General features: G+C 65.1%; 63 protein-coding genes and 1 tRNA gene (1 of these 64 cut by a window edge). 45 read left to right on the top strand and 19 right to left on the bottom strand.

Annotation, left to right across the window (positions count from 1 at the left end):
- A protein-coding gene (locus tag QQS14_RS09870; RefSeq protein WP_285906821.1) for a bile acid:sodium symporter family protein crosses the window boundary here: on the top strand, window positions 1-274 show its 3' end. 653 nt of this gene lie to the left of the window's left edge; 274 of the gene's 927 nt are visible here — the last part of the coding sequence; its start codon lies off the left edge, out of view; it ends in the stop codon at window positions 272-274.
- A gap of 119 nt (window positions 275-393) precedes the next feature.
- On the top strand, window positions 394-1,140 hold the full coding sequence (locus tag QQS14_RS09865; protein ID WP_285906820.1) for a DUF4198 domain-containing protein: 747 nt from the start codon (window positions 394-396) through the stop codon (window positions 1,138-1,140).
- Between the two features lie 68 nt (window positions 1,141-1,208).
- On the opposite strand, the gene QQS14_RS09860 is transcribed toward QQS14_RS09865, so the two are convergent.
- Window positions 1,209-1,649 (bottom strand): hypothetical protein, encoded by a 441-nt coding sequence (locus QQS14_RS09860; RefSeq protein ID WP_285906819.1) that lies wholly within the window; start codon window positions 1,647-1,649, stop codon window positions 1,209-1,211.
- 315 nt (window positions 1,650-1,964) lie between these two features.
- Here QQS14_RS09860 and QQS14_RS09855 point away from each other — a divergent pair, with 315 nt between their 5' ends.
- From QQS14_RS09855 to QQS14_RS09840, 4 genes are all read left to right on the top strand, one after another.
- Window positions 1,965-3,137 (top strand): OmpP1/FadL family transporter, encoded by a 1,173-nt coding sequence (locus QQS14_RS09855; RefSeq protein ID WP_285906818.1) that lies wholly within the window; start codon window positions 1,965-1,967, stop codon window positions 3,135-3,137.
- A 195-nt stretch (window positions 3,138-3,332) separates the two neighbouring features.
- Window positions 3,333-4,073 carry an energy-coupling factor ABC transporter ATP-binding protein gene (locus QQS14_RS09850; RefSeq protein WP_285906817.1) on the top strand — a complete coding sequence of 247 codons (741 nt, stop codon included), beginning with the start codon at window positions 3,333-3,335 and terminating at the stop codon, window positions 4,071-4,073.
- Window positions 4,070-4,795 carry a CbiQ family ECF transporter T component gene (locus QQS14_RS09845; RefSeq protein WP_285906816.1) on the top strand — a complete coding sequence of 242 codons (726 nt, stop codon included), beginning with the start codon at window positions 4,070-4,072 and terminating at the stop codon, window positions 4,793-4,795. The genes QQS14_RS09850 and QQS14_RS09845 overlap by 4 nt, the downstream gene beginning before the upstream one ends.
- Before the next feature lie 104 nt (window positions 4,796-4,899).
- On the top strand, window positions 4,900-5,736 hold the full coding sequence (locus QQS14_RS09840) for a rhodanese-like domain-containing protein (RefSeq protein WP_285906815.1): 837 nt from the start codon (window positions 4,900-4,902) through the stop codon (window positions 5,734-5,736).
- Here the strand turns inward: QQS14_RS09840 and QQS14_RS09835 are convergent.
- The 3 genes from QQS14_RS09835 to thrC are packed head-to-tail and all read right to left on the bottom strand — an operon-like array spanning window position 5,733 to window position 8,903.
- Entirely contained in the window at window positions 5,733-6,638 is a 906-nt protein-coding gene (locus QQS14_RS09835) for a DMT family transporter (protein ID WP_285906814.1), read from the bottom strand. The two genes, QQS14_RS09840 and QQS14_RS09835, sit on opposite strands and share 4 nt — an antisense overlap.
- 58 nt (window positions 6,639-6,696) lie before the next feature.
- Complete coding sequence (locus QQS14_RS09830) at window positions 6,697-7,446, bottom strand: TlyA family RNA methyltransferase (RefSeq protein WP_285906813.1); 750 nt, start codon at window positions 7,444-7,446, stop codon at window positions 6,697-6,699.
- A gap of 8 nt (window positions 7,447-7,454) precedes the next feature.
- On the bottom strand, window positions 7,455-8,903 hold the full coding sequence (thrC, locus tag QQS14_RS09825) for a threonine synthase (protein ID WP_285906812.1): 1,449 nt from the start codon (window positions 8,901-8,903) through the stop codon (window positions 7,455-7,457).
- A 164-nt stretch (window positions 8,904-9,067) separates the two neighbouring features.
- Between thrC and QQS14_RS09820 the strand changes: the two genes are divergently transcribed.
- On the top strand, window positions 9,068-9,952 hold the full coding sequence (locus QQS14_RS09820; protein ID WP_285906811.1) for a patatin-like phospholipase family protein: 885 nt from the start codon (window positions 9,068-9,070) through the stop codon (window positions 9,950-9,952).
- Window positions 9,953-9,981: 29 nt separating this feature from the next.
- On the opposite strand, the gene QQS14_RS09815 is transcribed toward QQS14_RS09820, so the two are convergent.
- The 9 genes from QQS14_RS09815 to QQS14_RS09775 form a co-directional block, all read right to left on the bottom strand.
- On the bottom strand, window positions 9,982-10,479 hold the full coding sequence (locus QQS14_RS09815) for a DUF456 domain-containing protein (protein ID WP_285906810.1): 498 nt from the start codon (window positions 10,477-10,479) through the stop codon (window positions 9,982-9,984).
- Window positions 10,480-10,481: 2 nt separating this feature from the next.
- Window positions 10,482-11,771 (bottom strand): phenylacetate--CoA ligase family protein, encoded by a 1,290-nt coding sequence (locus QQS14_RS09810; protein ID WP_285906809.1) that lies wholly within the window; start codon window positions 11,769-11,771, stop codon window positions 10,482-10,484.
- Window positions 11,772-11,793: 22 nt separating this feature from the next.
- Window positions 11,794-13,239, bottom strand: a complete 1,446-nt coding sequence (gene dnaB, locus QQS14_RS09805; RefSeq protein WP_285906808.1) for a replicative DNA helicase — start codon at window positions 13,237-13,239, stop codon at window positions 11,794-11,796.
- Window positions 13,202-13,741, bottom strand: a complete 540-nt coding sequence (rplI, locus tag QQS14_RS09800) for a 50S ribosomal protein L9 (protein ID WP_285906807.1) — start codon at window positions 13,739-13,741, stop codon at window positions 13,202-13,204. The genes dnaB and rplI overlap by 38 nt, the downstream gene beginning before the upstream one ends.
- 11 nt (window positions 13,742-13,752) lie before the next feature.
- Complete coding sequence (gene rpsR / locus QQS14_RS09795; protein ID WP_285906806.1) at window positions 13,753-14,016, bottom strand: 30S ribosomal protein S18; 264 nt, start codon at window positions 14,014-14,016, stop codon at window positions 13,753-13,755.
- Window positions 14,017-14,028: 12 nt separating this feature from the next.
- Window positions 14,029-14,319: a 30S ribosomal protein S6 gene (gene rpsF, locus QQS14_RS09790; RefSeq protein ID WP_285906805.1), complete on the bottom strand. Its 291-nt coding sequence runs from the start codon at window positions 14,317-14,319 to the stop codon at window positions 14,029-14,031.
- Window positions 14,320-14,598: 279 nt separating this feature from the next.
- Window positions 14,599-15,495, bottom strand: a complete 897-nt coding sequence (locus QQS14_RS09785; protein WP_285906804.1) for a phosphoribosylaminoimidazolesuccinocarboxamide synthase — start codon at window positions 15,493-15,495, stop codon at window positions 14,599-14,601.
- 26 nt (window positions 15,496-15,521) lie between these two features.
- Window positions 15,522-16,826, bottom strand: coding sequence for a histidinol dehydrogenase (gene hisD, locus QQS14_RS09780; protein ID WP_285906803.1), 1,305 nt, complete (start codon window positions 16,824-16,826; stop codon window positions 15,522-15,524).
- A gap of 230 nt (window positions 16,827-17,056) precedes the next feature.
- Window positions 17,057-18,475 carry an outer membrane homotrimeric porin gene (locus tag QQS14_RS09775; protein ID WP_285906802.1) on the bottom strand — a complete coding sequence of 473 codons (1,419 nt, stop codon included), beginning with the start codon at window positions 18,473-18,475 and terminating at the stop codon, window positions 17,057-17,059.
- Window positions 18,476-18,750: 275 nt separating this feature from the next.
- Between QQS14_RS09775 and uvrC the strand changes: the two genes are divergently transcribed.
- On the top strand, window positions 18,751-20,568 hold the full coding sequence (uvrC, locus tag QQS14_RS09770; protein ID WP_285906801.1) for an excinuclease ABC subunit UvrC: 1,818 nt from the start codon (window positions 18,751-18,753) through the stop codon (window positions 20,566-20,568).
- A gap of 169 nt (window positions 20,569-20,737) precedes the next feature.
- Here the strand turns inward: uvrC and QQS14_RS09765 are convergent, their stop codons facing one another.
- Together QQS14_RS09765 and QQS14_RS09760 are read right to left on the bottom strand one after the other, a co-directional pair.
- Window positions 20,738-21,415 carry a metal-dependent hydrolase gene (locus QQS14_RS09765; RefSeq protein WP_285906800.1) on the bottom strand — a complete coding sequence of 226 codons (678 nt, stop codon included), beginning with the start codon at window positions 21,413-21,415 and terminating at the stop codon, window positions 20,738-20,740.
- A gap of 54 nt (window positions 21,416-21,469) precedes the next feature.
- Window positions 21,470-22,036, bottom strand: a complete 567-nt coding sequence (locus tag QQS14_RS09760; protein WP_285906799.1) for a UbiX family flavin prenyltransferase — start codon at window positions 22,034-22,036, stop codon at window positions 21,470-21,472.
- A gap of 264 nt (window positions 22,037-22,300) precedes the next feature.
- On the opposite strand from QQS14_RS09760, the gene QQS14_RS09755 reads away from it, so the two are divergent.
- Window positions 22,301-22,377 (top strand) — tRNA-Arg (locus QQS14_RS09755).
- Between the two features lie 271 nt (window positions 22,378-22,648).
- Here QQS14_RS09755 and QQS14_RS09750 read toward each other — a convergent pair.
- On the bottom strand, window positions 22,649-22,888 hold the full coding sequence (locus QQS14_RS09750; RefSeq protein WP_285906798.1) for a hypothetical protein: 240 nt from the start codon (window positions 22,886-22,888) through the stop codon (window positions 22,649-22,651).
- Between the two features lie 28 nt (window positions 22,889-22,916).
- Here QQS14_RS09750 and QQS14_RS09745 point away from each other — a divergent pair, with 28 nt between their 5' ends.
- The 28 genes from QQS14_RS09745 (at window position 22,917) to QQS14_RS09610 (ending at window position 49,100) form a co-directional block, all read left to right on the top strand.
- Window positions 22,917-24,746: a DNA primase family protein gene (locus QQS14_RS09745; RefSeq protein WP_285906797.1), complete on the top strand. Its 1,830-nt coding sequence runs from the start codon at window positions 22,917-22,919 to the stop codon at window positions 24,744-24,746.
- 277 nt (window positions 24,747-25,023) lie between these two features.
- Complete coding sequence (locus QQS14_RS09740; RefSeq protein WP_285906796.1) at window positions 25,024-26,463, top strand: primase-helicase zinc-binding domain-containing protein; 1,440 nt, start codon at window positions 25,024-25,026, stop codon at window positions 26,461-26,463.
- On the top strand, window positions 26,456-27,127 hold the full coding sequence (locus tag QQS14_RS09735) for a hypothetical protein (RefSeq protein ID WP_285906795.1): 672 nt from the start codon (window positions 26,456-26,458) through the stop codon (window positions 27,125-27,127). The genes QQS14_RS09740 and QQS14_RS09735 overlap by 8 nt, the downstream gene beginning before the upstream one ends.
- A complete protein-coding gene (locus tag QQS14_RS09730; protein WP_285906794.1) occupies window positions 27,114-29,003 on the top strand; it encodes a terminase gpA endonuclease subunit in 1,890 nt (629 codons plus the stop codon). Before QQS14_RS09735 ends, QQS14_RS09730 begins: the two co-directional genes overlap by 14 nt.
- The gene (locus QQS14_RS09725) at window positions 29,000-29,227 is read left to right on the top strand and encodes a transcriptional regulator (RefSeq protein WP_285906793.1); all 228 of its coding nucleotides are present in this window, start codon (window positions 29,000-29,002) and stop codon (window positions 29,225-29,227) included. Before QQS14_RS09730 ends, QQS14_RS09725 begins: the two co-directional genes overlap by 4 nt.
- 53 nt (window positions 29,228-29,280) lie before the next feature.
- The gene (locus tag QQS14_RS09720; protein WP_285906792.1) at window positions 29,281-29,739 is read left to right on the top strand and encodes a hypothetical protein; all 459 of its coding nucleotides are present in this window, start codon (window positions 29,281-29,283) and stop codon (window positions 29,737-29,739) included.
- Window positions 29,740-29,896: 157 nt separating this feature from the next.
- Window positions 29,897-30,118, top strand: a complete 222-nt coding sequence (locus tag QQS14_RS09715; RefSeq protein ID WP_285906791.1) for a hypothetical protein — start codon at window positions 29,897-29,899, stop codon at window positions 30,116-30,118.
- Window positions 30,118-31,689, top strand: a complete 1,572-nt coding sequence (locus tag QQS14_RS09710; protein ID WP_285906790.1) for a phage portal protein — start codon at window positions 30,118-30,120, stop codon at window positions 31,687-31,689. Before QQS14_RS09715 ends, QQS14_RS09710 begins: the two co-directional genes overlap by 1 nt.
- Window positions 31,686-33,872, top strand: a complete 2,187-nt coding sequence (locus tag QQS14_RS09705; protein WP_285906789.1) for a phage major capsid protein — start codon at window positions 31,686-31,688, stop codon at window positions 33,870-33,872. Before QQS14_RS09710 ends, QQS14_RS09705 begins: the two co-directional genes overlap by 4 nt.
- Window positions 33,873-33,938: 66 nt before the next feature.
- Window positions 33,939-34,304 carry a DUF2190 family protein gene (locus tag QQS14_RS09700; RefSeq protein ID WP_285906788.1) on the top strand — a complete coding sequence of 122 codons (366 nt, stop codon included), beginning with the start codon at window positions 33,939-33,941 and terminating at the stop codon, window positions 34,302-34,304.
- A 5-nt stretch (window positions 34,305-34,309) separates the two neighbouring features.
- Window positions 34,310-34,873, top strand: a complete 564-nt coding sequence (locus QQS14_RS09695; protein WP_285906787.1) for a hypothetical protein — start codon at window positions 34,310-34,312, stop codon at window positions 34,871-34,873.
- Window positions 34,874-34,954: 81 nt separating this feature from the next.
- Window positions 34,955-35,416 (top strand): phage holin family protein, encoded by a 462-nt coding sequence (locus tag QQS14_RS09690; RefSeq protein ID WP_285906786.1) that lies wholly within the window; start codon window positions 34,955-34,957, stop codon window positions 35,414-35,416.
- Window positions 35,413-35,856 carry a DUF5675 family protein gene (locus tag QQS14_RS09685; RefSeq protein ID WP_285906785.1) on the top strand — a complete coding sequence of 148 codons (444 nt, stop codon included), beginning with the start codon at window positions 35,413-35,415 and terminating at the stop codon, window positions 35,854-35,856. Before QQS14_RS09690 ends, QQS14_RS09685 begins: the two co-directional genes overlap by 4 nt.
- Window positions 35,853-36,326, top strand: coding sequence for a hypothetical protein (locus tag QQS14_RS09680; RefSeq protein WP_285906784.1), 474 nt, complete (start codon window positions 35,853-35,855; stop codon window positions 36,324-36,326). Before QQS14_RS09685 ends, QQS14_RS09680 begins: the two co-directional genes overlap by 4 nt.
- On the top strand, window positions 36,323-36,655 hold the full coding sequence (locus QQS14_RS09675) for a hypothetical protein (RefSeq protein ID WP_285906783.1): 333 nt from the start codon (window positions 36,323-36,325) through the stop codon (window positions 36,653-36,655). The genes QQS14_RS09680 and QQS14_RS09675 overlap by 4 nt, the downstream gene beginning before the upstream one ends.
- Window positions 36,656-36,657: 2 nt before the next feature.
- Entirely contained in the window at window positions 36,658-37,254 is a 597-nt protein-coding gene (locus tag QQS14_RS09670) for a phage tail protein (protein WP_285906782.1), read from the top strand.
- Window positions 37,251-37,724, top strand: coding sequence for a hypothetical protein (locus QQS14_RS09665; RefSeq protein ID WP_285906781.1), 474 nt, complete (start codon window positions 37,251-37,253; stop codon window positions 37,722-37,724). Before QQS14_RS09670 ends, QQS14_RS09665 begins: the two co-directional genes overlap by 4 nt.
- 10 nt (window positions 37,725-37,734) lie before the next feature.
- Entirely contained in the window at window positions 37,735-38,880 is a 1,146-nt protein-coding gene (locus QQS14_RS09660; RefSeq protein WP_285906780.1) for a phage tail tube protein, read from the top strand.
- A 10-nt stretch (window positions 38,881-38,890) separates the two neighbouring features.
- Complete coding sequence (locus tag QQS14_RS09655; protein WP_285906779.1) at window positions 38,891-39,400, top strand: hypothetical protein; 510 nt, start codon at window positions 38,891-38,893, stop codon at window positions 39,398-39,400.
- A 2-nt stretch (window positions 39,401-39,402) separates the two neighbouring features.
- A complete protein-coding gene (locus tag QQS14_RS09650) occupies window positions 39,403-39,582 on the top strand; it encodes a hypothetical protein (RefSeq protein WP_285906778.1) in 180 nt (59 codons plus the stop codon).
- A gap of 9 nt (window positions 39,583-39,591) precedes the next feature.
- Complete coding sequence (locus QQS14_RS09645) at window positions 39,592-41,730, top strand: phage tail length tape measure family protein (RefSeq protein WP_285906777.1); 2,139 nt, start codon at window positions 39,592-39,594, stop codon at window positions 41,728-41,730.
- A gap of 22 nt (window positions 41,731-41,752) precedes the next feature.
- The gene (locus QQS14_RS09640; protein ID WP_285906776.1) at window positions 41,753-42,109 is read left to right on the top strand and encodes a hypothetical protein; all 357 of its coding nucleotides are present in this window, start codon (window positions 41,753-41,755) and stop codon (window positions 42,107-42,109) included.
- On the top strand, window positions 42,106-42,582 hold the full coding sequence (locus QQS14_RS09635; protein WP_285906775.1) for a DUF1833 family protein: 477 nt from the start codon (window positions 42,106-42,108) through the stop codon (window positions 42,580-42,582). Before QQS14_RS09640 ends, QQS14_RS09635 begins: the two co-directional genes overlap by 4 nt.
- Entirely contained in the window at window positions 42,582-43,019 is a 438-nt protein-coding gene (locus QQS14_RS09630; protein WP_285906774.1) for an NlpC/P60 family protein, read from the top strand. The genes QQS14_RS09635 and QQS14_RS09630 overlap by 1 nt, the downstream gene beginning before the upstream one ends.
- Window positions 43,000-46,803 (top strand): TipJ family phage tail tip protein, encoded by a 3,804-nt coding sequence (gene gpJ / locus QQS14_RS09625; RefSeq protein WP_285906773.1) that lies wholly within the window; start codon window positions 43,000-43,002, stop codon window positions 46,801-46,803. Before QQS14_RS09630 ends, gpJ begins: the two co-directional genes overlap by 20 nt.
- A gap of 8 nt (window positions 46,804-46,811) precedes the next feature.
- Window positions 46,812-47,579, top strand: a complete 768-nt coding sequence (locus QQS14_RS09620; RefSeq protein WP_285906772.1) for a hypothetical protein — start codon at window positions 46,812-46,814, stop codon at window positions 47,577-47,579.
- Window positions 47,580-47,582: 3 nt separating this feature from the next.
- The gene (locus QQS14_RS09615; protein ID WP_285906771.1) at window positions 47,583-48,668 is read left to right on the top strand and encodes an SPRY domain-containing protein; all 1,086 of its coding nucleotides are present in this window, start codon (window positions 47,583-47,585) and stop codon (window positions 48,666-48,668) included.
- On the top strand, window positions 48,669-49,100 hold the full coding sequence (locus QQS14_RS09610; protein WP_285906770.1) for a tail fiber assembly protein: 432 nt from the start codon (window positions 48,669-48,671) through the stop codon (window positions 49,098-49,100).
- 2 nt (window positions 49,101-49,102) lie between these two features.
- Here QQS14_RS09610 and QQS14_RS09605 read toward each other — a convergent pair whose 3' ends face one another.
- The 3 genes from QQS14_RS09605 to QQS14_RS09595 form a co-directional block, all read right to left on the bottom strand.
- Window positions 49,103-49,504: a hypothetical protein gene (locus QQS14_RS09605; protein ID WP_285906769.1), complete on the bottom strand. Its 402-nt coding sequence runs from the start codon at window positions 49,502-49,504 to the stop codon at window positions 49,103-49,105.
- 14 nt (window positions 49,505-49,518) lie between these two features.
- Complete coding sequence (locus QQS14_RS09600; protein WP_285906768.1) at window positions 49,519-50,238, bottom strand: SWIM zinc finger family protein; 720 nt, start codon at window positions 50,236-50,238, stop codon at window positions 49,519-49,521.
- A 141-nt stretch (window positions 50,239-50,379) separates the two neighbouring features.
- Window positions 50,380-50,859, bottom strand: a complete 480-nt coding sequence (locus QQS14_RS09595) for a helix-turn-helix domain-containing protein (RefSeq protein WP_425607922.1) — start codon at window positions 50,857-50,859, stop codon at window positions 50,380-50,382.
- Window positions 50,860-51,086: 227 nt separating this feature from the next.
- Between QQS14_RS09595 and QQS14_RS09590 the strand changes: the two genes are divergently transcribed.
- The 8 genes from QQS14_RS09590 to QQS14_RS09555 all read left to right on the top strand — a co-directional run bounded on the left by QQS14_RS09590 (window position 51,087) and on the right by QQS14_RS09555 (window position 54,233).
- Entirely contained in the window at window positions 51,087-51,359 is a 273-nt protein-coding gene (locus QQS14_RS09590; RefSeq protein ID WP_285906767.1) for a hypothetical protein, read from the top strand.
- 96 nt (window positions 51,360-51,455) lie between these two features.
- Complete coding sequence (locus QQS14_RS09585; protein ID WP_285906766.1) at window positions 51,456-51,944, top strand: phage regulatory CII family protein; 489 nt, start codon at window positions 51,456-51,458, stop codon at window positions 51,942-51,944.
- A 9-nt stretch (window positions 51,945-51,953) separates the two neighbouring features.
- Window positions 51,954-52,184: a hypothetical protein gene (locus tag QQS14_RS09580; protein ID WP_285906765.1), complete on the top strand. Its 231-nt coding sequence runs from the start codon at window positions 51,954-51,956 to the stop codon at window positions 52,182-52,184.
- A 23-nt stretch (window positions 52,185-52,207) separates the two neighbouring features.
- Window positions 52,208-52,771 (top strand): hypothetical protein, encoded by a 564-nt coding sequence (locus QQS14_RS09575; protein WP_285906764.1) that lies wholly within the window; start codon window positions 52,208-52,210, stop codon window positions 52,769-52,771.
- Window positions 52,772-52,882: 111 nt separating this feature from the next.
- Window positions 52,883-53,050, top strand: coding sequence for a hypothetical protein (locus tag QQS14_RS09570; RefSeq protein ID WP_285906763.1), 168 nt, complete (start codon window positions 52,883-52,885; stop codon window positions 53,048-53,050).
- 9 nt (window positions 53,051-53,059) lie between these two features.
- Complete coding sequence (locus QQS14_RS09565) at window positions 53,060-53,836, top strand: hypothetical protein (protein ID WP_285906762.1); 777 nt, start codon at window positions 53,060-53,062, stop codon at window positions 53,834-53,836.
- Window positions 53,833-54,042: a hypothetical protein gene (locus QQS14_RS09560; RefSeq protein WP_285906761.1), complete on the top strand. Its 210-nt coding sequence runs from the start codon at window positions 53,833-53,835 to the stop codon at window positions 54,040-54,042. The genes QQS14_RS09565 and QQS14_RS09560 overlap by 4 nt, the downstream gene beginning before the upstream one ends.
- Before the next feature lie 2 nt (window positions 54,043-54,044).
- Complete coding sequence (locus QQS14_RS09555; RefSeq protein ID WP_285906760.1) at window positions 54,045-54,233, top strand: hypothetical protein; 189 nt, start codon at window positions 54,045-54,047, stop codon at window positions 54,231-54,233.
- The last annotated feature ends 14 nt before the right edge of the window (window positions 54,234-54,247 follow it).

The raw sequence follows: 54,247 nt of genomic DNA, 5'->3' as shown, positions 1-54,247 counted from the left end.
GGCCCTGCCACTCCTCGTCTTCCTCGCCGTCATCCTGCACAACGGCCTGGGGCTGGCCGCTGGATACTCCCTGGCCCGGCTGGCCCGCTGCTCCCGGCGCGACGCCCGCACCCTGGCCATCGAGGTGGGCATGCAGAACTCCGGCCTGGGCGTGGCCCTGGCCGTGGCCCATTTCGCCCCGGTCAGCGCGCTCCCGGGCGCGCTCTTTTCCCTGTGGCACAACGTCACCGGCGTGTTCATGGCCAAGCGGTGGCGCGCCTCGGACTCCTCCTGATTTTCCGGCCTGAAAACGCTCAGGTGGCCCTTGACTTGTGTTACTATTTTGATATTAGTATCCGATGCGCGTCATTAAGTCACAATATCATGCTTTGTAACACAACGGGGGTCCGACCAATGAAGACACGGCTGATTCTATCGATCACAATCCTTGCCCTGCTGACGGCCAGCGCGGCCTTTGCCCATTTCGGCATGCTCATCCCCGACACCGACGCGGTGAGCCAGGAGAAGAAGACGGTCAACCTGACCCTGTCCTTCTCCCATCCTTTCGAGATGGTGGGCATGGAGCTTGAGAAACCCGCCGCCTTCTTCGTGGTGGCCAATGGCGAGGAAAAGACCGACCTGCTCGGCACCCTCAAGCCCGCCAAGGTCATGGACCACACCGCCTGGACCGCGTCCTATACCCCGCGCGCGCCCGGCCTGTACGCATTCGTCTTTGATCCGGTCCCCTACAAGGAGGACGCGGAGAACAACTACATCCGCCATATCACCAAGGTGGTCATCGACGCCTACGGCGAGGGCGAAGAATGGAACGCGCCCCTTGGCCTGAAGACCGAGATCGTGCCGCTGACCCGGCCTTTCGGCAACTATGCGGGCAACGTCTTCCAGGGCGTGGTCATGCTTGATGGCGAGCCCGCGCCCTACACCCGCGTGGAGGTCGAGTACTACAACGCCGACGGCAAGCGCACCGCGCCCAGCGAGCGGATGGTCACCCAGGAAGTGATCGCCGATGGCAACGGCGTGTTCACCTTTGTCTGCCCCTGGAAGGGATGGTGGGGCTTTGCCGGGCTCAACGCCGACGCCGAGCCTTACCAGGGCCGCGAGCTGGAGCTTGGCGCGGTCATCTGGGTGTTGATGCAGTAATTGCTGTTTTTCGACATGGTGAGAGGATCACCTCCCTTTCACGAGCCCCGGCGAGTCATTGCCGGGGCTTATCCGCGTTCAGGGCGGGGGGTGGTTTCGCTCTTGCGCATCAGGTCGAGGATAGGGGTGATGAACTCGTCCGGGAAAGCGCCCAGCGCGGCCCCGAGATAGGCTCCGGCCATGGATCCGAGTACCAGATTCGCCCCGCTTGGGCTGTTGGCCACCTGGAACAGGGTCCCGAGGAACGCGCCCATGAAGGCGCCCATGATCCAGCCGTCGTTGTTGATGCCGCGATAGGGGGGCAGGCCGCGCAGGCTGCGGAAGAAATCTTTCAGGACAAAGCCGCAGACACCGCCGAGCAGGGCGGCCGCCAGGGTCAGCGCCATGCCCGGAAACCCGGTGTGCAGCGTGAATCCGTAGCGCAGTGACCCTTCGCCGATACCGGCCAGGGCACCCATGGCCAGCAGGCCGTGGAAGTTCTTCTCCTTGATGTCCAGCTTCGGGAGCATGAAGCCTCCTGGTCGCATCGGCAGTTATTTCCCCGTGGCAACCGATGCCAGAATCATGCCCGAAAGCGCTCATGGGTGGTGGGCGTCCGTCTAATTCGGATATATTGGGCCGAGTCGGCAGAGTTTGCTATCAATTCGTCGCATGGGCCAAATTTTGTTGTACTTTGGATGACTGTTTGGTTATAAAACGGCGGTTTGTGCAAAAAATAACAGTCCTTGGGAAGTCGGGGCGGGGCGACCCGCCGCATCTGGGAGGGTGCCGATTTTCCGGGAGCAGACGGCCGTCGCATGCGGCGGCTCCACCAAGGGGGAAGGATGAAACGTGCAGTCGTTGCAGTCTGCTGCAATCTCGTGTTGTGTCTTCTGGCCACGGCCACCAGCGTTCATGCCGGTGGTTTTGCCTTGTACGAGTGGAGCAATCGGGGCACGGCCATGGGTACCACCGGGTACGCCATTGCCGGTGACGCCTCGGTTATCGCCACCAACCCGGCGCTGATGACCAAGCTTGAGGGCTCCCATGCCCTGGCCGGCGCGGTGTTCATCTCGCCCCAGTCCACCGTGACGGTGGACGGCCACAAGAACAAGACCAAGGCCAACATCTACACCGTGCCCCATGCCTATTACACCCACCAGTCGGAATCCAATGAGAACGTCTGGCTCGGGGTCGGCATGTTCACCCGCTTCGGCCTGGGTACCCACTATAAGGACAACTGGAACGGCAAGGCCTCGCTCCAGTATGTGGACCTCGCGTCCGTCTCGCTCAATCCCACCATCGCTTTCAAGTTTAGCGATAAACTCTCTGTTGCCGGAGGCGTCGAGATCCTCAGGGGCAGCATCAAACAGAAGAGCGATCCTGGTGTTACCGTCAGCGCCGACACCTCCGGGTATGCGATAGGCGGCAACCTCGGCGTCCACTATCAGGTGGACGATCAGTGGTCCGTGGGCCTGACCTGGCGCTCGTCCATGGACATGCAGACCGAGGGCAAGGCGCAGCAGGGACCGGCGTCGACATCCACCGGTCAGAACATCTGGGCCAATCTTCCGGCCAGTTTTGTCCTGGGCGTGGGCTATCAGCCCACCGAGAACTGGTCCTGGGAGTTCGACATCGTCCACACCCGCTGGGAGGCCTTTGACACTATGCGCTACAGCGGTGTCATCAATGTGGTCAAGACCTTTAACTACAAGAACACCTGGCGGTTCCAGCTCGGCACCGAGTACTGGGCCACCGACTGGCTCGCCGTGCGGTTCGGCTATGCGTATGATCAGACACCCACTCGTTCGGAGTATTCCTCCTTCATGCTGCCGTGCAACGATCGCCAGCTCTTTTCCACCGGTCTTGGCTACAAATACGAAGATTGGACCTTGGACTGGGCCTTCATGTATGTGAAGGCCAAGGAGCGCAAGGGCCTGAACATCGATGGGCACAAGGTCGATTTCAAGGACGGCCAGACCTGGATCACGGGTCTTTCCGTGGGCTACGCCTTCTAGCTTCTCCCATTTCTGTTCGTCATGAGCCCCCGCCAGCCGGGGGCTTTTTTTTGGCATTCGGGCAGGAGGAGGCAGTCGCAGTGTTCCATGATGGGAATCACGGGTTGACAGGGGATTGCAGGGTGGTGAAGGGTGATGTCGGCCGTGGACAGGCCGCGTTTTCGGCGTGATCAATTCCAGATTTCAGGAGCCGCGATGATAACCGTGACTGATCTCGACTACGTCTATCCCGGGGGGCAGGGGGCGCTCGACCGCGTGTCCCTGTCCATCAGGCCGGGTACGCTGGTGGGCCTGGTGGGGGCCAACGGCAGTGGCAAGTCCACGCTGATGGCGCTCATGGCCGGGTTGTATACGCCCACCTCGGGCTCGATCACGGTGGACGGCTGCGTGAACCCGGGCGAGGGCAGGGCCGTGCGGGCCGTCTGCCGTCTGGTCATGCAGGACGCGGACCTGCAAATGCTTGGGGCCACGGCGGAGGAGGATCTGCTGCTCGGCCGGGCGCGCACGGACGCGACCGTGGCCAGGGCCCGGGAACTTGCCCGGCGTTTCTCCCTGCTGCCCGCCTGGGAGCGGCCGGTGCAGACCCTGTCCTGGGGCATGAAGCGCAAGGTGTGCCTGGCCGCCGCCCTGCTGGACGATCCGCGGGTGCTGCTCCTTGACGAGCCATTCAGCGGGCTCGACTACCCGGGGATGCGCGAGATGCGCGGCCTGCTGCGCGAGAGCCGTGCGGTCGGGCTGACCCAGGTGGTGTCATCCCACGATCTTGAATGCTTCATCGACCTTGTGGACCAACTGGTGGTGCTCGACACGGGCCGACTGGCCCTGGACGGGCCGCCGGACGCGGTGCTCAACCATGTGCGCAGCCACGGGGTGCGCCCGCCCTGTTCGTGGAGCGCGGGGCAGGGTGTGCGTTCCTGGGATGAGGAGTCTCTGTGAGCCGTCTCGCCGCTCTCGTGCGCGGGCTCGACCCGAGGCTCAAGCTGGGCACGGCCCTGTTTCTCGGCCCGGCCCTGTGGCTGATGGGGCTGGTTCAGGCCGGAGTGTGCGCCGTGGCGCTTTTGTGCATTGTCGCTGCCCTTGCTTCGGGGCAGCCCCTTGGCGGGCGCATGGTACGCGGTCTGCTGGTCTTCGTGGTCTTCTGGGTGGCGGTCAAGGCCGGGCTCGACGCCGTGTCCGGCATGGAGTGGGCGCAGGTGGCCGCTGGTGCGGGTGATCTCGCCGTGCGGCTTGCCGCGCTGCTGCTGCTTGGCCTGTCTCTGGCCCTGTCCGCCTCGGCCCGCGCCCTGGGGCTGGCCGTGGCCTGGGCGGTGCGGCCCGTGGCCGGTGGCGAACGCGCCTGGAAACTGGCCCTGTCCCTGGCATTGATGGTTCATTTTCTGCCCATGTGTCTGGCCACGGTGGCCGAAATCAGGCAGGCCCTGGCCCGGCGCTGCCCCCGGTGCGGGTTCTTCCTGCGGATGACCGTGATTCCGCAGGCCGTGATCCGCGCCTTGGGCCAGAAGACGTGGAACCAGACCCTGGCCGTGGCCGGTCGTGGCCTCGACGGCCCGCAGGCCTGGGAGCCTGATTTTTCCTGGTCCGGCCGCGACACCCGTTGCGCCCTGGTTGCAGGCGGCTTCCTGGTCTGGATCAGCCTTTCCCTTCCCTTCCTTTCCTGATTTGGCCGAGGGTCCGCATGATTGACGGCGGATGAGCTTGTGCCGTATTCTTTTTCGGTTGATAAGCGGTTTTGACCCGCTCGACACCTACAGCCGGGGGAGCCATGACCAGAGCCATGAAGCTGATGAGCGTTGACGAGGCCAGGGCCTATACCGAGAGCCGCCAGCCGGACGCCTACACCCTGCTCGATGTCCGGCAGGGGTGGGAATACGAGGAATTTCACCTGCCCGGGGCGCTGCTTATCCCGCTTTCGGAGCTTCTCGACAGGCTGGGCGAGGTGGACCCGGACAAGCCCGTCATCACCTATTGTCTCGCCGGTGGCCGGAGCGCGGCCGCTGCCTCGCTCCTTGACGGCGAGGGGTTTGGCGAGGTCTATTCCATGACCGGCGGGGTCATGGCCTGGCGCGGGCACACGGCGTTTGGTCCCGTTGAGTTCGGGGTCATCGAGTTCTCGGGCCGTGAGACGCCGCAGGAGGTGGTGATCAAGGCCTATGCCATGGAGCACCGGCTTCAGGAATTCTATCTGCTTCGCGCCGATCTGGCCGAGACCCTGGAGCGCATCGAGTTGTTCATGGAACTGGCCGGGTTCGAGGATCAGCACATGGATGTCCTCTTCGGCCACTACCAGAAGATCATGGGCGAGACCATGAGCCGCCGCCTCTTCGAGGAGGTGGCCCTGACCGATGCCGCCGGCGCGGCCGAGGGCGGAGTCAGCATCCAGCACTATCTCGACGCCATGGGCGACACCTTTGACGAGGACCAGGGGGTGCTCCAGTTCGCCTCCATGGTCGAGGCCCAGGCGCTGGACTATTACCTGCGCTGTTCCAGGCGGGCGGAGAAGCCCGAGGCCAGGGAGGTCTTCGAGACCCTGGCCCGTGAGGAGCGGGCGCACCTCAAGCTGTTGGCCCGGTTCATGGACCGGCGCGGCGAAGAGGATTAGACCCGGGCGGAAGGTCTTGCAGGGGCGTTCACCCGTCGCCGCAGGGCCAGCGCGCGCAGGTTGGGGATGACCACGCCCGCGATGATCAGGGCCGTGCCGCCCATCTGGAGCAGGACCACGTTCTCGCCAAGCAGGAGGGCGGCCCCGGCCAGAGTGACCACCGGCTCGATGGACGAGAAGATCGAGGCGTAGGCGCTGCCCACCTTTTCCACCGCCTTATAGAGAAAGGCCACAGCCACCACGCCCGGCAGCAGGCCCAGGGACAGGCCAAAGGCCATGCGCTCCCAGGTGGGTTCGAGCCACGGCGTCATGTCGCCCGTCAGGTTGAAGGATACCCCGGCAAAGAGCATGACATAGAAGGTCGCCGTGAGCGGCCTGACGTCGCGCAGCACCCGCTGCACCACCATGAGATAGCAGGTGAAGAAGCACATGGCCCCCACCGCGTAGAGCAGCCCGGTGGGGTCCGCCTCCTTGAGAAAGGCGTCGTAGAAGACGAGGCAGCATCCGGCCACCACCAGGACCAGGGAGCCGAGCACCACCCGGTCGAGCTTCAGCCGGAAGATCAGGGCCGAGAGCAGGGTCACGGTCACCGGGTAGAAGTAGAGGATCAGGGCTGCGGTGGAGGCCGGGATGGTCTCCAGGGCCAGGACGAAGCAGGATGTCTGGAGCCAGTAGATGACCATGCCGATCAGGGCGCACCGGGCCAGCCCGGCACGGGTGACGGCCAGCAGCGACCTGTCGCGCACGAGCAGGACAAGGCCCAGGATGAGGGCGGCGAAGGTGAAGCGGTATTGCATCATCTCGCCGCCGGACAGGCCCGCATTGAAGCCGAGCTTGACCATCACCGCCAGCGAGCCGAAGGCCACAGCCGAGATGACGGCGTAGATGAGTCCCTGGAGCATGGTCTTCCCCAATCAATTGAAGTTGTTGAACAGATGAGGCTTACGCCCGGGATGGGCGTCAGGCAAGCCTTTTCATGTAGGCGAGGTATTCCTGGTTGCCCTTGGGGCCGAGGATGCGTGAGGGAGCGACGCCGATCAACTCGAGGCCCAGTTGCTCGCGGCAGAATCCGGTGACCATGTCCACGGTCTGTTGCCTGAGGGATTCATCGCGCACCACGCCCTTGTCGGTCTGGCCCGGACCCACCTCGAACTGCGGCTTGATCAGCGCCACCACCTCGCCGCCCGGCCGCAGGAACTGCATGCACGCGGGCAGCACCTTGGTCAGGGAGATGAAGGAGACATCGGCCACCACCACGTCCACCGGTTCGGGAATGAGGTCCGGCCCGGCATGGCGCAGGTTGGTTCGCTCAAGGTTGATCACCCGGGTATCCTGGCGCAGCTTCTCGTGGAGCTGGCCGTAGCCCACGTCAGCCGCATAGACGCGCACCGCGCCGTGCTGGAGCATGCAGTCGGTAAAGCCGCCGGTGGAGGCCCCGGCGTCCAGGGCCACCTTGCCCGCGAAGTCGATGCCGAAGGTTTCGATGGCCGTGAGCAGCTTGTGCGCCCCGCGTGACACGAAGCGGTCGTCGCCGGGCACCACGAACTCGGTGTCCTCGTCGAACTGCTGGCCGGGCTTGGTCACCGGCACCTTCTGGCCCCGGTTGAGGGAGTGGACCACACCCGCCATGATCAGCCGCTTGGCCTTCTCGCGGCTCTCCACGAGCCCGGATGCGGCCAGCAGGTGGTCGGCGCGCTGCTTTTTCGCCATGGTCGGGCCTATTTCTTCTCCAGCCCCAGGCGGGCGACGATGGCGTCGGCCGTGGTCCGGGTGAACTCGTCTGGCGAGAGCCGGGCCTTGTCCTCGGGCGAGGCGACCAGCACGGGCCGGTTGGCCAGGCTCGTGTCCGGCGTCACCCCGAACTCGGGCGGGAAGGTGTTCTCGAAATACATGGTCTGGAAATCCACGAACTTGAGCTGATGGGCCGTGGAGTCGAGCACGCACAGCTCGTCGGGCGAGACCAGCCCCAGTTCCAGGGCGCGCTTGGCCCCGGCAAAGGATTCGCCGCCCTGAGTGCAGGCGATGTGCCCGTTGCGGTTGGCCTGGATCATGGAATCCATGATCTGCTGCTCGGTCACCTGGACCACCTGGAAGGAGCCGGGACCGGCCACAGCCTCGAATTTCTCGGCAAAGTGCCTGACGCGCGGGAACGAGACCGGGTTGCCGATCATGGCCGCCTGGGCCACGGACGGGGTCACGGTCACGGGCGCGTAGCGCCGCTCCTTGGGGTCGTCCACGGCGTAGTAGCGGTAGACCGGGTCCGCGTGGTGCGACTGGACGCCGAAGATGCGGGGCAGGGCGTCGATGATGCCAAGGTCCAGGAGCTTGAGGAATCCGGCCATGATGGCCGTGATGTTGCCCGCATTGCCGATGGGCACGAAGACGCACTTGCCGCGCAGATTCCAGTCGAACCACTGGGCGACCTCAAAGGCGTAGGACTCCTGGCCCAGGATGCGCCAGGCGTTCTTGGAGTTGAGCAGGGCCACGCGGTAGTTGTCGGCCAGATGCTCGACCACCTTCATGCAGTCGTCGAACACGCCGGGCACTTCCAGCACCACCGCGCCGGATCCCAGCGGCTGGGCCAACTGGGCCGCAGTGACCTTGCCCTGGGGCAGGATGACCACCGAGGTGATGGCCCCGCCCACATAGGAGGCATACAGGGCCGCCGCTGCCGAAGTGTCGCCCGTGGAGGCGCAGACCGTGAGGATGGAGTCCCAGCCGTGCTTGCGGATGAGGGCGCGCAGGTAGGAGAAGCCGCAGGCCATGCCTCGGTCCTTGAAGGATGCGGACGGGTTCTGGCCGTCGTTCTTGTAGGCTGTGCGCAGCCCGGTGGCCGCGTTCAGGGCCGGGGACGACTCCACCAGCGGGGTGTTGCCCTCGCCCAGGTAGACCACGTCCTCCTCCTCCAGCACTGGGGCCATCAACTCGTAGAAGCGGAACACGCCGCGTAGCGCCGTGCGCTTGGACGCGGCCCGGGCGTCGAATACCCTGCGCCACTCCTCGCCCGAGGTCTTCTTCAACTCGGCGAAGTCGAGGTTGTCGAGGAGGAACACGCCCCCGCAATCGGGGCAGGTGTAGTACAACTCGTCGGCGGGATACCGCTTGCCGCATCCGAGGCAGAAGTATTCCATGCGGCCGCGATAGGTGGGGAAAAGATCGGCGTTCATTGCGTCACCCGGTTGGAATGAGGTTCACGGAATTCATGCGAACGGCCCACAAGGTCGCCCAAAAGGTCGCGTCGTGCAAGTCAAAAATGACCGGCCGCCACGGCTTGACGGGCCGCGCCCCAGGGAGAATACTGGTCCGGCACCAGCACAAGGAGAACCACCACATGACGAAGAAGACCACCGTATCCCTGGTCCTTGGCAGCGGCGGGGCCAGGGGATTGGCCCACATTGGCGTCATCCGCTGGCTGGAGGCCAACGGCTGCGAGATCCGCTCCATTGCGGGCAGCTCCATGGGCGCGCTGGTGGGCGGCATCCACGCCATCGGCAGGCTCGACGAGTACGAGGCGTGGGCGCGGAAGATCACCAAGGCGTCCATGCTCTCCCTGCTTGATTTCTCCATGGGTACGGCCGGGCTCTTCAAGGGGGCCAAGCTTATCGAGACGCTCAAGTCCGTGGTGGGGAGCGTGCGCATCGAGCAGTTGCCCATCTCCTATACCGCCGTGGCCTCCAACATTTCCCAGGCCAAGGAGGTGTGGTTCGTCAAGGGGCCGATATTCGACGCCATCCGGGCGTCCATCTCCCTGCCCCTCATCTTCACCCCCTTTCGCCACGAGGGCGCGGACCTCATCGACGGCGGCATCCTCAACCCCGTGCCCATCGCGCCCACCTTCAGCGACGACACGGACGTGACCGTGGCGGTCAACCTTTGCGGCAGGCCGGTCAAGGGGGCGCGCCTGCCCGACCGGGACGACAACGGCAGGCACTTCCAACTGCCCGACATGGTTTCCGATCTGGTGGACAGGTTCAAGAACGGCGTGTCCGGCGGCGGCATCAACATCGGGGCCTACGACGTGCTCTCCCAGTCCTTCGACGCCATGCAGGGAACCATCGCCCGCCAGAAGATCGCGGCCTATCCGCCGGACCATCTCATAGAAATCCCGAGGAATCTTTGCCGGTTGATCGAATTCGACCGGGCCGATGAACTCATCAATTATGGCTACGAGGCTGCCGGAAAGCGGCTTTCTGGCGCGTTGCCGCCAAAGAGCTAGGCGTTTGGACGCAGGGAGGGGCGGCCCGCTCAGGGCCAGATGCGGGGGATGGACAGGACCACGATGACCGCGCCCACAGCGATCTTGACCGTGAAGCCGAGGGCCTTGCCCACAAAGGCGCCCTTGGCCGCGTGCATGGCCTCCTGGCGGCTGCGGCCGGGCATTTCCATGACCAGGCAGCCGAGATAGGCTCCGCCCAGGGCTCCGGCCAGGGCACCGAGGCCAAGGAAAAAGGGCGCGCCAAGGATGGCCCCGGCCACGGCCCCGACAATGCCGCCGAGGTTGCCGCGCCCGGTGGCGCCGTAACGGCCCGCGCCCCAGGCCTGGAGGCCGAATTCGAGCACCTCGGCCAGGGCGGCGGCCACGGCCAGGGCGATGACAAAGCTCCAGTCCATGGACGCGGGATAGACCCACTTCCACAGCGCCACCAGCCCCAGCGCCACCCAGTTTGCGGGCATGCTGAAGAGTTGCAGCGTCTGGGAGAGGAGCAGGGTGAGAATGGTCAGCGTGGCCCAGAGATACGCCACGGCTACTCCTTGCTGCGGTTGTCCACCACACGCACGGCCTTGCCCTCGGCCTTGGGTATGGTGTCGTGCTGGACCAGCTCCACGCGCGGGGTGAGCAGGATCTCGTTGCACAGGTTCTTGGCGATCCGCTTCTGAAGTCCCTGCAACGAGCGCATGTCCTCCACGAAATACTCGTCCTTGATCTCCACCTTGACCTTCATCTGGTCGGACACGCCCTCGGTGACCAGCTCGATGAGGTAGTTCTGGCCCACCTCGGGCATGGCCATCAGGCAGTGTTCGATCTGCATGGGGTAGATGTTCACGCCCTTGAGGATGATCATGTCATCGGCCCGGCCGGTGATGCGGTCGATGCGGCGATGGGTGCGGCCGCAGGCGCATTGGCCCGGGATGAACCGGGTCAGGTCGCGGGTGCGGTAGCGGATGATGGGCATGCCCTCGCGGGTCAGGGTGGTCATGACCAGTTCGCCCACCTCGCCCTCGGCCACATGCTCGCCGGTCTCGGGGTTGATGATCTCGGCGATGTAGGCGTCCTCCCACAGATGCATTCCCGCCTGATGCACGCACTCGAAGGCCACGCCCGGGCCGTTCATCTCGGACAGGCCATAGGAGTTGTAGGCCTTGATGTGCATCATCTCCTCGATCTTGCGGCGCGCCTCCTCGGTGTGGGGCTCGGCCCCGATGAGCGCGATGCGCCAGGGCATGTCTGCGGTGTCGTACCCTTCCTCGCGCACCTTCTGGGCAAAGTAGAGGGCAAAGGAGGGGATGATGTGCATGACCGTGACCTTGAAGTCGCGGATGAGCTTGATCTGCCGCTTGGTGTTGCCCGCGCCCGCCGGGATGGTCAGCATGCCAAGCCGCTCGGAACCATAATGAATGCCCAGCCCGCCGGTGAACAGGCCGTAGCCGGACATGTTCTGGAGCACGTCGCTCTGGCGGCAGCCGCAGGCGTACATGGAGCGCGCCATGAGATCGGCCCAGGTGTCGAGGTCGCCTTGAGTGTAGAAAACGGCGGTGGGTGTGCCCGTGGTGCCGGACGAGGCGTGCAGCCGGACGAATTCATCCAGGGGCCGGGTGAGCATGCCGTAGGGATACTGGCTGCGCAGATCGTCCTTGGTGGTGAAGGGCAGCGACGCGATGTCGGCCGGGGTCCGGATGTCGTCGATGTTCAGCCCGGCCAGGCGCTCGGCATAGAAAGGGGACCGGCTGGCCATGGCCAGGGTCTTGCGCAGGCGGTCGGCCTGGAGGCGCTCCAGAGCAGGGCGGTCAAGGGCTTCTACTGGATCGAAATACATGTGCGCTCAGGGGGGTTGGGGGTTAAAGTCCGTCCGGGAGTTCCGAGGGGTACGGGGTGACGTCCATGTTCTCGAACAGGGTGAATTCCTTCTGGAAGAAGAGTTCGCACTTGCCCACCGGACCGTTGCGCTGCTTGGCGATAATAATTTCCGCGTGGTTCTTGAGCGGGTTGTCCTCGCTCTTGTTGTAGGCGGCGTCGCGGTAGAGGAAGACGATGATGTCCGCGTCCTGCTCGATGGCGCCGGACTCGCGCAGGTCGGCCATCATGGGCCGCTTGTCCGTGCGCTCCTCCACCTTGCGGTTGAGCTGCGAGAGGGCGATGACCGGGACGTTGAGTTCCTTGGCCAGGGCCTTCATGCTCCGGGAGATTTCCGATATTTCCTGCTCGCGCGAGTCGGTGCGGTTGCTGGCGCGCATGAGCTGGAGGTAGTCCACGATGACCAGCCCGAGGTTGTGCTCGGCCTTGAGGCGGCGGCAGCGGGCCTGAAGCTCCAGGGTGGACAAAGCGGGCGTGTCGTCGATGAAGATGGGCGCCTGGGAGATGATGTCGGCCGCGGCGTAGAGCTTTTGCCAATCCTGGTCGTCAAGGTAGCCGGTGCGCAGGTTTTGCAGCCCCACCTTGGCCTGCACGGCCAGCAGGCGGGTCATGAGCTGCTCCATGCTCATTTCGAGCGAAAAGATGACTGTGGGCGTTTCGGAGCGCGCGGCCGCGCGCAGGGCCACGTTGAGGGCAAAGGCGGTCTTGCCCATGGAGGGCCGCCCGGCCATGATGATCAGGTCCGACTTCTGGAGCCCGGCGGTCATGGCGTCGAAGCCATGGTAATGGGTGGCGATGCCGGTGATGGCCGACTTGTTCTCGTATTTTCGGGTCAGGTCCTCGAACACGCGGTCGAGCAGCCGTTTGCTGTCGATCTGGTTGGCGTTGGTCTTGGACTGGGCGATGTTGAAGATCTGCTTTTCGGATTCGCCGAGCAGTTCGTCCACGTCGCCCGCCTCATAGCAGCTGGTGATGATGGAGCTTGAGGCGTCGATGAGGCGGCGCAGGATCGCCTTGTCGCGGACGATCTTGGCGTGGTGCAGGGCGTTGGCCGCGCTGAACACCGAGTCCGCCAGTTCGAAGAGATAGACCGGGCCGCCCACGGTGTCGAGGTGGCCCGAGGATTCGAGCTGGTCCTTGACCGTGACCAGATCAATGGGCCGTTGCCGGTTGTACAGCTCGATGAAGCACTGGAATATGGTCCGGTGCGCCGGGGAGTAGAAGTCGTCGGCATCGACGATGTCCACCAGTTCGTGGAACATGGTGTTGGACTTGAACACGCCGCCGATGACGGCCTGCTCGGCTTCCAGATTCTGCGGGGGGAGTTTGCGTAGGAGATCGGAAGAGGCCCTTTCGAGGGCCTCTTCCGAATGGGTGTCATACTGGCCTGATTTAGGCCTCTGCTGCTTCGGCGTCTTCGGCGTCGGCATTGGATTCCTGGGCCGCCGCTTTCGGGGCGGTCTGTTCCAGTTCGTCGACGATGGAAGCGCCGTGACGGACCACGGAGAGCTTCAGCTCGCCGCGCACGGCAGGGTGCAGCTTGATTTCGACCTCGTACTCGCCCAGCGAGCGGATGGGCTCGGGCAGGATGATCTTGCGGCGGTCGATGTCGATGCCTGCGGCCTCCATGGCGTCGCCGATGTTGGCGGAGGTGACGGAGCCGTAGAGCTTGTCTCCCTCGCCCACGCGCACCTCAATGGAGATGGGGGTGGCGGCGATGCGGTCGGCCAGACCCTGGGCCTGGGCGCGCAGGGAGTCGGCGTTTTCCTGAAGCTTGCGGCGCTCAAGCTCGAAGGCCTTGAGGTTCGCGGGGGTGGCGGGCTTGGCAAATCCCTGGGGAATCAGGTAGTTGCGGCCGTAGCCAGCCTTGACAGTGACAATTTCTCCGAGCCGACCAAGAGTATCGACATCAGCGCGTAAAATGAGTTTCATCAGTCTTCCTCCTACAGGGAGCTCCGTTTCTTCACATCGGAGCTGTGAACAGTGGTGTAGAACAGAAGAGCCATCTGACGGGCGCGCTTGATCTCGTTGGTCAGCCGACGCTGGTGCTTGGCACAGGTGCCGGTGATGCGGCGGGCAATGATCTTGCCGCGCTCGGTCACGAAATCACGAAGAATATCGGGGCGCTTGTAGTCCAGAGGCAGTTCCTTGTCCGCGCAGAAGCGGCAGAATTTCTTCCTCGGAGTGAATTTCTTGCGAAATGCCATGGTTAAACCCTCCTAGGCGGCCAGTTTGACGGTCATGAACTTGAAGATGCCGTCGGTGATGCGGATGTTGCGTTCCAGTTCCGCCACCAGGTTGCCCGGGGCGTCGTAGACCAGTCGCACATAGTATCCGCGGGTCTGTTTCTGGACCGGATAGGCAAGGGTGCGCAGACCCCAGTCATCGGTTTCAACCATGCTGCCGCCTTCGCGCTCCACCACGGTGGTGAGAAGTGTCAGGATTTCCTTCCTGTTCTCCTCAGCCAACTCGGGAGAGAGAAGCACGAGCGTCTCGTAGTTGGTAGCCATTGTGTTACTCCTTTTGGTCGTTGGCCCTCCCCAACGGCGGGGAGAGCAAGGCAAGAGGGGATGTATAGTTGCATTCCCGGCCGCTGTCAAGCATGGCCCGGCTCGCTACTTGGTGTCGGGCTTGTCCTTGTCGGTGTCGGCGTCCTTGGTCGGCGGCTTCCAGCCGCAGCTTGAGCGGGGGCCTCAGCCGCCGCGGAATCTGGAACGCAGGAAGTGGCCGATGGCCAGTCCGAGGATTATCAGTCCAATGAGATGGAGCCAGTCTGCCATGGCCGCCTCCTAGATTTCGAGGGTTCTGCCCGTGAGCAGGGCATAGGCTTCCATGTACTTGGCCCGGGTGCGCGCGGCGATGTCGGCGGGCACACGCGGGGCGGGCGGCTGCTTGTTGAAGCCGGTCTCCTCCAGCCAGTCGCGAAAATACTGTTTGTCGAAGCTGGGCTGGGAGCGGCCCGGCTCGTAGCCCTCCACGGGCCAGAAGCGCGACGAATCCGGGGTCAGCACCTCGTCGATGAGGATGAGCTGATCACCGACCATGCCGAACTCGAACTTGGTGTCCGCGATGATGATGCCGCGCTGGCGGGCGTAGTCGCGCGCGCGGGCGTAGATGGCGATGGCCAGCCCCTCGACCTTGCGCATCATCTCCTCGCCGATGAGGGCGGCCGCCTGCTCAAGGGTGATGTTCTCGTCGTGGTCGCCCAGCTCCGCCTTGGTGGAGGGGGTGAAGAGCGGGGTTTCAAGCATCTCGGATTCCCTGAGCCCGGCGGGCAGGGCGTGGCCGCAGACCTGTCCGGTCTTCTGGTAGTCCTTCCAGCCCGAGCCGGTGATGAAGCCGCGCACGATGCATTCGACGGGCAGGGGCTTGGCCCTTCTGGCCAGCAGGCTGCGGCCGCGCAGGGCGTCGGCGTGGGCGCGCAGGGGTTCGGGGAAGTCGTTCACGTCCGTGGCGATGATGTGGTTGGGCATCAGGTCGCCCATCATGTCCATCCAGAACAGGGTGATCTGGTTGAGCACCTTGCCCTTGTCCTCGATGGGATCGGGCATGACCACGTCAAAGGCCGAGATGCGGTCCGTGGTCACGATGAGCAGGGTATCGGCGTCGATCTCGTAGATGTCGCGGACCTTGCCCCGGGAGATGCGCGGGTATTCCTTCAAGTCGGTTTCCATTACGGCGGCCATGTTCTTCCCTCTCTTAAATGTAATGACTACTTGGTGCGGCATTCCACGCTGCGGGCGTGGGCTTCGAGGCCTTCCAGCCGGGCCAGCCGGGCGATCTTGTGCCCGTGTTCGGCCACATAGCCCGGTGTGGTGGCGATGATGCTTGATTTCTTGCAGAAGTTCTGCACGGACAGGGCCGAGGAAAAGCGCACGGTGCGCAGGGTGGGCAGGACATGGTTGGGTCCGGCAAAGTAGTCGCCCACCGGCTCGGGCGAGGTATGGCCCATGAAGATGGCCCCGGCGTGGCGGATGGCTCCGAGCACGGCCCAGGGGTCGGCCAAAGCCAGTTCCAGATGCTCGGCGGCCAGCCGGTTGATCAGGTCGATGCCCGTATCAAGGTCGGGCACGGTGATCACCGCGCCCCAGGCTTCAAGGGACTTGGCCGCGATCTCGCCGCGCGGCAGGGCGGCGCATTGGGTGGCCAACTCGTGGCGCACCGCCTGGGCCAGGGCAGTGTCCGGCGTGACCAGGATGGAGGCGGCCAGCGGGTCGTGCTCGGCCTGGGAGAGCATGTCCGCCGCCAGCCATGCGGGATTGGCCGAAGCGTCGGCCAGGATGACGATCTCGCTGGGCCCGGCCACCATGTCGATGCCCACCTGACCGATGAGCTGGGATTTGGCCGTGGCCACGAAGATGTTGCCCGGCCCGGCCAGCATGTCGCACGGGGCGATGGTCCGGGTGCCGTAGGCCAGCGCGCCGATGGCCCAGGCCGATCCGGCCAGATGGATTTCATCCAGGCCGAGCAGGGCGGCGGTGCCCAGGATGTAGAGATTGAGGGTGGCATCGGCCCGTGGGGGCGAGGTCACGGCGATGGACTGCACCCCGGCCACCTGAGCCGGAATGGCGTTCATGATCAGGCTGGAGATGAGCGGGGTTTCGCCGCCCTGGCCGCCGGGCACATAGAGGCCCACGCGGTCCACCGGGCGAACCATCTGGCCGAGGATCGTGCCGTCCGGGCTGGCGGTCCACCAGGAATTCTCCTTCTGGTTGGCATGGAAGTCGCGCACCCGCATGATGGCCTCTTCGAGGATGGCCACGTCGTCGCGGGGCAGCTGGTCCAGGGCCGTGGCAATGGCATCGGCCGGGACGCGCAGGTGGGAGGCGTTGAAGTCCGGGCAGTCGAACTTGCGGGTGTATGTGACCAGGGCGTCGTCGCCCCGCTCCTTTACCTCGGTGAGGATGTCGCGGACAAGCCCGTCCACTTGGGTGTCAGGATCCTTGCGCTGGTCGAGCCAGACGGCGATGTCGGCCCAGTCCTGCGGGCCGGTGTATTCAATGGTTCTGCACGGCATGGCGATCCCTGTTGAAGGCGTTTTCGAGACAGACCGGGCCAGCCCCGCACCGGGTGCGGCATCGGCGGTCAAGGGAGAATTGTATAGCCGACCGGGGGTGAAAAGTCGAGCGCAAGAAGCCGGGGGGCGAACTGCTGGTCACGGATGCCGGGCAAATGAAAGGGGCCGGGGTTTGCACTCCCCGGCCCCAGGTGTCACTTGGGTCGATTCTTTCTGTCTACAGGATCAGACTAGAACTGGTACAGCACACCGGTGCTGATCTTCCAGGCGTCGCCGCCCTTCTGACCATCGGTGTTGTTCCAGCGCTCTTTCTTGGTGGACAGGTTGACGTAGCCCAGGTCCAGGGACAGGGTCAGCTCGTCGTACAGCTTGTAGCCGGTGTTGAAGTCCACTTCCCACAGGGTGTCCTTGGTGGTCAGGGTGCGGCCGTAGTTCACGTTGCGGTTGAGTTCACCGGCGACAGAAGAGAAGGTGTTCTTGTCGTTGGTGCCCTTGGCATAGATGAAGTGGAAGTCGTGGGTCAGGCCTTCAGCAAAGGACTGGATGTCCTTGAGGGACAGGCCCAGGGCCCAGAAACCCATGTAGTTGTTGGTCTCCTGGATGGAACCGGCCAGCAGGCGGTCACCACCGAAGAAGAAGGAGCCGATGGCCCAGTTCTGGGCGGCCAGGACAGGCATGCGCTCGGAGGAGCCATTGCCCTTGGAGCCGTTTCCGTCCTCACCAGTGGTGTAGACGAAGAACACTTCGGGGGTCATGAAGTCAAAGCCCTTGTATTCCAGGGCGGCGTCGAACAGCCAACCGGAGCGGCGGTTCTGCTTGTACTTGGAGTCAACCTTACCATAGTTCACGTCGGCCTTCAGGACGAAGGGATCGAACAGGTCCATGGTGAAGGCGGCACCGAGCCAGTAAGCGTTGTCGAAGTCAGCGCCGGTGGGGTTGGTCGTAGCGTTGGTGGCAGCCAGACCGGGGGCGACAGCCACGACGCTAGCAGCGGTGGTTGCCTTGCCGATCGGGGCGTACATGCCGAAGGGAGCGAGGGAGAAGCCCTCGAAGTTCATCGGCACGGCAGCGACGTAAGCGTCGATCTGACCGTTGGTGACGGTGGTGGCACCGGTGACGTCGCCGTCAACAGCGCGGGCGTAACCGACCAGGTAGCCGACGTTGTCGGTGATGGAGCCGGAGACCACGGCAGCGCCGATCTCTTCGTCCAGGATCAGGGAACCGCCGCCAAAGGCCGCGGGCAGGGACACGCCCTGGTAACCGGCGCGGACATGCACGGTGGTGTCGGGCCAGTTGAAGTCGATGTAGGCCTGACGCACGGCGATACGGTTGTGGTCGATGTTCCTAGCGCGAGAGTCGCCGGCACCGATGGTGAAGCTTCTCGCACCCCAACGCTGCGTGCCGTAACGGGTCTGGAGGACACCCTTCAGGTTCTCGTTGGCGATGAACTCGAAGGTGGTGGTGGCGCGCTGGGAGATGGCGAAGGCGGACTCGCGATCACGGGTGGCGATTTTGTCGCTGAAATCCCAGTTGGAATTCCAGTTGGCCTCAACGACCCAGGCGCCGGACGCCTTGATGTCGGCGGCGGAGGCCACGGCAGCGCTGAGCACGAAGGCGCACAGCACGGCGAGGATGATAAGACGTTTCATTGTTTTCTTCCTTTTTTGCGGTTAACCCAAGTGAACACCGTAACTGGCAATCCTTCTAGCGCACCCCCGCGGGTTTTGGCAAGGGGTTTTGAGGAAAAATCATCACTTTGGTCAAAATTTTTTTACCGCCGGTTTTCCGGGCTTGCATGGGCGAGGTTTTTATTTCCTATCACGATGTTTTAAAATGATTTTTTGTTACTCGTCATTTCTGGTGACCGATCAAATCCTCTGGGTTATGCTGCCCGAAAGTTCAATGGGAGTCGAAAAAAAACCACATGGCCGATTCTGAAGGGTTCAAATTTTTTGCCGCCGACTATCCGGACTCCCCGGGCGTGTATCTGATGAAGAGCGCGCGCGGCCGGATCATCTACGTGGGCAAGGCCAAGCGGCTCAAGCGGCGGCTGGCCTCGTACTTTCAGAAGAGCACGGGGCTGACACCCAAGACCCGGGCGCTGGTGGCCCGGGTGCGCGCGGTGGACGTGCTGCTGACCGGCACCGAAAAGGAAGCCCTGCTGCTGGAAGAGGGGCTGATCAAGAAGCACCGGCCCCGCTACAACGTGGTTCTCAAGGACGACAAGCAGTATGTCCTCTTCCGGCTCGACAGGCAGGCCGAGTTTCCCCGGCTGGCCATCACCCGCAAGGTGGTGCGCGATGGCTCGGTCTATTTCGGCCCGTTCACCTCGGGCGCGGCGGCCAAAACCACCTGGAAGCTGCTGGGCAAGGTCTTCCCCCTGCGCAAATGCTCGGATCACGTTTTTCGCAACAGGGTCAGGCCGTGCCTGTATCATCATCTGCATCAGTGCCTGGGGCCGTGCGTCCTCGACGTGGACCGGGCCATGTACATGGATATGGTCCGCCGGGTGGAGATGCTGCTCTCGGGAAAGTCGGGCGAGCTGATCGTCTCCCTTGAGCGGCGCATGGCCGAGGCCGCAGCGGCCATGGAATACGAGGGCGCGGCTGTGCTGCGCGACCAGATCAGGGCGGTGCGCCAGACCGTGGAAGGGCAGGTGGCCGTGTGCCAGGACAACCGCGACCGCGACGTGCTCGGGCTGGCCGAGGTGGAGGGCGGCCTTGGGCTCGGCCTGCTCTTCGTGCGCCAGGGGCGGCTCCTGGACGAGAAGCATTTCTTCTGGCCAGGGCTGGCCCTGGACGAGGGGCCGGAGGTGGTCCGCAGCTTCCTGATGCAGTTTTACGGCGCGTCCCGGTTCATTCCGCCGCTGATCATAGTCCCCCACGAGATCGAGGACGCGCTGGTGGCCGAGGTGCTGGCCGAGCGGCGGGGCGGGCCGGTGCGGCTGGCCGCGCCCCGGACGACCCAGGAAAAGAAGCTGGTGGGGCTGGCCCGCGATGTGGCCCGGCAGGCCCGGGCGCGCCGGGACACCATCTCGGCCCGGCTGGCCCGGGCGCTCAACCTGCCTGCCGAGCCGGAGCGCATCGAGTGCGTGGACGCCTCCCACCTGGGCGGGCGCGACATGCGCGTGGGGCAGGTGGTCTTCGAGTCGGGCCAGCGGGACAGGGACGCCTCGCGGCTCTACGCCTTCCCCGATCTGGACGGCACGGGCGACGACTACGCGGCCCTGGCCGCCTGGGCGCGCAGACGGGTGGAGTCCGGCCCGCCGTGGCCCGATCTGGTGCTCATCGACGGCGGCCGGGGGCAGCTGGCGGCCGTGGAGCGCGCCCTGAGCGAATGTGTGGAGGACGTGTGCTGGGAGCTGGCGGCCATCGCCAAGGGACCGTCGCGCAGGGCGGGCGAGCTGGAGGACGTGGTCTTCCGGCCCGGCCGCAAGAACCCCATGCCGCTGGCGCCCGGCAGTGTCGAACTGCTCTTCCTGCAAAAGGTGCGCGACACGGCCCACCGCTTCGTGCTCGGCAAGCAGCGCTCGGCGCGCAAGAAAACCGTGCTGCGCAGTGAACTGACCTCGCTGCCGGGCATCGGCCCGAAGACGGCGCGGATTCTCTGGGACCGGTTCGAGTCGCTGGACGCCATGCTGGCCGCGGACCCGCAGGAAATCCGCTCGCTGCCGGGCATCGGCGGGAAAAAGGCGGAACTCATTCACGCGGCTCTGCAAAAGATGGCTGCATCGCGCCGGTAGGCTGTTGAAAAACGGCGATCTGCGTCGTTGCTTCAAAAAGGTCAAATCCTCGCGTACTTGGAGTACGCTTCGGCCATGACCTTTTTTCGCGCCTAGCAGCTCACCATTTTTGAACAGCCTCCATCTGTTGGGCTGTATTAATAGCCTTTTCGATTGGGCTGATGCTGCCTCAGACCTCGGTGGGCGTGCCTATCTCAAGCTCCACCAGATGGGTGTCGGGCGAGAGGAGCATGAGCTGTTCGGCCAGGGCCGTGGTGTTCTGGGCCAGGATGGGCCAGGTGCCCCAGTGCTGGGGGATGACCCGGCGGCAGCCGAGCAGGGAGCAGGCATAGGCCGCCTGGGTCGCGTCCATGGTGAAGCGGCCGCCCACGGGCAGCATGGCGATGTCTATGTCGTGGAGCTTGCCGAACAATTCCATGTCGCCGAACAGGCCGGTGTCGCCCGAGTTGTAGATGCAGGTGGAGTCGGGCAGGGTGATGATGAAGCCTGCGGCTGCCCCGTGTACGGACGAGTGCATGGCCTGGACCATCTTGATGGACAGCCCCAGCCGCGAGACCGTGCCGCCAATGTTCATGCCCACCCCGAGATGCTCGGGCAGGCCCTGGGTGATGAGGCTCTGGATGACGTCGAAGATGGCCACCACCTCGGCGTCGTGGCGCGCGGCTAGTTCCAGGGTCTGCCCCACATGGTCGTTGTGGTCGTGGGTGACCAGGATGAGGTCGCACCGCTCAATGTCCTTGTAGGTGGTGGGCGAGGCCGGATTGCCCACGAAGAACGGGTCGATCAGGACCACTGTGTCGCCTGTCCTGATCCTGAAATTCGCATGGCCGAACCAGGTGATCTCCATGTTCTCCCTCCTGATGGCTTTCCGATGTCTCGGAGTCCGCCTCGTTGTCCCCGCCTATTCGCCCCATCGGGCATGGAGCGTGTGGGGGATGTCCAATTGATCGAGCACCCGGCCCGCCAGGTGGGCGGTCAGGTCCCCGATGGTTTCCGGTTGGTGGTAGAAGCCCGGGCTGGCTGGCATGATCACGGCCCCGGCCCGGTCGGCGGCGAGCATGTTGGTCAGGTGGATGGCGCTCAAGGGGGTCTCGCGGGTGACGAGGACGAGCCTGCCGCGCTCCTTGAGGGTGACGTCCGCCGCCCGGTGGATGAGGGAGTCGCCCACGCCGGTGGCCACGGCGGCCAGGGTGGCCATGGAGCAGGGGCAGATGATCATGCCCTGGTGCCGCCACGAGCCGCTGGCCGGGGGAGCGCCGATGTCGCCTGGGTCGTGCACGGCGTGGGCCAGGGCTTCGAGGGCGTCGGGCGCGTCGTCCGTCTCAAGGGCCATGACCCGGCGGGCGGCGGCCGAGATGACGAGGTGCAGCTCGATGTCGTCCTGGCGGCCGAGTTCCGCGGCCAGGGTGGCGGCGTAGGGGGTGCCGCTGGCACCGGTCACCGCGAGGATAATTCGTTTTTTGTTCATCGTATTGTCGGCTGTTTCTCAGCCTTGTTTCCGCTGGGGCGTTGCCCGGTCCATTGTGCGCCAAATGGGTGCGCCAAATGGGTGCTCCAAAGGGCGGGCGGACGCAATCCCGTCATGATTTCATCCCCTATAGACTTTTTTTAGACATTTGTGCAAGGGGTAAGGCCATTGGCTGCCCTGGCCCGTTCAAGCGTCTCGCACGGCGCGGTGGCGCGAAGTGTTCTTGACAAAGGGCGGCGCGGGGTATAGCTACTTCGTTCCCGTGGGCTATTAGCTCAGATGGATAGAGTGCTTGCCTCCGGAGCAAGAGGTCGCAGGTTCGAATCCTGCATAGCCCACCAAGAAAGACAGGGACTTACGCATATTCTGTGCGTCGGTCCTTTTCTTTTTTTCTACCCTATTTATACCTTCGCGCCTCGTAAGTGCGCCCCGCGTAGCTGGCTGGCATCTTCCGTCGTCGCGACCGGGACGGTCGCTTCCGCTTGTCTTCTGTTCGACGCGGGGTCGCCTTCCCGCCGCCCCCTCTCCCCCCACCCGCAGAGAACAGGCCAATCATCCAATGCCGGTCGCCCCTATCGCGGGTCCTTCCGGGCACCCCTGAAAAGGGGGCGGCTAGCTGCGTGTGGTTTGGGTGTGCGTGGTGATTTTGTTGGGTGGGAAAATGGGAAATCTGGTGGCTTGGCGGCTGGTTGTGCTGGTGATGATGGCGGCGGCGCGGCGGGTGCGGGCGGCGATTCGGGTGGTGATGAGCACGGCCCGCTCGGTGATGCGGGTGGTGATGAGCACGGCCCGCTCGGCGATACGGGTGGTGATGACAACGGCCCGCTCGGCGATACGGGTGGTGATGAGCACGGCCAGTTCGCTGGCGCGGGGGTGAATCGTGGCTGAACGGACGCGCGAGGGGTTTGTGCCGGAGCTTGATCTGCCCGAGGGGTATGCGCTGCGGCAGGACGAGGACGGGCGGTGGGATGTCCACGGCCCGGAGGGCGGTGAGTACACCGAGGAGAGCCTGGGCACGTTGACGCGGTTGCGGGCCGAGCTGGAGCGGCAGCTGTCGCCGGGGCCGGTCGCCTCGGACGCGGGCGAGCCGGACATCCAGGCACCGGAGGACGCGCCGCCGCCCTGGGTCGACCTGGACACGGTCTGGATACAGCAGTGCATGAACCGGAACGTGACCGGGGACGCGGAACTCTACGCGGCCATGAACACGGGACGGCTGGCCATCAACATCACCACGGGCGGGGACCGGAAAACGCCGGAAACGCTCCGGTTCAAGGGCCATCACTGGTCCATGGACGAGGCGGCGGTGCACGCCCACGCCCGGGTCGAGGACGTGTGCCGGGCCTACTGGCACGCGCACCAGGTCAACACGGTGGGGGTATTCCGCGAGCGGATCGCCGCCCTGGAGGCGCAGCTGGAAAAGTGCGCCTCGGACGGGGACAAGAACCTGCTGCAACAGGACATTGAGAGCCTCAAGCGGACCCTGTCCGGCCGGACCAAGGCGGTCAACGACCGCATCCGCACCCTGCGGACGCCGAACCGCGAGGCCTCGGTGATCACCAAGGCGCGTAGCGTGCGCGGCTTCCCGCTCAACTGCGAGTCGAGCTGGTTGGACAACCAGCCCGAGTTGCTGCCCGTGGCCAACGGGGTGATCGACCTGACCACGGGCCAGCACCGCCCGGGCCGTCCGGACGACTGGATGGTGCGCGCAGCGCCTGTGGAGTGGAGGGGGCGGGACGCCGACTGCACTCCCTGGATCGAGTGTTTGTCTGCCATCTATACCAACCCGGAGACGGGCGAGGTGGAGACCGAGTTGATCAACTTCATCCAGCGGCTGTGCGGGTACGCCCTGCTCGGGGCCACGCCCAACCACATCCTGCCGATCCTGACCGGGCGCGGCCGCAACGGCAAATCGACCCTGCTCAACACCCTGAAAAAGGTGCTCGGCCCGCTGGCCGGTGGGCTGCCCGCCGAGCTGCTGCTCGACCAGGGGGTGAGCCGGTCGGCTGACTCGCCCACGCCCAGCATCATGTCGCTCAAGGGGCTGCGGCTGGCCTGGGCTTCGGAGACGGCAGAGGGGCGCAAGTTCTCCATCGAGCGGGTCAAGTGGCTGACCGGCGGTGATCCGCTGACCGGGCGGCACCCCAACGACAAATACCAGACCACGTTTGACCCGACGCATTTGATGTTCCTGCTGACCAACAACCTGCCCAGTGCCCCGGCCTCGGACTATGCGTTCTGGAAGCGCGTCCTGGCCATCCCGCACCGGATCTCGTTCGTGCATGGGGAGCCGACCCAGCCCTGGGAGCGGCCCATCGACCCGAACATGGACGCCAAGCTGGCCGAGTGTCTGCCCGGCATCCTGGCATGGCTGGTGGAGGGGCATCTGGCGTGGCGGCAGTATGGGCTGTGCCCGCCCGCCATCGTGACCGAGGCCACGGACAAGTACCGCGAGGGCGAGGACACCCTGGGCGATTTCCTGTTCGAATGCTGCGAGGTGGGCGACGGGCTTCGGGTGGGTGCGTCCAAGGTCTATAAGGTGTTTGAGGAATGGTATCACTTGCGCGTTGGGAAGTTCCCGCCCGCTCAAAAGAAGTTTGGCAACTGGATGAATGATAAGGGGTTCGAGCGGATCAAATCCGGGAACACGGTTTACATAGGCCTCGACCTCAAATTTCAACACCAGGGTGGGTTCAACCCGGAAGATTAGCGCCAAGGTCCGTATCGTCCGCTTATCGTCCGGCCTATGGTCCGCGACTCAACCCCTTGAAATCAAGGGCGATGGATAAGTGTATGGAACCTTAGGGACTATAATCCCCTATACAAAAACATCTTAAATCAAAAGAGAGCAATAAGATGAAAAAGGATTTGACTCCCTATCATTCCATCCCCGCAGAAAACTGTTGTTTGGCGTGTGGTTGCTGGCTGGATGATCGATGGGTGGTGGTAGGGACCATCGGGACGATAGCAGTCCGGAGGGTGGCCTGATGCCTGTGGCGCTCATTGATCTGGTCCGTGCCCGGTGCAGCGGCCAGGGATTTGCCCTGCCAGTGGGCAGCCGCAGCGAGTACCAGGGGCCGTGCCCGGTCTGCGGGGGTAAGGACCGGTTCCGGGTGTTCCCGGATCAGTCGCCGTCGGGCGAGCTGGCGGTGCGCGCCGGGGCCGTGGGCGGGTACTGGTGCCGCCAGTGCGGGCTGGCTGGTGACTATGTGCAGTGGCTGGTGGAGGTCGAGGGGTGGGATTGGACAAAAATTTTCGAGTTTATCGGTGTTGAGGGGGGGGCGCAGGCGCGGGCGGTCGAGAGTCCGAGACCGGCGCGGCCACGCGGGCCGAGCATGGGGCGCGAACTGAGCGAGCTGGAGGACGTGGAGCTGCCGCCAGCGCAGTGGCGCGAGCACGCGCAAAAGCTGGCGGACGCGAGCGCGGCGGCACTGGTGCGCAATCCGCACCTGATCGAGTGGCTGGAGGCGCGCGGGGTGCCGCTGTGGGTGGCCCAGGCGTTCAACCTGGGCTGGTTCGCCGGGGAGTCGCAACGGGGCGGGCGACCGCCGTGCGCGTATCGCAACCGCGAGGGATGGGGGCTGCCCAGGGTCGATAACGCCAACGGGCGGCCGAAATCCATCTGGATACCGCGCGGGCTGGTGATCCCCAACTATCGGGACAATGAGCTGGTGGCCGTGCGGATACGGCGGCCCAACCAGGATGTGGAGCCGGGCGGCAAAAAGTATGTGCTGGTGGCCGGGAGCAACCAGCGGGCGTGCATGATCACGCCGGGCGAGCGGGCGTATGTGGTGCAGGAGGCGGCCCTGGACGGGCTGGCCGTGATCGCGGCGGGCGTGCCCGGTGTGGGCATGTGCTCCATGGGCACGCTGACCGCCTACCCCGACCGGCAGGCGGCGCAATGGCTGGGCAACGCCGTGGACATCCTGGACGCGCTGGATTTCGAGCCGCAGGGACGGGGCGAGCCGTATGGCAACAAGTTTCGCCACTGGTGGGGCGCGCGGTTTCCGCAGTGTCGGCGCACGCCGGTGCCGGTGGGCAAGGACGCGGGCGAGCTGGTGCAGCGGATCGGCCTTGCGGGGCTCAAGACATGGATCGAGTCGCAGCTTTCGCCGGTCCTGCGGGTGACGGCACCGGCCCCGAGGGGGCGCATCGAGAGCGCGCCCAAGCCCGCGCCCCAGGGGATCGTGCTGCCCGAGCCGGTGGAGCGGCTGCGGCTGCTCCTGTCCGTCAACCGGATGGAGATCCGGGTGGGCGAGAGCGGCACGGTGCTGGGGTGTCGCGGCCCGGACGCGGTGGCGGGCGAGGTGGCCATGCTCTGCCAGCGCCCGGTGGTGCGGGAGTGGCTGGCGGCGGTGGGGTCCGACGTGGTGACGGGCCGGAATTTCATGAAACCGATGAAAACGATGGGGGCGTGGCGTGGCTAAAGGGCAGAAGACGTTCGACTCGGTGACGGCGGTGCGGGCGTGGCTGGAGGACGAGGGGTTCATTGCGACCCGGTCCACGGTGAACAGGCACCACAGCCAGGGGCTGTTCAGCCGGACCAAGGCGGGAGTGTTCGAGGAAAAGGCGGTGATGACCTATGCGCTGGCAAACCTCAAGCGGGCCGAGAGCGGCAAGAGTGTCACGAGTGAGGAGCGCGAGCGGGCCGAGCGCAAGGCGGAGATCGAGTTCAAGCTCCGGCAGGAGCAGTACCTGCGGGAGCGGATCAAGCGCATCCGCGAGGAGGGCGGTGTCATCGACGTGGACCAGTACCACCAGGATCTGGCCGCGCGGATGGCGTTTTTCAGCCTCCAGCTGGACGGGTTTGCGGTCAAGCAGGCCGAGGCTGTGGTGGACGTGATGCTGGGCAAGCGGCTGGAGCGGGCCGCGCAGCTCATCGAGGTGGTGGGCGGCGACCCGGACAAGGTGCGCGAGCTGGCGGCCTGGCTTGAGCGGCTGGTGCCGGAGCTGAGCGAGGTGTATCTGGCGAAAAAGCGGCAGTGGCTCGAATCGTTTGCGCGGGATCGGGTGCAGGTGGTGGACCTGGGCGCGGCACCGCTGGCAGAAGAGGCGCAGGAGAGCGAGGAGGCGGACGATGTACCGGCTTGAGTTCACGCCGGGCGAGTGCGAGGTGATGACCTCGGTGGCCACGGACCAGCCGACCGGGGAATGGATGGCCGAGCGGGTCATCGTGCCCGAGGGGCCGGGCAAGGGCGCGGCTTATGACCCGAGCCTGACGCCGTATTTCCCGCCGCTGTGGGACATCCTGTTTCAACCGTGGGTGCGCGAGATGTTTCTGTGCGCCGGGCCGCAGATAGGCAAGACGCTTTTCGGCCAGGGGTTCCTGGCCCGGCGCGGCATCGAGCGGCCAGGGCCGCGCCATGTGGCCCTGCCGGACGAGGGGTTGACCGAAAACTGGTTCGACAAGAAGCTGATCCCTTTTTTCATGGACAGCCCGAAGCTGCGGCGGCTGGTGGCCGGGGCCCGGCACTCGGTGGTCAAAACCGAGATCAACCTGACCAACGGCACGGCGTTCACCGGGCGGTGGATGGGCTCGGTCTCCAATCGCGCCTCGCTCTCGGCCCTGGACGGCCTGGGCGACGAGCCGGACATGTTCCCCGAGGGGGCGGCGGCGGACTTTCGGGAGCGTTTCCGCTCCTATGAGCACCTCTACAAGATTCTGTGGATCGGCAAGCCCATCGGGTTCACTGACGAGAGCTGGATACAGGCGCAGCTGGAGACGGCGGACGTGGTGTACCACTATGAGGCGCGCTGCCCCGCCTGCGGGACGTACCAGCGGATGGAGTTCGACTCCATCCGGGTGGCCTCGGACAGGATCATGGAAGTGCGCGACCCGGCGGTGATCCGGCAGACCAAGGCGGCCTATTACGAGTGCGGCCGGTGCCAGTGGCTGTGGACGGACCAGATCAGGGACCGGGCCGTGCGCCATGGCCGCTGGGTGGCCGACCGGGAGGTGGACAGGCCGGTGACCGTGGCCGCGCACCTGCCGAGCTGGTATTCGCGATGGGTGTCGCTCTCGTCGGTCATGGCCGACTGGCTGGCGGCCCAGGGCAAGCCGGACAAGCTGAAAAGCTGGTGGAACGGCTACGCCGCCAAGACGGCGGACGTGGTGGCCACCGAGTCGAGCGAGGAGCGGCTGCGGCAACTGGTGGTGCCGGAGCTGCCGCCGCAGGTGGTGCCGGACCGGGCGCAGACCGTGACCGTGTCCATCGACATGCAGAAAGACCATTTCTACTACTCGGTGTGCGCCCACTGGGTGGACCCGGAGAGCGAGGCGGACCGGGCCGAGGACTGGATCATCGACCAGGGCCGGGTGTCGAGTTTCGCCGAGCTGAGCGAGCTGGTCTACGGGGCGCGGTTTCGGCGCGAGGGCACGACCGGTCAGCACCTTGGGGTGTGGCGGGCGGCGCTCGACACGGGCGGCGGCAGGAACGAGTGGGAGAACGAGACCCGGACCATGCAGGCGTACAAGTGGCTGCTCAAGCAGCGGCCCGGCGTGGTGTTCGGCACCAAGGGCATGAGCCGGGCTGATCCCGGCATACACGTCAAGTTCAAGATGTTGCAGAAGCTGCCCAACGGGCGGGCGCTCAAGCGCGGCCTGCGCCTCTATTTCATCGACACGGACGCATTCAAGGACCTGCTTTTCTGGCGGCTCTCTGACGAGGCCAAGGAGAGCGGCGGGCAGGAGCCGATCCGGTTTCACGCCAAGACGCCGGACGAGTATTTCTACCAGCTGGCGTCCGAGAAAAAGGTGCTGGAAAAGGGCAAGTACATCTGGAAGCGGATACGGGCAAACCACTGGCTGGACTGCATGATCGGCCATCTGGCCATGACGCACTGGCAGTGGGGGCCGAGCCTCAAGACGCTGGTGGCGCGCGCCCAGGCCGCGCAGCCCACGGCCCAGGCCCCGGCCACGGGCGGGCCGGGCAAGCGGATAAACCCCTACACCGGGAGGGAAGTGTGACCAAGGCGGAAGCGATCAAGGTGGCAGTGGCCACGGCGCGCGAGGGGGTGACCTATTCGCTCAAGGATGGGGCGGTCTGCCCCCTGTGCGGCGCACGCTGCCCGGTGGTCAGCTCGCCCAGGGGCGAGGGCGCGCTCAAGGTCCGATACCACCGGTGCAACAACGCGGAGTGCGTGATGGGAGCGCTGGGGGTGAGCGTGAAGAGCGTGCAGCGGGAGGGGTGAATGGATTCCCTGCCGCTGTTTCCTTCCTGTCGATCATCTGATATATGACAGCCGTGCGCACATTTGTCCTTGTGGTGGCTTTGGCTCTGTCTGTTCCGGCCATGGCCGGGCGGCTGCACCCTGAGCGCTGGTATCAGAACCGCTGGTGCGGCGAGCATGGCGGCGCGGTGGAGGTGGCCAAGCTCCAGGGCGGGGACGAGACGGACGTGGACCGGCTCTTTGAAAAATACTGCTCCATGGTGGCTTTTCTGCCGCTGCCCACTGCCAGCGCGGAGGGGGAGACCCCTGCCTTCTCCCTGTGGGCAGACACCTACCTGCGGGCCGGGCAGAGCGCCCAGGAGCGGGTGAAGGCCGCCGTGCTCTACGACCACTACCGCCACTGGGCGCGGGACGCGGGCGAACGGGACTGGGACATATCGACGAAGCGGTGGGGCGGCATGATGCGCAACCGCTACGACTTCATCAAGTCGGGCGTGATATGGTATTTGGTGCGATTAGAGGGGGGGGTCTAAAAATCAAAAGGAAAAAAAGTTTGTCGTTTAGACCCCTGATTAGTCAGGGCTAATAATTCTAACAACCAGTAAAATTTACTGATCAGTAAACAACAGGGTTCCCATCCAAAATTTCCAGGGTGTAGATTTGTCGGAAATCTCACCCTGGAGTTTTTTGATGGCAACAGTTGCGGAGCTTGAAACCAGACTCACGGCGTACCGGGCGGCTGAGACGGCGATCCTGACCCGGGGCCAGTCGGTGTCTGTGGACGGCGACAGCTTCACCCTGGCGAACCTGGACCAGATACAGCGCGAGATCGAGCGGCTGGAGAGCCGCATCGCCGCTGCCAAACGCGGCGGGTTCTCCCGGTCGGCTGCGGTGTTTCCGGGGAGGTCGTGATGGACCTCGGGCGCTCGCTTGGCCGCGTGGTCTTTGACGGCTGGACCAGCCTGCGGGCCGGGCTGATGGCCATGCGCAGCCCGCGCGCGGCCATGGCCTATGTGGCGGACCGGCGGCGCTACCTCTCGTACAAGGCGGCCAGCAAGACGGGCGCGAACCGCGCATGGCGCGGGGACCGCCGCTCGGCAGACGCCACCATCGCCCTGGAATGGCGCGACGTGGTGGCCCGGGCGCGTGATCTGGCGAAAAACTCCCCCTATGTGTCCGGCGCGCTGGAGAAGATCTGCGACAACGTGGTCTTCACCGGCATCCGGCCCCAGTTTGTGGTCGTTCGGGGCGGCACCATGGTGGACATCGTCGTGGACCGGCCCATGGCGCGAAAGCTGGAAAAGCTCTACAAGCGCTGGGCCAAGGCGGTGTGGGCCGTGGAGGCCCAGGAGCTGGGCCTGCGGCACCTGTGGACCGACGGCGAGTACCTGATTCATTTCTTTGTTGACCCCTCCCTGGCCGAGCGCGGCCTGCCCCCCATCAATTTCGAGCTGCTGGAAGCTGACCACCTGGACAGCTCGGTGCACGGCGACATGGCAGACGGCCACACGGCGCGGCGCGGCATCGAGTACGACGCGTCCGGCCATGCGGTGGCCTATCACCTGTTCCCCGAGCACCCGGGCGGCGCAGGCCTGCGCACGCTCGGCTCCTCGCGGCGCATCGATGCCCGCTCCGTGGAGCACGTGTACGCGCAAAAGCGCATCAGCCAATCGCGCGGCATCAGCTGGCTGGCCTCGATCATCATGTGGATGCGCAACTTCGAGGAATACCAGGACTCGGAGCAGATCGCCATGCGGCTGCTCTCGGCTTTCGGGTTCGTGGTGGAGACGCCGTATCCCGAGGACGGCAACCCCATGGGCGGGGTGTCGCTGACCGGCGAGGCGGCCACGGATGGCACGGGCGCGGGATCGCTGCGCCCCGGCGATTTTATCAACCCCGGCCAGATCGTGACCGCGCCGGTCGGGTCCAAGGTCAGCGCCGTGGGCTACGACCGGCCCGGCTCCAACTACGAGCCGTGGGTGACCAGCCAGCTGCGCGGGGCTGCGGCCGGGGCTGGCGTGGCCTACGAGACATTCACCGGCGACCTGACCAAGACGACCTACAGCGGCGGCCGCCACGGCAAGCTGGTGGAGCAGCGGGCATTCCGCCGCCAGCAGGCGATCCTCAACCGCGAACACAACGACCCGATTATCGAGCGTTTCATCGAATTTGCCCAGCTGGCCGGGCTGGTGGACCTGACCGGGTGCGAGGTGGAGACCGAATGGCTCAACCCGGGCTGGCCCTGGGTGGACCCGCGCAACGACGCGCAGGCGGCCAAGCTGGAATACGAGATGGGCATCACCACGCTGACCGCCCTGTGTGCGGCCCGGGGCCTGGATTTCGAGGAGATCACGGCCAAGCGGCGCGAGGAGCTGGATGTGCTGGCCGAAGCGGGCTTTGGCCCCGTGGCCGAGCCAGCGCCTGACTCGGCCCCAGACACGGCGAACGACGCGCCAGACGAAAAAGACAAGGAGGACGAATGAACCTCAAGAAAATGAAGCCCGAACAAAGCGAGGGCAAGCAGGATTTTCTGAAACGGTGCGCCGCTGAAGTGGGCGGGAGCGAGACCGAGGCCATGGCCATGTGCACGGCCTCGTGGAACAAGTCGCGGCTGGCCGCCCTGGTGGATGAGCGCAAGCTCACCCTGACCGGCGGCGTGGAACTGGTCCAGCTGGCTGCCGGAGAGACCCCCGATGCGCCGCGCCGGTTCCAGGTGCTGGCCCACACGGGCAAGGTTATCGACCTGGGCTGGTGGGGCAAGTTTGTCATCGACCTGTCCGGCATCACCATGGCCAAGAGCAAGACCCCGGCCCTGCTCAGTCACCGCACGGACCAGATTGTCGGGACCATCGACACGTCGAGCCGGGACGCCAACGGGTTTTACGTGTTTGGCGCGTTCTCCAAAGCCTCGCAGTACGGGCGCGAGACCCTGGCCCTGGCCGACGAGGGGTTCCCCTGGCAGGCATCCATCGGGGTGCAGGCCCGGAAGGTGCTCCAGGTCAAGGAGGGCGAGACCCACGAGGTCAACGGCATGACCGTGGAAGGACCGATTGATGTCTGGCTCCAGTCCACGGTGTTTGAAACGAGCTTCTGCGCATTCGGCGCGGATGACGATACCGCGGCCATCGCCATGTCGGCGACCGCGATCAACCAACAGGAGGACTCCATGAACGAACGTTTGAGGAAGTTCCTGGAAAGTCGCGGACTCGCTGCCAATGCGACCGACCAGGAGGCCTGGGCTTATCTGGAAAAGCTCAATGTCAACAACGACGAGCTGACCCAGGCCGGGCTGACGGCAGAGGATGTGAAACCCCAGGCCGAGCTGGCCGCCACCCGTCCTGCCCCGGTTGCCCCGGCGGCACCGGCCCAGCCGGTTCAGGCCGCCAGGGAGCTTTCTGGCGCTCAGGTGCTGGTGCTCACCTCGGCCGGGGCCACGCTGGGCCTGACCCACGAGCAGATCACCCGGGCCATTCAGGGCCAGACCAGCGAGGACAAGGCCATGCTGGCGCTCTACGAGGCCGCGCGCGAGGCCAACCCGCCCCTGGGCGCGGGCCGCATCGAGATGGGCGCGGACGAGCGGGACAAGTTCCGCCTGGCCGCCGTGAGCGGCGTGTGCGCTCGCATGGGCTTGCGCGAGGATAAGCCCGCCGCCGGGTTTGAAGAGTTCCGCGCCCTGTCGCTGCACGAGATGGCCCGGCTGACCCTGGAGCGCTCGGGCGTGGTCACCAAGGGGCTGACCCGCCACCAGCTGGCCCAGGAGGTCATCCGGCTCTCGGCCAGCGGCGTGTCCACCAGCGACTTTTCGTCCATCTTCATGGACGCCGCCCACCGGACGCTGCTCAGGGCGTATCAGGAGGCTCCGGCCACCTGGCGGCCGCTGGTCAACGTGGTGCCTGCCAGCGACTTCAAGACCATCCACGGCATCAGCCTGTCCGAGGCTCCTGACCTCGATCTGGTGGGCGAGAACGGCGAGTACAAGACCGGGCATCTGAGCGACAAGCAGGAGAGCTACTCTGTCGGCAAGTACGGCAAGATCCTGTCCCTGACGCTGGAGATGATCGTCAACGACGACCTGCGCGCCTTTGGCCGCATCCCGCAGCTGCTGGGCTCTGCCGCGCGGCGCAAGGTGGCGGATATGGTCTACGGCCTGATCACCGGCAACCCCAAGATGGCGGACGGCAAGAACGTCTTCTCGTCCGACCACGCCAACCTGGAAGCCACGACCAAGGGCACCATCACCGGCGACCGGCTGACCGCCGGGCGCGTGGCCATGCGCAAGCAGAAGGGCATGAAGGGGTCCACGCTGGACATCCACCCCGCCTTCCTGCTGGTGCCGGTGGCCCAGGAGACCGCCGCCGAGGTGCTGCTGCGCTCCACGGCCCTGCCCGAGACCACCATGTCGGCCGGGGTGCACAACCCCTGGGCCGGGAAACTCCAGCCCATCGCGGACCCGCGCCTGGACGCTGCCAGCCCCGAGGCGTGGTACCTGTTCGGCGATCCGAGCCAGGTGGACACCATCGAGGTGGCATTCCTGGACGGCAACGAGGAGCCGACCCTGACCGAGAACGACGAGTTCGTGCGCGATGCGGTGAGCTACAAGGTCCGCCACATCTTCGGCGCGGGCTGGATCGATCATCGCGGCGCGTACCGCAACCCGGGCAAGTAAGCCCAAGCGGATAACGACGACAACCCCGGCCCGGGCGACCGGGCCGGGATCAGCAAGGAGACTGTCATGGCACAGACCTACGTGCAGGAGGGCAAGACCCTCAGATACACCAACGCGGGCGAAACGACCATCGCCTCCGGGTCCATGGTCAAGGTGGGCGTGCGGCTCGGCATCGCGGTGACCGACATCGCGGCCGGGGCCACCGGCGACCTGGTCATGCAGGGCGTCCATGCCCTGCCCAAGGGGGCGGTGGCCGTGACCATGGGCGCGGCACTGTACCTGGACGACGATGGCAGCCCGGTGGGCGGCGCGTCCGGAGACGGCTGCCTGACCACCACGGCCGAGGGCAACCTGCTGATCGGCTACGCCGCTGCGCCCGCTGCCGACACCGACGCCACCGTGGACATCGCGCTCAACACTCTCAACGCCTAGCAGCCGTGCGCATCGCTACCAGGACATACGGCAAGCACCTCGCAACCGCCGGGGCCATGCCCGCGCCAGGAGGCATTCTCCTGGCCGTGGGCGCGGCCCCGGGCGGCACGTGTGAGGCGGCGGCGTATCGCCGGGCGCACCCGGACGTCCGGGTTTGCGCCTGCAACGCGGCCATCGTGGGCTGGCCCTGCGACCTGGAGTTCGCTGTCAGTCTGCACGCCCGGTTCCTGGGGGTGGTGGCACCGGCCGGGTTTGACGCGCCCTGGCTGACAAGCCGGGAACGGGCCGGGTTTGACGCGCCCGGGTGCGTGGCGTCCAGCCGGGCCGAGGCGGGGGTGGACATGGTGTTGACCAGCAACGGCCCGGTGGGCGGCAGCGGCATGCTCATGGTGTTGCTGGGGCATTATCTCGGCTGCGAGCGGATTGTGCTGGCCGGGGTGGCGCTCTCCAAGCCCGGCTACATGGACGCATTTTTCAACCGGTGGCGGATGGCCCGCACCGCCGGGCTGCTGGACAATGTCCGCTGCCTGACGCCCGGCCCGATCCGCGATCTGGTCGGCGGTATTTGACGAATTGACGCTCACCTCCCCTTGACCGTCCCGGCGCGGTCCCGGTTCGCCGGGCCGCGCCGGGTAAAAAAAGGACAGATCATGACCTGGAACTGGATGTGCGAGCTGCTCGACGAGGTGTCATTCAAGGCGGCCCTGGCTGTAGTGCTCGGCGCTCTTGGCTGGCTGGTCGGCGGGTTCGACCTGCCGTTCAAGGCGTTGGTGGTCCTGTTCCTGGGCGACTATCTGCTGGGGTTTGGCCGGGCCGTGTACCACCGCTGCATCAGCCTGGAGCGGATGCGGCGCGGGGCTGTCAAGTTCCTGCTCTACACCGTGGCCGTGATGATGGCCCACATGCTCGACCTGGCCAGCGAGGGGCTGATCCCCTGGGTGTCCAACCCGGTGCGCGATTTCATGGTCTGCTATCTGGCGGTGTGTGAATTTCTGTCCGTGTCTGTCCACCTCGCGGCCGAGGGGGTGCGCATGCCGCACTGGCTGCTCTCGCGCATCCAGCGATTCCGCGACATGGCCGAGACCGGCGAATGCAAGGAGATGCTGAAATGATGCGCGCATACCTGACCCGCGACATCAGCGACGGCGTGGGCACCCAGGGGGTGCTGCGCCTGTTCGACGGCGAGACCCCGGTGATGCTGGACGGCGAGGGGTTTCTGTACACCCTGGAAAACCCGTGGCTTGGCAACGCCCGCAACGTGTCCAGCATCCCGGCGGGCGAGTATCTGTGCCGCCGGGTGGTCTCGCCCACCTATGGCGAGACATTCGAGGTGACCGGGGTGGCTGGCCGCACCCACATTCTCTTTCACTGGGGCAACTGGGTGCGCAATACCCAGGGGTGCGTGCTGCTGGGGCTGGCGCGCGACACCACTGTCCCGGCCGTGTGGAACTCCCGCACGGCGCACAAACATTTCATGGCCGCCCTGGTCGGTGTGGACGAGTTCATGCTCGTGGTCACCGATCCGGGGCAGGCCGGGGAGGCGAGACCATGATCCTCACCGCCATAGCAGCCCTGGCCCCGTCCCTGGCCGGGTTGATCTTCGGGGACAAGGGCAAGGAGGTGGCCGAGACGGCCGTGGGCGTGGCCAAGCAGCTGACCGGCGAGAGCAGCGATGAGGCGGCCCTGGCCGCCCTCAAGGCCAATCCCGAGCTGCTGGTCCAGTGGCAGGAGGCGATGCACAGCTACTCCATCGCCATCCAGGAGCAGCTGACCCGCCGCCACGAGGCCGACATGCAGTCGGACTCCTGGCTTGCCAAGAACGTGCGCCCGCTCTGCCTCGTGGGCCTCACCCTGGCTATCACCGTGGGCGTCTGGCTGCCTGATCAGTACATCAGCTCCGCCCGGTTCATCGCCCTGACCGACATGAGCCAGTGGGTCTACGGCTATTATTTCGTGGGCCGGTCCACCGAGAAGACCGGCGGCCTCGAAGGGCTGACCGGCATGTTTCGGAGGGGCAAGTGACCGCGCAAACGCTGGCCGCTGCCTACGCCGAGCGCATGGCCGTGCGCGGGGTGGATGCCCTGTACCGCGCTCCGGGCGCGGATGAGGCCGTGGCGTGCCGGATCATCCTGGAGTTTGCCGGGCATGAGGACGTGGGCCACGGCAGGCAGCGGCGCGCCGTGATCAAGGTGCTGGTGGCCGAGTTCGCCACCCCGCCCGCAGGCGTGTTCGAGGTGGGCGGTGAGCGGTGGCAGTGCCTGGAGACATTGGGCAAGGCAGACGGGCACAAGCCCGGCCTCCAGTGGGCGGTACTGGCCGGAAGCGGCCGGGAATTCAACGCGGAGAAATAGCCATGCAAAAAGCGTCGTTCGAGATACGCGGGGTCAAGCCGCTGCTGGATGCTATTCAGGGCATCGAGAAAGGCCAGGCCAAGGTCATCACCCGCGCCCTGAACACCACGGCCCAGGGCGCGCGCACCGACGCAGTGACCCTGATCCGCCAGGAGTTGAACCTCAAAGCCAAGACCGTGCGCGAGGGATTGTCCATCGAGCGGGCCACCTGGAGCAACCAGGAGGCCACCCTTGTGGCGCGCGGCAAGCACGGCGTTTCGCTGATGCACTACGCCCCGCGTCCGTCCCGACCTGAACAGCGCAAGCCATCGGTGGGCGTGTCCGTGCAGATCAAGAAGCGCGGCACCCGCAAGGCGGTCAAAGGCTCGTTCGTGGCGAAGATGAAGTCCGGCCACATTGGCGTGTTCAAGCGCGAGCGCGGGGCCGGGCGGCTGCCCATCAAGCAGCTCTCGGGCGTGGGGTTCATCGGCTACCTCAAGCGCGGGGCCATGCAGCGCAGGCTGCGCCGCCGCATCGACGAGCGGCTGCAAAAGAACCTGCTGCACGAGGTCAACTGGCTGATCCGCTCCAATATGCAGAAAATAGGGAAACTCTCATGAGCAAGGACTTCACTGATGCGCGCCACGCGGCGTGCAGGGCCGTGGCCACGGACCCGGACATCATCGCCTGGATGGCCGACCATTTTCCGGGGCAACCGCTGACCGTGCGGCGCGAGATGCCGCCCGGGTTCCTGCCCGGCGAGGACGACCTGCCCTGTGTGGGCTGGGGGGTGTCCACCCACAGCCGCAGCGACAAGGACATGCACCAGATCGACCACGTGTGCCCCTTGGGCATCTACCTGTCCATGCAGGGGGCCGAGGCGGTGGCGGACGAATACGGCGTGGAGTGCATCGAGGCCGTGGCAATGCTCGACGAGCTGGGCGGGCTGGTGGAGGCGGCGGTGAGCCGCGCCCTGCTGGCCGGGGGCTGGCCCTTTGACCAGGACCCCCACATGCCGGACGACGTGGATTGGTCTCAATTTTTCATGAGCTTCCGCCTCTACAGAGTGCGGGAGCAAAGCGTAATTTAAGGAGGATACCATGACCAAGCTGACCAAGCGCCAGGTGCTCCTGGACAAGATCGAGGCCGAGGTGGGCGTGGCCGAGACCGTGGACGCGGCGGTGAACGCCGTGCTCGCCCTGTCTGGCACCGAGATCACGCCCGAGGGCGAGAAGGTGGCCGACGACCGGCTCTCTGACACGCTCTCCAAGCAGCCGCACGCCATCGGGCGGCTGGTCAACGGGTTGACCCGCCAGCACGAGCTGCGCGGCGGCGGCATCACCGGCAGCGTTGTGGCCGAGCCGGACTATTCGGCCCTGCTCCAGTCCTGCGCCCTGACGCGCAGCGCGGTGGTGTTCGTGGCGGCCGAGGCCGGGACCGGCACGTTTGCGGCGGGCGAGACCGTGACCGGGTTCACCTCCGGGGCCGTGGGCTCGCTCATTGCCGTGGTGGGCGGGGGGCTGCTGCTCGAAGCCGTAAGCGGCACCTACCAGGACGAGGAGACCCTGACCGGGTCCACCTCCGAGGCCACGGCCACGGCCACGGCCGGGCCAGTGACCGGCCACCAGTACACCCCGCTCTCCAATCCGGACCTGACCAAGACCATCACCACGGTCTACTACCGCGACGGCCACAAGTTCACCGTGACCGGCTGCCGCTCGGACCTGTCGCTGTCGCTGCCCGTGGGCCAGCCGGGCAAGCTCAATTTCACCCAGCAGGGGCGGTTCACCCTGCCGGTGGAGGCGGCCAACCCCACGCCCACGCTCTCCACCCACAAGCCGCCGCTGTGCGTCAACCTGGGGCTGGCCATCGGCAGCTACGCGCTGAGCGGCGTCAACGAGCTGACCCTGGCCCTGGGCAACACCCTGACCAAGGACGAGGACCTGAACGCGCCCGACGGGCTGCACACCTACATCATCACCGACCGCACGCCCACGGGCAGCGTGGACCCCAAGGCGGACGCCCTGACCACGTTTGACCCCTGGACGGCGTGGAAGGACGGCACTTTGGCGCGGCTGGCCTTCCTGCTGGGCAGTGAGCCGGGCAACCGGATCTTCATCGAGGCCCCCAGCATCCAGTACGTGACCCCGGCCTACGGCGACCGCGAGGGCACCATGACCACGGCGCTCAGCTTCGAGCTCAAGGGTGTCAGCGGCGACGACGAGCTGCGCCTCGTCTACTTCTAAGGGGGGGATCATGACCAAGACCTACACCATCGGCGACACCGTGTACGAGCTGCTGGCCCCGACGTTTGGCGTGCTGCGCCATGTGGCGTTCTTCTGCCGCGATGCGGAGGCAGTGGAGACCACCAAGGATCTGCTGGCCTTTCTGCGCGACCAGACGGGCCGGTTCCTGGCCGGGCTGCTCACGCCCCAGGGGGTGCACCCGGCAGACCGGGACCTGGAGCTGATGGCCCGGGCCATCGACTGGGAGGCGGACCCGGACATCGCCACGCGGGTGCTTGACGATTTTTTCGACCAGCCGGGCGCAAGCCCGGAGAATCTGCTGGCAGCGGGCCGCAGCGTGAACACCCTGGCGGCGCTGATCCTGCCGAGCAGGCTGGCGCGGCAGGCCCGCGCAGCTGGCGCGGCGCCATCGACACCGTCGAGCGACACGCCGCCGCCCTCGCCGGAGGCTGCCCGCTCAAGCGGCGCGACATCCTCTGGACCTGCGGATACGCCGACATCGGAGCCTGCCTCGAAGTGAGGATGCGCGAGCAGGTCTTTCAGGAGGCGGTGCTCGGCTTTCTTGGCGTGGACTGGCGCGGCAGCCGCGCGGCGCGGCGCGACCAGCCCCTGGGCGGCCACTGCAACGGCGCGGCCGTGGAAGAGTGCCGGGCCATATTCGGCAACGGGCTGGCAACGGTCTGTGCAACTTGTCCTGACTAGGAGTTGATCATGTCCGGCGGAAGCGTCGTTGAAACCAGAATCCGAGCGGTCAACGAGAGCCAGAAGGAATTTGACCGGCTCCAGCGCGACCTGAAACGGGTCCAGGGCGAGGGGCAGAAGGCCACCACGGTCTGGGACCGGTTCGGCAAGGCGGGCAAGACCGCGTCCGATGACGTGTCCAAGGCCATGGCGGGTGCATCGGGCCGGGCCGGGATGCTGGGGAATGCACTCTCGGCCCTCGGGCCGGTGGGCATTGCGGCTGGCGCGGCCATCGGAGGCATTGCCACGGCCATCGGCGCGGGCACCATGTCCATGGCCGATTGGGAAAAGCGGCTGGGGCGCACCGAGGCCCTGATCAAGGCCACGGGCAACGCGGCCGGGCTGACCGCAGGCGAGCTGGACAACCTGGCCCGCGAGCGCGACCTGGCCACGCTCGGTGACCGCAACCAGATCATGGACGCCATCAACGTCATGCAGACGTTCAAGTCCGTGACCGGCGACACCTTCCGCGAATCCATCGCCCTGGCCCAGGACATGAGCGCGGTTACGGGCCAGTCCCTGACCGGCTCCGTGACCATGCTGGGCAAGGCCCTGGAAGACCCCATTGCGGGACTGACGGCCATGCGCCGGGTTGGCGTCTCGCTGACCGAGACCGAGCAGGAAGTGGTCCGGGCCATGGTCGAGCTCAACGATGTGGCCGGGGCCCAGGCCAAGATCATGGAGGTGCTGCGCGGCCAGTTCGAGGGCGCTGCCGAGGCCGAGGCGCAGGGGCTGGCCGGGGCGCTGGACACCCTGTCCTATTCCTGGCGCGACCTGATGGAGTCCATGTCCAACACATCCGCGGCCAGCGATGCGGTGGGCGGGCTGACCGACCTGATCCGCTCCCTGACCTACGCTGTCAAGGACTTGAGCGACAATTTCACCCTGGACGAGCAGGCCAATCAGCTGGAGCAGGCCATTGCGGCGCAGCAGCGATCCATCCAGGTCATGCGCGACGAGGCCGTGGCCCTGCCGGTGCTCGACGCATGGATCGGCAAGTCGGCCAATCTGGATGCGGCCCAGGCCGCCCTTGTGCAGTTGGAAAACCAGCTGCGGCGCGTCAAGGCCCTGCAAGAAGGGTCGGACATGGTCGATACCTTCGTGATCCACGACAAGGGCAAGAAGGCAGCGACTGGTCGGGCGCGCGACTACAAGGTGCTGGAGGATGCGGAGGCGGAAAGGGCCCGGATCGCGGCCGAGAAAGCTGCGGCGGAGAGAGCCAAAAAGGAAGCGGAGGCCAAGAGAAAGCAGGAGGAGCGGGACGCTGAAACTGCTGCCAGGAAGGCCGAGGCCGACGAAAAGGCCCGCATCCAGCGGATGGCCAAGTACCGCGAGCAGCTGGACGAGGCGCGGCTGGGCAAGGAGTATGTGGAGCGCCAGCGCATCGAGGCGCATGCCCGGCAGATGGTGGCCGACGGCATGAGCCAGACGGACGCGGATTTCTGGAAGCAGAAACAGTTTGAGGAGATGAGCAAGACGGTCAAGGAGGAGGTCGGCGAGTGGCAACACGCCTTTGGCGACTTCGGCGACGATGCGCAGACGATTTTTCGCGAGATGGGCCGCGATCTGGCCGGGGTATTCACCACGGGCAACCGCTATCTTGACCGGTTCATGCAGCGGCTCATGGACATGTATCTGATGCAGCCCTTTGAAAACCTGATTTTCAACTCCGGCTCCAGTGGCGGCGGGTTCGACCTGTTCGGCTCCATCGGCTCCGTTTTCTCGTCCATTTTCCACGAGGGCGGCGTGGTGGGCGGGCCTGCCCCGGCCCGGCTGGTGCCTGCGGACCTGTTTGCGGGCGCGCCGCGCTACCATTCGGGCGGCGGCGTCGGCCCGGGCGAGCGGCCCATCATTGCCCGCGACGGGGAGATCATCCTCAACGCGGCCCAGCAGAATGCGCTGGCCGGGAGGCTGGGGGGGCAGGTGCTGGTGGAGATCCCGGTGACCGTGATCAACGGTTCAAACGAGCGCGTGACCACCCGGCGCGAGCCGGGGCCCATGGGCGGCGTCAAGCAGCTCAAGATTTTCATCGGCGATGTGACGGATGAGAATATCCGCTCCAGCCGCCACGACGCGGCCCTGTCCGAGGCGCGCCGCCGCCGTCCGTGAGAACCATGAGGAGGGACCCTAGATGGCATCCATAGTCTGGCCGATGGGCCTGCCCCAGCATGTGCAGATAACCGGCTACGGCGAGACCGAGCCGGACGTGCTGCTGCGCACCGCCATGGAGGCCGGGCCCAAGAAGCGGCGGCCCAGGGACGTGGCAGGCGAGGAGCCGCTGCAAATCCCCCTGCTGCTGACCCGGGCCCAGAAGACGCTGCTGCGCGAGTTCTACCGCGAGACGCTTGTTTTCGGCTCGCTGGCATTTGATTGGGTGCATCCCACCGAGGGGCATGCCTGCGAGATGGTCATCACCTCGCCGCCGCAGTTTCGGCCAGAGGGGTCCATGTATTTTCGCTGCACCTTGAGCGTGGAGGTGCAGCCGTGAGCCAGCGCAATCAATCGCCTGCCGCTGTCCGGGCCATGCTCTCGCAGGAGACAGGCGAGGTACCGCTCGTCTGCCTGGTGCTGGACCACCCGACGCTGCCGGAGCCGTATCGGTTCGTGGGCAGCAAGAAGCCGCTCACCCACCAGGGGCACGAGTTCATCGGCTATCCGTTCGGCGGGGAGTTCCCGGCCGACAGCCCGGACACGGTGTCCAAGGTCAATCTGGTCATCGACAACGTGGACCGGGAGATCGTGACCACGCTGCGCAGCATTTCCGAGGGGCCGGACGTGACCATGTTCGCGGTGCTGGCCTCGTCGCCCGACCATATCGAATTCGGGCCGTTCGAGATGAAGCTGGTCAATGCGGAGTATGACCAGCTGGAGGTGGTGGGGGAACTGAGCTGGGAGGATATGCTCAACGAGCCGTATCCGGCCCATCAGGTGACGCCGTCGCTGTTTCCGGGGGCGTTCTGATGCTGCCCGCCTGGATCAACGACTATGTGGGCATCCCCTTTGTGGAGGACGGGCGCGACCTGGCGCGCGACGGCGGCCTGGACTGCTGGGGGCTGGTCCGGCTGGCGCTCATGAAGCAGGCCGGGATTGTGATCCCCGAGCTGCCGGGTGTGGCCTACCGGCGCGGCCAGGACCGCCGCAGTCTGCGCGAGTTCATCACGCAGTTTGACCATGCGGCCATCGGCTGGACCATGCACCGGCCCGGCGCGGTGCAGCCACAGGTGTTTGACGTGCTCTGGCTGCGCCACTGCGGGCCGTACCACTACGGCCTGTGCGTGGGTGGCGGCTGGTTTCTGCATGTGGAGGACGGGTGCGACTCGGTGGCGGAGCGGCTCAATACCCTGGCGTGGAAAAACCGATTGATCGGAGTGTTTCGGCATGATTCTCGACCCGCATAGCATTCAGGTCTCGGTCCGGCCCTCGCCGCTCTCTGTCATGGTGGAGCACGCGGTGGTCCCGTTTGGCGGGACCGTGGCCGACATCCTGCGCGCGGTGGAGTGCGGCCACCTGGCTGCACCATCGGCCAGGGCCGTGGCCGTGATCGAGCGGGGCAACGACATCATCGAGCTGGCCCCGGACGAATACGGCACGTTCACGCCCATCCCCGGCGACCGGCTGGGCATCAGCGTGCCGGTGCGGGGCGGCGGTGGCGGCGGCGGCAAATCGCCCATTGCCATGCTGGTGGGCGTGGCTGCCATGGCGGCAGCGGCCTGGGCCGCACCGGCCATAGCCGGAGCCCTGACCCCGGCCTATCAGGCGGGCAGCGGCATGGCCGGGTTCAGCGCGTGGTCCGGGACGTACTCGCTGATCAAGGGCATTGCCATGGGCGGCATCGGCATGCTCGGCTCCCTGGCGGCCAAGGCGCTCTCGCCGCCGCAGACGCCCAAGTTTTCCAGCGCGATGTCCGGCCTGGACACGGTCACGCCGGTCTACTCCATCACCGGCTCGCAGAACCGGCTCAACAAATGGGGGCCGATCCCCCAGGTGTTTGGCAGGCACCGGGTATGGCCCACGCTGGTGGCCGAGCCGTACACCGAGAAGCGCGGGGACGAGGTGTTTTTTCGCCAGCGGTTCGCCATGTACGGGCCGCTCAAGCTCTCGGAGTTCAAGATCGGCGAGACGCCGATTGACAGCTTCGAGGGCGTGGAGATGGAATACTGCGAGGGGTGGCCCGACGACACGCCGCCGAAGCTCTACGCGGATGGGCAGGACTTTCACCAGGAGGGGCTGTCCATATCGCTGCGCAAGGCCAATGGGGCGGTCACCCGGCGCACCACCCAGGACGTGGACGAGGTCCAGTTCGACATCGGCATGGGCGGGCTCTACGAGATTCGCGCCTCTGACGGCAAAAAAATCGATGCCACGGTGCGGTTCAAGGCCAGCTATTCGCTGGTGGGGTCTGGCGAGTGGACGGATTTTCCCGAGGCCGTGGACGGGGTGATCACCATCACGGGCACCCATCTGACCGAGATCCACCGCACCTACCGGGCCGTGGTGGCGCGCGGCCAATATGACCTGCGCTGGGAGCGGGTGACGGACGACCACGAGGGGTCGATGCTTTTTGACTCCATCTCGCTGAACACCCTGCGCACGGTCACGGCGCGCGAGGGCATCCGCTACGACCTGCTGCCGCCGCTGTGCGTCATCGACCTGGTCATCAAGGCCAGCGGCAGCCTGACTGGCGTGGTGGACACGTTCAACCTCATGGCCGAGGCGTATCTGCCGGTGTGGGACGAGGACGAGGCGCAGTATGCCATGGTTTTGTCGCGCTCGCCTGCCTGGGCCATGGTCCATGTGCTGCGCGGCCCGGCCCGGAGGCGGCCTGCGCCGGACAGCCGCATCGACTCGGAGATGTTCGCCGAGTTCGCGGCCCACTGCGAGACGCTTGGCGTGGAGTTCAACGCCGTGATCGATCAGCAGATGATGGTCAGGCAGCTGCTGGCGGACATCGCCTCCATCGGTCGCGGCGGCAACGTCATGCGCGACAATCTGTATTCCGTGGTCATCGACGGCGAAAAGCCCGGGGTGGGGCAGTCGCTGACCCCGCGCAATTCGTGGGGGTTCAAGGGCAGCAAGGACTTCACCGAGCTGCCCCACGCCCTGCGCTGCCGGTTCATCAACGAGCAGGCCGGGTATCAGCCTGACGAGCTGTACGTGTACGCCGACGGGTATGATGAATCCACGGCCACGCTGTTCGAGGACCTGGACGTGTGGGGGCTCAACCATCCGGATCAGGTCTGGCTCAAGGGGCGGTTCCACTTTGCGGACGCCATCCTGCGGCCGGAGACCTTCGAGCGGTACATGGACTGGGAGAACATGCGCACCGGGCGCGGCGGGCGGGTCAAGCTGGTGTCGGACGTGATCCTGGTGGGATCGGGCTCGGCGCGGGTGCGCAATGTGCGCTACGCCTGGGACGACGTGCTGGAAGAGGAGGTGCTGGTCTACGACCCGGTGACGCGCGACGAGCAGGGCCGGTGCCTGGCTGTTGACATCGACTCCACCTGGGACATGGAGGAGGGCACGGACTATGCCATGGGCATCCGGCTCATGGACGGGGTGATCGAGACCTACGCCATCACCGGCTCTGCCGGGAGCCATACGACCATATATCTGGTGGAGCCGATCCCGGCCACGGTCTGCCCCGAGGGGGGCGAGCTGGTCTGGTTTGGCCCGGCCGGGCGCGAGGCCGAGGACTGCGTGGTGACCAAGGTGGATCCCGGGCCGGACCTGACCGCCAAGCTGACCCTGCGCCACTACGCCTATGACGAGATCCAGGAGGCGCTCTCCGGGCCTATCCCGCCCTTTGACACCAAGATCACAAAGCCTGCGTCGGCCACGCGCCACCCGGCAGCGCCCGTCATCCGTTCGGTGCGCTCGGACGAGTCGGTGCTGCTGCGCATGAGCGACGGCACGTTGCAGAGCCGCATGGTGGTGGCGTTCAGCATTGTCGGCGGCGGTGTGCCGATTGCTGCGGTACAGGCCCAATACCGCAACCAGGGAGGCGATTGGCAGGTGTTGCCACAGGTGTCGTCTGACGCCTCGGTACTGACCATCGGCGAGGTGGTGGACGGGACACGCTACGATGTGCGCCTGCGCTGCGTCTCGCCGACCGGCAAGGCCTCGCCGTGGGCGCTGGTCGAGTCGCACAGGGTGGTGGGGCAGTTGTCGCTGCCGCCTGACGTGCCGCAGATGATGGTGTCGGGGCGCAAACTGGTCTGGCCCTACGACCCGCCCCAGGATTTTGCCGGGTTCCGCGTCAAATATGGGGTTGGTCAGGACGCGGTGTGGGACAGGATGTCTCGGGCGCACGGTGCCGGGCTCATCTCGGCTGCGGAGTTCGACATTTCCGGGTTTGCCGGGGCAATGACGTTTGCGGTGCGGGCCGTGGACCGTGGCGGTCGCGAGTCGGCCAGGTCGGCCCGGGTTTATATCAACCTCGGGGACGCCCTGGTCGCCAATGTGGTCGAGGAATACCCGTTGCACCCTGTGTTCGACGGCAGCATTTCCGGCGGGCACGTGGATGGCGGGGAGCTGGTTGCCGACGGGACGCCGCTGTGGACCGGCGAAGACGACAACATCATCTGGACGGGCGTGGACCATGCCTTGTTCTGGGCTCCGACATTCTCGCCGCTGGAGTATGTTTTTTCGTTTACTCCGGAGCCGGGAGCAGAGGGGGCGACCCTGACCCTGCGCACCGAAATGAGGGGGAACGGTCTGCGCATCCAGTATGCCACGGATTCGCAACGCCTGCTGTTCACCGGCGAAGACGACAACATTGTCTGGACCGGCGAAGACGATGCCATTTTCTGGAGCGGGCCAAACGAGTGGCGCGATTGGCCGGGGAAGCTCACTGACATCGAGATGGTGACGCATTATTTTCGCATCACGGCCAGCGGCGGCGCAAAACAGGCCGTGATTTCCGAGATCACCTGCTGCGTTGACGTGGAGGATCAGGAGGAAATTTTCGAGGATGTGCAGATTGAGGCAGGGGGAACCCGTCTGCCCACAGCGCTCACCTGGCACCGGGTAAAAATCGTGTCCATGACGCTCCAGGACGACGGCGGGTCCGCCGCCATGGTGCGGGTCGTGGACAAGGACATCTCCGGCCCTCTGATAGAGGTGCTGGATGGATCAGGCACGACAACAACCGGCATCATCGATGCCACTATCCAGGGATATTAGGAGGCGATATGACCACGATTCCGTCCATTAACCTCATCGGACAGGGTGTCACGGGCTCCGAGGGCAAGCTGCGGGCCGAGTTTTTCGGCCCCATCCTCAACGTGTTGGCCGAACTTCCGGGCGGGGCGGCTGTCAGCGCCCTGACCATCGCCAGCGGGTCGATAACGCCAACGGCTGCGGTCCACACGGTGGATACCGAAGGCGGCGCGGAAAGCGACACGCTCGACAATATCGTCCAGACCAATCACCCGGCTGGGCGCATCCTCGTGCTCGCCTGCCAGGATGCATCGCGGGCGGTGACGCTGACCCATGGCGCTGGCGGCGACGGGCAGATGATCATGCTGGACGGTGCGGACGTGACCCTGGACGACATCGATGACAGGATGTGGTTCATCCGTGTCGGCACGCTCTGGCGCGAAATGGTGAGGACCGGGCCGAGTTTCGCGCCTGAACCGCCGAACCCGAACACGCTTAAGTCCGACACCACTGCCACGCTGACCGCTGGCTTCACCGAAACCCCTCTGGCCTACACCTCTGGTGACATCTCCGTCTCTGCCGGGCAGTTCCGCACCGTTGATACCACTGGCGGCGTGACGCTGGGCACGATCACGGGCGAGGGCAGGGTGATGCTTGAACTCACGGGTGGGGGGACCGTCGCTTATGATGCCGGATATGTCGCGGTGGGCGAGTACGATGCCACTAAAGAGGTCTGCTACGTCTTCGCTACGAACAGCGGCGCGAAGAAGGGCTTGGTCTTCATCAACTCGGAGGCGTAGGGAATGGGACTGATTAACGATTTGATTCTACCACAAAAAGCGGACCCTTTCGTCGTTGACTACTCCGCTCTGATAACCGAAGCGCTTGCTAATTCGCCTGACATAACGACTAACGCCACAATATCTGTTTGGGTCAAACCGTGCGGTGTTTTCGGTTCTGTGCTTGCCGCACAAGACTGTCACTATCACATAGTCATACAGAAAGAGTCAACCTCTGTCGCCTACATAATAGATGGGGGTTCTCCTGTCATGTATAGTGGTACCATTGGTACGACATTTCACTCTTTGCTGGGCAACGTGCTTGCAGAAATTGCAGGGTCAGCATCGGCGTATTTCTCACAGCTGCACTGCATATCTGGGCAGATAGTCAACGCAGACAGATTTGGTGTAGCAACAGAAGACAAATGGGTTCCGAAACGATACAGCGGCCCATGGGGAACGAACGGGTCGGCTCTTCTGTTTGAAGACGCGGCGGACATGGGTAAAGACTCTTCCGGTGGTGATAATCACTGGGCATTATCAGGGGTACAGACACTAGACACTCCCACCGAGAATTACATGGTGTTTAAGCGTAACTTTTTTTTGCTCGGAACAACATCAACTGCCTCTGGCTACACACTGACAGAGGGCAACCGGCGAATAACACTCGGGGTCAGCCCGTATGGGTTTTTGGGTACATGGTGGACTCTGCCTGATAGTGGAAAATGGTATTGGGAATTCTACCACCATACACGCTATACAACCAGCGGGGTCATGATTAGCGGAAACCGGTTTGTGTGTTCTGTATACACAACCAACATTCAGGCTAACCCGTCACAAAGTGGTTTGACCGAATTTCGCGAGGGCAATACGTTGGGGGTGGCGTATAACGCGGACACTGAAACAATACAGTTGTATCGTAATGGGAGCGCTCATGGGTCTCCGGTCAATGTGTCGTGGACGTCTGCTGCTTTGTATCCCGCAATGGGCGATTGGGTAGAGGATACAGCGACAAGCGTCAGAGCAAATTTTGGCTCTACCGGGTTTGCTTACACGCCGCCAACCGGGTATTTGCCGCTGACGGCGCAAAATATCGAAAAGGAGTTTTAAATGTATAGATACCCTGACGGAACAATCAAGCGCAGGTTGCCCAACAAAATCACTGACGGTGACGTGGTTCGCTGGTCCAAAGACATGACCGTGGAGCAACTGGACGCTTTAGGCTACAACGAGGCCATCCCCATACAGCGGCAGCCTTTCACCACCTACACCACAGAGTGGGTCAAGGACGGGTTGGTGTATCGCGAGCAGATCGTCACAGCCGTGGTGGACGAGGAGGCGCGGGACGCGGCCTTGGCCGAATCCGTCCGCGCCGAGCGGGACCGCCTGCTGGCCGAGTGCGACTGGACGCAGCTGGCGGACGTGCCGCTGGATGCCCTGGAGATCGGGCTGTGGGCGGACTACCGGCAGGCACTGCGGGACGTGCCCGGGCAGGCTGGGTTCCCGGGGGCGGTGGAGTGGCCGGTCAGGCCGGGGGAGTAGCCCTAGGCTGCCTTTGGCTCCACCGCGCTGCCGCAGTGCTTGCATTTGATGGCCTTGGCCTTGATCAGCTCGGCGCAGTGGGGGCATTCGCGCTGGTCAGGGCCATGAGTGGGCAGGGGGCCGGGCTGGCCGTCCATGCGCGCGCCGCAGTATGGGCAGTCGTCGCGCTGGGCGTGGACGATCTTGCCGCAGGTTGGGCTGGGGCATCGGGCAGGGCCGTCGGGGTTCTCGACAAAGTCCTCGCCCTGGGCGGCCTGGGGCTTGAGCAGCAGGGCGTGGACCAGGGCGATGGGCCAGAGCAGCAGGCCGTAGAGGAACCAGAGGAAACCGCTGCGGTTTTTTGAGCTGGCGATCATGGCCACGATGATGGCCATGAGGAGCGAAAAGAGTATGGCGTAACCCATGGGGAACCTCCTGGTCAGTCTTGCTTGTTGCGTGCTCTCTCGAACTCGGCGCGGACCCATGCCCTGATGGCTGGCGTCATGTGCAGGAGCCTGGGGTGCATGGCGCGTAGCTCGTCGGTCTGGATGTGGTGCTGGAATTGATCGTCGCCCAGGGTGACGGTTTGCCATTTGGCCCTGGTGTTGATGGCACAAGACATGTCAATGCCCTGGCATTCCCCGGCGATGGTCCAGTTCCATTGGTCGAGCCGGGTTCGTTTCGCGGTGGCTATGGCGTCGTCCGGAAGATCCTCGCCGACGCCGAGGATGAAGCGCACCAGCTCCTCGGCGTGTGGAGGCTCGTTGCCGTAGGACCAGCGCCCCTCCACATGGTTGAAACCGTAGGCTTCCTCGCCGTGGTAGACGTTGATCCAGTCCGGGTTGTTCTCGGAAAGGCGCAGGTCCATCAGGCCTGAAGACGTTTCACAGTACAGCTTGTCGATGGGGTAGCCGACCTTGTGGCGCAGGCAGATGGCCAACTGCTGTTGCCCTGTTTCGTTGCGGCCCTGGGGCTGGTTGCGCAGCTGGCCGTAGACCGAGATCAGGTGCTTGCACAGCCGCTGTGCATCGGCCTCTGCGTAGCCTCCCCGCCGCTTGTGCCAATCCGGGCAGGTGCATTGGTTTCGGTCGAGGTTGCAGCGATAGGCCGTGCCCGGCTCCCGGAAGCTCGCCACCTCGACCGTTGAGTCCAGAAACATTCTGCGCAAAAAATTGAACATATCGGATTTGCCTCACTTGGTCCGAATGTGCTGGCTTGACGTACCTGTTTTTCAAGATGCTGCGTGTTTTCGATCATTGCAGCCAAAAAAAATGGGGTTCCGCGCCGTCCTCCTGCCCTTCTATTTTGGTCTGGCGTGCTCATCGGGCTGGTCGATGCCGCAGGCGCTGCCCTTGGCGTAGTCGGCGTGGTCCTCGTGCAGGTTCGGCTCGCGGGCGGTGATGAGGGTGCCGTAGACGCCGCGCTTTTTGGCGAGGAGCTGGTGCTCGCCTTCGAGTCTGGCGATGACCGCCTTGAGCACGGCCAGCTCGTCCGCGCCCTGCATGGCCTGCTCCACGCCGTGGACCACCCCGGCGAATCCGGCATGACTCCTGGGCGGATTCTCGGCCTGTCCTGGCTGCTCGATCTCCATGGGGTGGCGGTTGTCCGCCTCGGAGCGGAAGACCGTGCCCCGGTAGACCAGCAGGTAGTTGGCATTGAGGTTGTAGGCGCGCACCCACTTCGCGATAACTTCAGCGTCTGGCGTTCTGCGCCCGGCCAAGTAGCCGCTGAGCGCCTGGGGCGTGACCCCGCCCGCCTTGGCGAAATCTTTTTTCGACACGCCAAGCTCATGGATAACATCCTCTAATCGTGCATGAATTGACCTCAATGTCACGTCGGCGATGTCCGAGCCAGGCTTTTTCTTCATCATTTCGCTTCCAGGGCGGTTGACACTTCGCGATTGTTTCAGTAGACGTGAACCAAGCGTGAAGTTAGTTTCACGGCACAGAGGGTTGCCCTGCTGGTGTCCCTGCCGATTCTGAAACTTTTACGAAGGTATTTCAAAAAATGATTAACCGCAAGATTGAACTCCGCAAATGGTTTCTGGACCATCCCGATGTGAACGCCCATGTGCTGGCCGAGGAATTCGGCCGCACCGCGCGGACGGTGTATCACTACCTCTATCACGTCAAATCCGCCCCCTCTGATTTTCTGGCCGCCTGCCGCCGCGTGGGCATCCCCGATGAGCTGCTGCCCGCCCTCAAGCTGAGCAAGGCCGAGCTGCTGGCCGAGAACGCCCGGCTTGAGGCCGAGCTGGCCCGGCTGCGCGAGTGCGCCTAGTCCGCGCCTGAAATTCGCGCCCATAATTCACGCATGATGAATCGATATTCGCATTTTTTTGCCCTGACAACGTGAGATAGCGAGGTGAACCCCATCATGACCATGCGTATCGACCTGACCCGGCTGGCCTTGCCGGACGTGCTCCAGCTGATGGTGACCGGCTCCGGGTCCAGCTGGGAGGACGTGGCCGCTGCCTGCGGGTGGGGGCCGAGCAATGTCAACCGCATCCGCGACCCGCGCGACGACTACTGGCCGACCCTGCCCAAGGTGGCGCTGTTTTGCGTGGCCACGCGCTCGACCCTGCTGCTGGACTGGTTTGCGGCCCAGGTGGAGCTGGGCGCGGTGGAGCTGGACCTGGAGGAGATGGACTGCGCGGGGCTGATCATGACGCTGGGCGGCCTGTTTGCCGAGCTGGGCGAGGTGGCCGTGGCCGGGGAGCGGGCCGTGCATCCCGAGTCTGACCTCGGGGAGGGCATCAGCCAGAACGAGGCGCGGGCCATCATCCGGCGGCTTGTGGGGCTGATCAATCAGGCCAACGAGGCCATAGCCAGGCTGCGGCCCATAGCCGGGCTGATCAGGGACTAGGAGGCGACCATGGACATCAGCGTGCAGGACAGGCTGGAGCGCATCGAGGCCGAGCTGGCGGCGCTCATCGAGGAGTGCAGGGACGGCGGCCAAGGGGTGGCCCCTGTGGCTCGATTGGTGGCCGGGCGCATCTGCATGGCGCAGTTTTTTGCCCGGCGCGCGCTGGACGACATGCGGCGGCGCAGGGAGATCCCGCTGGGCGGGCGCGACCGGAGCGTGCCGCGCGGGGACAGGGCGTAGAGATCAAATAACGGGAGGTGTCTATGGAAATTTCTTGGAGCAAATACATAGAGGCGGTTCTGCCTGAGGAAAAGGACAGAGAAGCCTTGCGTAGGTTTGCCAGCGCTGTGATTGGGCGACGCAGACCGAGAAAAATACTCTGCGCGATCGGCAGTGGCAGGTGTGGCGTCTCCACTATTTCGTCGGCGTTGATTGAGGCTTGTTCGCCATTTGGCCCTTGTCGTGTGCGTATCAGCCAGCAGGCCGTTGCATTGGACCCGGCAGGGGTTCTTGGCAGAGTGGCCGACAAACCCATCATGGTGGTGATGCTTGATCCCACCATTTCCAGAAGCATCGCGGACAGGCTCAAAGTTTTTCACGGTGGAGACACCATGGTGTCCAGACAACTTGGCTCTTTGGTCAGGGCTTCGTTTTCCGGGGGAATTTTCCTTGAGAGCAATCAACTCCCTGAATGGGTCTCTTCAAACCCGGGCATGGCTGCTCGTATCGACATCATTCGCCCTGTGCACGTTCAATCCTTTTCAAAGTCCAAGGGTTTAATCGATGAGAGGCGTTTTGCTCATCAGATCAGAGCGTGGGCGGCATAACAAGAAATTTCGGCCTGCCGGGTGGTCCGGCACCGCTCTGCCGGGGGTCTTGTCTCGGTTCCACACGCGGGGGAGGGAGCGGCCCCCGCACAAACCCGCAGGAGGTTGGTGATGACGATGCAGATTCTTTTGATTGCCTGCGCGGTGATCTCGGTGCTGGTCCTGGGCATGGTGCTCATGGTGCTGGCAGCGGCGTGGACCAACTTGCGCAGCTGGCGGCAGGTGCGCGATGCGGCGCGCAGGCGGCGGCTGGAATTTCACCCACGGTTCCGGGGATAGGAGGTGGCCATGGCCAAGACTGGTACCTGTGAATGCTGCAATCGCAAGGACATGACCCTGCCTGCCATGGGGCTGTGCGGCCGGTGCTACGCGGGCAAGAATTCGGGACGGATTTTCTGGAGTGAGGAGCATCAACTGTGGCTGGCGCGCATCGAGGCGGACGCGGACCGCTTCAACTGCGTGTGGATGGGTGACCCGGCCCTGCTGGGGCCGGAGGAATTTGCGCCCACTGGGGACGGCGAGTTTGCCCAGGCCGGGGCGGTGGACCCTGACATGGAGACCGAGCAGATGGAGCGGCAGTATCTGCACGAGGGTGGGCAGGGCGATAACGGGCAGCCCGGGCCGGGCGAGGCCGAGGCGGCGGGCCTTGATCTGCTGGCCGGGTTCGAGGCGTATCAGCGGCTGGCCCCGGTTCCCACCGTGCCGAGCCTGACGGTGCATCGGTCCGGCAAGATTTATTTCAGCCGCTCGGCCATGCGCGAGCTGCTGCCCGAGGGCGCGACCCATGTGCGGCTGCACTACAACCGCGAGACCGGCCAGATGGCCCTGGAGCTGCTGCTCGCCCCGGCCGAGGGTGCTCTCAGGCTCTCGCCCACGCGCAGCGGCGATCTGTGCTTCCACGGGCGGGGGTTTTTCCGGGTCATGGACATCCGGCCCCGGCTCTGCCGCCCCTGCCCGCTGACCGCCCTGCGGCCCGGCCTGCTGGTGGCGCGCATGGAGATGGAGCCGGACGCGGGCCAGGGCGCGGGCCAGGACGCGGACAGGATAGAGGGTGACGCGGCGTGAGCGGGAAACAGGCCAGGAGCCGCGACCTGGGGCCGGACCGGGCGCGCTGCGCGGACTACGACTGCCCGGCCTGGGAGGCCGGTTGCGCGCGGGCCGAGACCCAGCTGGGGCTTGGCCGCTACTGCTGGCTGCCCCTGACCCGGCCGCGCGGGGCCAAGGAGTGCAGGCGGCGGATTGATCCGGTGACGCTCAAGGAAGGGAGGTAGGCATGGCGAGGACGGTGCATGAGGCGGCAAAGGCGTTCATGGAGGAGGTTCTCTGGCGGGCCGAGATCGCGCCGGTGCTGCGCAGGCTGGGGGTGCGCACGGATCGCGCTGTGGAAGGGCCGAGGCGGGGCAAGGGCGGCGGTTTGACGGGTGCGGAGCGGCGTGCGCTGGACGGGCGAGGTGGGCGATGAGCGACAACACAGAA

It is taken from the genome of Pseudodesulfovibrio pelocollis (genome assembly GCF_030282845.1).
In the GTDB taxonomy this organism is placed as follows: Bacteria; Desulfobacterota; Desulfovibrionia; order Desulfovibrionales; family Desulfovibrionaceae; genus Pseudodesulfovibrio; species Pseudodesulfovibrio pelocollis.
The sequence above is the reverse complement of the archived record's forward strand: the minus strand, read 5'-3'. Positions and strand labels throughout refer to the sequence as shown.

Excerpts from the sequence above, each read along its gene's own strand:
- QQS14_RS09865 (WP_285906820.1), top strand. The coding sequence starts at position 394 with ATGAAGACACGGCTGATTCTATCGATCACAATCCTTGCCCTGCTGACG.
- QQS14_RS09860 (WP_285906819.1), bottom strand. The coding sequence starts at position 1,649 with ATGCTCCCGAAGCTGGACATCAAGGAGAAGAACTTCCACGGCCTGCTG.
- QQS14_RS09855 (WP_285906818.1), top strand. The coding sequence starts at position 1,965 with ATGAAACGTGCAGTCGTTGCAGTCTGCTGCAATCTCGTGTTGTGTCTT.
- QQS14_RS09850 (WP_285906817.1), top strand. The coding sequence starts at position 3,333 with ATGATAACCGTGACTGATCTCGACTACGTCTATCCCGGGGGGCAGGGG.
- QQS14_RS09840 (WP_285906815.1), top strand. The coding sequence starts at position 4,900 with ATGACCAGAGCCATGAAGCTGATGAGCGTTGACGAGGCCAGGGCCTAT.
- QQS14_RS09835 (WP_285906814.1), bottom strand. The coding sequence starts at position 6,638 with ATGCTCCAGGGACTCATCTACGCCGTCATCTCGGCTGTGGCCTTCGGC.
- QQS14_RS09830 (WP_285906813.1), bottom strand. The coding sequence starts at position 7,446 with ATGGCGAAAAAGCAGCGCGCCGACCACCTGCTGGCCGCATCCGGGCTC.
- thrC (WP_285906812.1), bottom strand. The coding sequence starts at position 8,903 with ATGAACGCCGATCTTTTCCCCACCTATCGCGGCCGCATGGAATACTTC.
- QQS14_RS09820 (WP_285906811.1), top strand. The coding sequence starts at position 9,068 with ATGACGAAGAAGACCACCGTATCCCTGGTCCTTGGCAGCGGCGGGGCC.
- QQS14_RS09810 (WP_285906809.1), bottom strand. The coding sequence starts at position 11,771 with ATGTATTTCGATCCAGTAGAAGCCCTTGACCGCCCTGCTCTGGAGCGC.
- dnaB (WP_285906808.1), bottom strand. The coding sequence starts at position 13,239 with ATGCCGACGCCGAAGACGCCGAAGCAGCAGAGGCCTAAATCAGGCCAG.
- rplI (WP_285906807.1), bottom strand. The coding sequence starts at position 13,741 with ATGAAACTCATTTTACGCGCTGATGTCGATACTCTTGGTCGGCTCGGA.
- rpsR (WP_285906806.1), bottom strand. The coding sequence starts at position 14,016 with ATGGCATTTCGCAAGAAATTCACTCCGAGGAAGAAATTCTGCCGCTTC.
- rpsF (WP_285906805.1), bottom strand. The coding sequence starts at position 14,319 with ATGGCTACCAACTACGAGACGCTCGTGCTTCTCTCTCCCGAGTTGGCT.
- QQS14_RS09785 (WP_285906804.1), bottom strand. The coding sequence starts at position 15,495 with ATGGCCGCCGTAATGGAAACCGACTTGAAGGAATACCCGCGCATCTCC.
- hisD (WP_285906803.1), bottom strand. The coding sequence starts at position 16,826 with ATGCCGTGCAGAACCATTGAATACACCGGCCCGCAGGACTGGGCCGAC.
- QQS14_RS09775 (WP_285906802.1), bottom strand. The coding sequence starts at position 18,475 with ATGAAACGTCTTATCATCCTCGCCGTGCTGTGCGCCTTCGTGCTCAGC.
- uvrC (WP_285906801.1), top strand. The coding sequence starts at position 18,751 with ATGGCCGATTCTGAAGGGTTCAAATTTTTTGCCGCCGACTATCCGGAC.
- QQS14_RS09765 (WP_285906800.1), bottom strand. The coding sequence starts at position 21,415 with ATGGAGATCACCTGGTTCGGCCATGCGAATTTCAGGATCAGGACAGGC.
- QQS14_RS09760 (WP_285906799.1), bottom strand. The coding sequence starts at position 22,036 with ATGAACAAAAAACGAATTATCCTCGCGGTGACCGGTGCCAGCGGCACC.
- QQS14_RS09740 (WP_285906796.1), top strand. The coding sequence starts at position 25,024 with ATGCCTGTGGCGCTCATTGATCTGGTCCGTGCCCGGTGCAGCGGCCAG.
- QQS14_RS09730 (WP_285906794.1), top strand. The coding sequence starts at position 27,114 with ATGTACCGGCTTGAGTTCACGCCGGGCGAGTGCGAGGTGATGACCTCG.
- QQS14_RS09715 (WP_285906791.1), top strand. The coding sequence starts at position 29,897 with ATGGCAACAGTTGCGGAGCTTGAAACCAGACTCACGGCGTACCGGGCG.
- QQS14_RS09710 (WP_285906790.1), top strand. The coding sequence starts at position 30,118 with ATGGACCTCGGGCGCTCGCTTGGCCGCGTGGTCTTTGACGGCTGGACC.
- QQS14_RS09705 (WP_285906789.1), top strand. The coding sequence starts at position 31,686 with ATGAACCTCAAGAAAATGAAGCCCGAACAAAGCGAGGGCAAGCAGGAT.
- QQS14_RS09700 (WP_285906788.1), top strand. The coding sequence starts at position 33,939 with ATGGCACAGACCTACGTGCAGGAGGGCAAGACCCTCAGATACACCAAC.
- QQS14_RS09690 (WP_285906786.1), top strand. The coding sequence starts at position 34,955 with ATGACCTGGAACTGGATGTGCGAGCTGCTCGACGAGGTGTCATTCAAG.
- QQS14_RS09685 (WP_285906785.1), top strand. The coding sequence starts at position 35,413 with ATGATGCGCGCATACCTGACCCGCGACATCAGCGACGGCGTGGGCACC.
- QQS14_RS09680 (WP_285906784.1), top strand. The coding sequence starts at position 35,853 with ATGATCCTCACCGCCATAGCAGCCCTGGCCCCGTCCCTGGCCGGGTTG.
- QQS14_RS09670 (WP_285906782.1), top strand. The coding sequence starts at position 36,658 with ATGCAAAAAGCGTCGTTCGAGATACGCGGGGTCAAGCCGCTGCTGGAT.
- QQS14_RS09665 (WP_285906781.1), top strand. The coding sequence starts at position 37,251 with ATGAGCAAGGACTTCACTGATGCGCGCCACGCGGCGTGCAGGGCCGTG.
- QQS14_RS09660 (WP_285906780.1), top strand. The coding sequence starts at position 37,735 with ATGACCAAGCTGACCAAGCGCCAGGTGCTCCTGGACAAGATCGAGGCC.
- QQS14_RS09655 (WP_285906779.1), top strand. The coding sequence starts at position 38,891 with ATGACCAAGACCTACACCATCGGCGACACCGTGTACGAGCTGCTGGCC.
- QQS14_RS09650 (WP_285906778.1), top strand. The coding sequence starts at position 39,403 with ATGCGCGAGCAGGTCTTTCAGGAGGCGGTGCTCGGCTTTCTTGGCGTG.
- QQS14_RS09645 (WP_285906777.1), top strand. The coding sequence starts at position 39,592 with ATGTCCGGCGGAAGCGTCGTTGAAACCAGAATCCGAGCGGTCAACGAG.
- QQS14_RS09640 (WP_285906776.1), top strand. The coding sequence starts at position 41,753 with ATGGCATCCATAGTCTGGCCGATGGGCCTGCCCCAGCATGTGCAGATA.
- QQS14_RS09630 (WP_285906774.1), top strand. The coding sequence starts at position 42,582 with ATGCTGCCCGCCTGGATCAACGACTATGTGGGCATCCCCTTTGTGGAG.
- gpJ (WP_285906773.1), top strand. The coding sequence starts at position 43,000 with ATGATTCTCGACCCGCATAGCATTCAGGTCTCGGTCCGGCCCTCGCCG.
- QQS14_RS09620 (WP_285906772.1), top strand. The coding sequence starts at position 46,812 with ATGACCACGATTCCGTCCATTAACCTCATCGGACAGGGTGTCACGGGC.
- QQS14_RS09615 (WP_285906771.1), top strand. The coding sequence starts at position 47,583 with ATGGGACTGATTAACGATTTGATTCTACCACAAAAAGCGGACCCTTTC.
- QQS14_RS09610 (WP_285906770.1), top strand. The coding sequence starts at position 48,669 with ATGTATAGATACCCTGACGGAACAATCAAGCGCAGGTTGCCCAACAAA.
- QQS14_RS09605 (WP_285906769.1), bottom strand. The coding sequence starts at position 49,504 with ATGGGTTACGCCATACTCTTTTCGCTCCTCATGGCCATCATCGTGGCC.
- QQS14_RS09600 (WP_285906768.1), bottom strand. The coding sequence starts at position 50,238 with ATGTTTCTGGACTCAACGGTCGAGGTGGCGAGCTTCCGGGAGCCGGGC.
- QQS14_RS09590 (WP_285906767.1), top strand. The coding sequence starts at position 51,087 with ATGATTAACCGCAAGATTGAACTCCGCAAATGGTTTCTGGACCATCCC.
- QQS14_RS09585 (WP_285906766.1), top strand. The coding sequence starts at position 51,456 with ATGACCATGCGTATCGACCTGACCCGGCTGGCCTTGCCGGACGTGCTC.
- QQS14_RS09580 (WP_285906765.1), top strand. The coding sequence starts at position 51,954 with ATGGACATCAGCGTGCAGGACAGGCTGGAGCGCATCGAGGCCGAGCTG.
- QQS14_RS09575 (WP_285906764.1), top strand. The coding sequence starts at position 52,208 with ATGGAAATTTCTTGGAGCAAATACATAGAGGCGGTTCTGCCTGAGGAA.
- QQS14_RS09570 (WP_285906763.1), top strand. The coding sequence starts at position 52,883 with ATGACGATGCAGATTCTTTTGATTGCCTGCGCGGTGATCTCGGTGCTG.
- QQS14_RS09565 (WP_285906762.1), top strand. The coding sequence starts at position 53,060 with ATGGCCAAGACTGGTACCTGTGAATGCTGCAATCGCAAGGACATGACC.
- QQS14_RS09555 (WP_285906760.1), top strand. The coding sequence starts at position 54,045 with ATGGCGAGGACGGTGCATGAGGCGGCAAAGGCGTTCATGGAGGAGGTT.